This window comes from Leptospira sanjuanensis (assembly GCF_022267325.1).
GTDB lineage: Bacteria > Spirochaetota > Leptospiria > Leptospirales > Leptospiraceae > Leptospira > Leptospira sanjuanensis.
This window is the reverse complement of the sequence record NZ_JAIZBG010000001.1, coordinates 575,383-633,053: the sequence shown is the minus strand read 5'-3', so window position 1 is coordinate 633,053 and position 57,671 is coordinate 575,383. Positions and strand designations below refer to the sequence as shown.

51 protein-coding genes and 1 pseudogene (2 of these 52 only partly in view) are annotated in these 57,671 nt (G+C 45.6%); 31 read left to right on the top strand and 21 right to left on the bottom strand.

Annotation, left to right across the window (positions count from 1 at the left end; genetic code table 11):
- Window positions 1-27: the final stretch of an XRE family transcriptional regulator gene (locus LFX25_RS02980; protein WP_238728823.1), read on the top strand. The gene continues 426 nt to the left of window position 1, outside the view; 27 of the gene's 453 nt are visible here — the last part of the coding sequence; its start codon lies beyond the left edge, outside the window; its stop codon occupies window positions 25-27.
- Here the strand turns inward: LFX25_RS02980 and LFX25_RS02975 are convergent.
- Window positions 20-925 (bottom strand): LIC10906 family membrane protein, encoded by a 906-nt coding sequence (locus tag LFX25_RS02975; RefSeq protein ID WP_238728822.1) that lies wholly within the window; start codon window positions 923-925, stop codon window positions 20-22. The genes LFX25_RS02980 and LFX25_RS02975 overlap by 8 nt on opposite strands.
- 468 nt (window positions 926-1,393) lie before the next feature.
- Between LFX25_RS02975 and LFX25_RS02970 the strand changes: the two genes are divergently transcribed.
- Window positions 1,394-1,801: a transcriptional regulator gene (locus LFX25_RS02970; RefSeq protein WP_238728820.1), complete on the top strand. Its 408-nt coding sequence runs from the start codon at window positions 1,394-1,396 to the stop codon at window positions 1,799-1,801.
- Here the strand turns inward: LFX25_RS02970 and LFX25_RS02965 are convergent.
- The 4 genes from LFX25_RS02965 to LFX25_RS02950 form a co-directional block, all read right to left on the bottom strand.
- Window positions 1,793-2,707, bottom strand: coding sequence for an LIC10906 family membrane protein (locus LFX25_RS02965; RefSeq protein ID WP_238728818.1), 915 nt, complete (start codon window positions 2,705-2,707; stop codon window positions 1,793-1,795). The two genes, LFX25_RS02970 and LFX25_RS02965, sit on opposite strands and share 9 nt — an antisense overlap.
- A gap of 370 nt (window positions 2,708-3,077) precedes the next feature.
- Window positions 3,078-4,037, bottom strand: a complete 960-nt coding sequence (locus tag LFX25_RS02960; protein ID WP_238728816.1) for an esterase/lipase family protein — start codon at window positions 4,035-4,037, stop codon at window positions 3,078-3,080.
- A 174-nt stretch (window positions 4,038-4,211) separates the two neighbouring features.
- The gene (gene msrB, locus LFX25_RS02955) at window positions 4,212-4,607 is read right to left on the bottom strand and encodes a peptide-methionine (R)-S-oxide reductase MsrB (protein WP_238731486.1); all 396 of its coding nucleotides are present in this window, start codon (window positions 4,605-4,607) and stop codon (window positions 4,212-4,214) included.
- A 262-nt stretch (window positions 4,608-4,869) separates the two neighbouring features.
- A complete protein-coding gene (locus LFX25_RS02950) occupies window positions 4,870-5,484 on the bottom strand; it encodes a TetR/AcrR family transcriptional regulator (RefSeq protein ID WP_118957555.1) in 615 nt (204 codons plus the stop codon).
- Window positions 5,485-5,706: 222 nt separating this feature from the next.
- Between LFX25_RS02950 and LFX25_RS02945 the strand changes: the two genes are divergently transcribed.
- Together LFX25_RS02945 and LFX25_RS02940 are read left to right on the top strand one after the other, a co-directional pair.
- Window positions 5,707-6,567, top strand: a complete 861-nt coding sequence (locus LFX25_RS02945) for an acyl-CoA thioesterase (RefSeq protein WP_238728815.1) — start codon at window positions 5,707-5,709, stop codon at window positions 6,565-6,567.
- Between the two features lie 40 nt (window positions 6,568-6,607).
- Window positions 6,608-7,933, top strand: a complete 1,326-nt coding sequence (locus tag LFX25_RS02940; protein ID WP_238728809.1) for a thiolase family protein — start codon at window positions 6,608-6,610, stop codon at window positions 7,931-7,933.
- Between the two features lie 411 nt (window positions 7,934-8,344).
- On the opposite strand, the gene LFX25_RS02935 is transcribed toward LFX25_RS02940, so the two are convergent.
- Window positions 8,345-8,989, bottom strand: coding sequence for a DUF1554 domain-containing protein (locus LFX25_RS02935; protein WP_238728807.1), 645 nt, complete (start codon window positions 8,987-8,989; stop codon window positions 8,345-8,347).
- A 404-nt stretch (window positions 8,990-9,393) separates the two neighbouring features.
- Between LFX25_RS02935 and LFX25_RS02930 the strand changes: the two genes are divergently transcribed.
- From LFX25_RS02930 to LFX25_RS02920, 3 genes are all read left to right on the top strand, one after another.
- Entirely contained in the window at window positions 9,394-10,152 is a 759-nt protein-coding gene (locus tag LFX25_RS02930) for a biotin--[acetyl-CoA-carboxylase] ligase (RefSeq protein WP_238728805.1), read from the top strand.
- Between the two features lies 1 nt (window position 10,153).
- On the top strand, window positions 10,154-10,927 hold the full coding sequence (locus LFX25_RS02925; protein WP_238728800.1) for a type III pantothenate kinase: 774 nt from the start codon (window positions 10,154-10,156) through the stop codon (window positions 10,925-10,927).
- A 169-nt stretch (window positions 10,928-11,096) separates the two neighbouring features.
- Window positions 11,097-11,543 (top strand): hypothetical protein, encoded by a 447-nt coding sequence (locus tag LFX25_RS02920; RefSeq protein ID WP_238728798.1) that lies wholly within the window; start codon window positions 11,097-11,099, stop codon window positions 11,541-11,543.
- A gap of 67 nt (window positions 11,544-11,610) precedes the next feature.
- On the opposite strand, the gene LFX25_RS02915 is transcribed toward LFX25_RS02920, so the two are convergent.
- Window positions 11,611-12,477 carry an alpha/beta fold hydrolase gene (locus LFX25_RS02915; RefSeq protein ID WP_238728797.1) on the bottom strand — a complete coding sequence of 289 codons (867 nt, stop codon included), beginning with the start codon at window positions 12,475-12,477 and terminating at the stop codon, window positions 11,611-11,613.
- Window positions 12,478-12,607: 130 nt separating this feature from the next.
- Between LFX25_RS02915 and LFX25_RS02910 the strand changes: the two genes are divergently transcribed.
- Window positions 12,608-13,138 (top strand): rhodanese-like domain-containing protein, encoded by a 531-nt coding sequence (locus LFX25_RS02910; RefSeq protein ID WP_238728796.1) that lies wholly within the window; start codon window positions 12,608-12,610, stop codon window positions 13,136-13,138.
- A gap of 211 nt (window positions 13,139-13,349) precedes the next feature.
- On the opposite strand, the gene LFX25_RS02905 is transcribed toward LFX25_RS02910, so the two are convergent.
- From LFX25_RS02905 to LFX25_RS02895, 3 genes are all read right to left on the bottom strand, one after another.
- The gene (locus LFX25_RS02905; RefSeq protein ID WP_240009086.1) at window positions 13,350-13,850 is read right to left on the bottom strand and encodes a crossover junction endodeoxyribonuclease RuvC; all 501 of its coding nucleotides are present in this window, start codon (window positions 13,848-13,850) and stop codon (window positions 13,350-13,352) included.
- A 98-nt stretch (window positions 13,851-13,948) separates the two neighbouring features.
- Window positions 13,949-14,698 carry a YebC/PmpR family DNA-binding transcriptional regulator gene (locus tag LFX25_RS02900; RefSeq protein WP_238728794.1) on the bottom strand — a complete coding sequence of 250 codons (750 nt, stop codon included), beginning with the start codon at window positions 14,696-14,698 and terminating at the stop codon, window positions 13,949-13,951.
- 116 nt (window positions 14,699-14,814) lie between these two features.
- Window positions 14,815-17,436 carry a TonB-dependent receptor plug domain-containing protein gene (locus LFX25_RS02895; protein WP_238731484.1) on the bottom strand — a complete coding sequence of 874 codons (2,622 nt, stop codon included), beginning with the start codon at window positions 17,434-17,436 and terminating at the stop codon, window positions 14,815-14,817.
- Between the two features lie 388 nt (window positions 17,437-17,824).
- Here LFX25_RS02895 and LFX25_RS02890 point away from each other — a divergent pair, with 388 nt between their 5' ends.
- Window positions 17,825-18,346 (top strand): DUF4442 domain-containing protein, encoded by a 522-nt coding sequence (locus LFX25_RS02890; RefSeq protein ID WP_238728792.1) that lies wholly within the window; start codon window positions 17,825-17,827, stop codon window positions 18,344-18,346.
- Window positions 18,347-18,413: 67 nt separating this feature from the next.
- Here LFX25_RS02890 and LFX25_RS02885 read toward each other — a convergent pair whose 3' ends face one another.
- A complete protein-coding gene (locus tag LFX25_RS02885) occupies window positions 18,414-20,228 on the bottom strand; it encodes a sodium:solute symporter family protein (protein WP_238728790.1) in 1,815 nt (604 codons plus the stop codon).
- Between the two features lie 123 nt (window positions 20,229-20,351).
- Here LFX25_RS02885 and LFX25_RS02880 point away from each other — a divergent pair, with 123 nt between their 5' ends.
- Window positions 20,352-21,569 carry an aspartate kinase gene (locus LFX25_RS02880; RefSeq protein ID WP_238731483.1) on the top strand — a complete coding sequence of 406 codons (1,218 nt, stop codon included), beginning with the start codon at window positions 20,352-20,354 and terminating at the stop codon, window positions 21,567-21,569.
- Window positions 21,570-21,855: 286 nt separating this feature from the next.
- Here the strand turns inward: LFX25_RS02880 and LFX25_RS02875 are convergent, their stop codons facing one another.
- Entirely contained in the window at window positions 21,856-22,263 is a 408-nt protein-coding gene (locus LFX25_RS02875; RefSeq protein ID WP_238728789.1) for a hypothetical protein, read from the bottom strand.
- Between the two features lie 442 nt (window positions 22,264-22,705).
- Between LFX25_RS02875 and LFX25_RS02870 the strand changes: the two genes are divergently transcribed.
- The 14 genes from LFX25_RS02870 (at window position 22,706) to crcB (ending at window position 41,790) form a co-directional block, all read left to right on the top strand.
- Complete coding sequence (locus LFX25_RS02870; protein WP_238728787.1) at window positions 22,706-24,793, top strand: methyl-accepting chemotaxis protein; 2,088 nt, start codon at window positions 22,706-22,708, stop codon at window positions 24,791-24,793.
- A gap of 11 nt (window positions 24,794-24,804) precedes the next feature.
- The gene (locus LFX25_RS02865) at window positions 24,805-26,883 is read left to right on the top strand and encodes a methyl-accepting chemotaxis protein (RefSeq protein ID WP_238728785.1); all 2,079 of its coding nucleotides are present in this window, start codon (window positions 24,805-24,807) and stop codon (window positions 26,881-26,883) included.
- 183 nt (window positions 26,884-27,066) lie between these two features.
- On the top strand, window positions 27,067-29,145 hold the full coding sequence (locus tag LFX25_RS02860) for a methyl-accepting chemotaxis protein (protein WP_238728784.1): 2,079 nt from the start codon (window positions 27,067-27,069) through the stop codon (window positions 29,143-29,145).
- An 80-nt stretch (window positions 29,146-29,225) separates the two neighbouring features.
- Complete coding sequence (locus LFX25_RS02855; RefSeq protein ID WP_406600472.1) at window positions 29,226-30,257, top strand: putative peptidyl-prolyl cis-trans isomerase; 1,032 nt, start codon at window positions 29,226-29,228, stop codon at window positions 30,255-30,257.
- Window positions 30,258-30,306: 49 nt separating this feature from the next.
- Window positions 30,307-31,851, top strand: coding sequence for a spiro-SPASM protein (locus LFX25_RS02850; protein WP_238728783.1), 1,545 nt, complete (start codon window positions 30,307-30,309; stop codon window positions 31,849-31,851).
- Window positions 31,826-33,508, top strand: a complete 1,683-nt coding sequence (locus LFX25_RS02845) for a glycosyltransferase family protein (protein WP_238728782.1) — start codon at window positions 31,826-31,828, stop codon at window positions 33,506-33,508. The genes LFX25_RS02850 and LFX25_RS02845 overlap by 26 nt, the downstream gene beginning before the upstream one ends.
- A gap of 146 nt (window positions 33,509-33,654) precedes the next feature.
- Window positions 33,655-34,446, top strand: a complete 792-nt coding sequence (locus LFX25_RS02840; protein ID WP_238728781.1) for a TetR/AcrR family transcriptional regulator — start codon at window positions 33,655-33,657, stop codon at window positions 34,444-34,446.
- 34 nt (window positions 34,447-34,480) lie between these two features.
- Window positions 34,481-34,954, top strand: a complete 474-nt coding sequence (locus LFX25_RS02835) for a DUF1801 domain-containing protein (RefSeq protein WP_238728780.1) — start codon at window positions 34,481-34,483, stop codon at window positions 34,952-34,954.
- 90 nt (window positions 34,955-35,044) lie between these two features.
- On the top strand, window positions 35,045-37,693 hold the full coding sequence (locus LFX25_RS02830) for a valine--tRNA ligase (protein WP_238728779.1): 2,649 nt from the start codon (window positions 35,045-35,047) through the stop codon (window positions 37,691-37,693).
- Complete coding sequence (gene purD, locus LFX25_RS02825; RefSeq protein ID WP_238728778.1) at window positions 37,683-38,963, top strand: phosphoribosylamine--glycine ligase; 1,281 nt, start codon at window positions 37,683-37,685, stop codon at window positions 38,961-38,963. The genes LFX25_RS02830 and purD overlap by 11 nt, the downstream gene beginning before the upstream one ends.
- A gap of 4 nt (window positions 38,964-38,967) precedes the next feature.
- Window positions 38,968-39,813 (top strand): hypothetical protein, encoded by an 846-nt coding sequence (locus tag LFX25_RS02820; RefSeq protein WP_238728777.1) that lies wholly within the window; start codon window positions 38,968-38,970, stop codon window positions 39,811-39,813.
- Window positions 39,814-39,867: 54 nt separating this feature from the next.
- Complete coding sequence (gene prfB / locus LFX25_RS02815; RefSeq protein ID WP_118957858.1) at window positions 39,868-40,971, top strand: peptide chain release factor 2; 1,104 nt, start codon at window positions 39,868-39,870, stop codon at window positions 40,969-40,971.
- A 34-nt stretch (window positions 40,972-41,005) separates the two neighbouring features.
- A complete protein-coding gene (locus LFX25_RS02810) occupies window positions 41,006-41,410 on the top strand; it encodes a hypothetical protein (protein ID WP_238728776.1) in 405 nt (134 codons plus the stop codon).
- Window positions 41,407-41,790, top strand: a complete 384-nt coding sequence (gene crcB, locus LFX25_RS02805) for a fluoride efflux transporter CrcB (protein WP_238728775.1) — start codon at window positions 41,407-41,409, stop codon at window positions 41,788-41,790. Before LFX25_RS02810 ends, crcB begins: the two co-directional genes overlap by 4 nt.
- Window positions 41,791-42,015: 225 nt before the next feature.
- On the opposite strand, the gene LFX25_RS02800 is transcribed toward crcB, so the two are convergent.
- Window positions 42,016-44,094 (bottom strand): cellulase family glycosylhydrolase, encoded by a 2,079-nt coding sequence (locus LFX25_RS02800; RefSeq protein ID WP_238728774.1) that lies wholly within the window; start codon window positions 44,092-44,094, stop codon window positions 42,016-42,018.
- Window positions 44,095-44,444: 350 nt separating this feature from the next.
- On the opposite strand from LFX25_RS02800, the gene LFX25_RS02795 reads away from it, so the two are divergent.
- A complete protein-coding gene (locus LFX25_RS02795) occupies window positions 44,445-45,044 on the top strand; it encodes a DUF2179 domain-containing protein (protein ID WP_238728773.1) in 600 nt (199 codons plus the stop codon).
- A gap of 19 nt (window positions 45,045-45,063) precedes the next feature.
- Here the strand turns inward: LFX25_RS02795 and LFX25_RS02790 are convergent, their stop codons facing one another.
- On the bottom strand, window positions 45,064-45,594 hold the full coding sequence (locus tag LFX25_RS02790; protein ID WP_238728772.1) for an SET domain-containing protein: 531 nt from the start codon (window positions 45,592-45,594) through the stop codon (window positions 45,064-45,066).
- Window positions 45,595-45,758: 164 nt separating this feature from the next.
- Window positions 45,759-46,334, bottom strand: coding sequence for a hypothetical protein (locus tag LFX25_RS02785; protein ID WP_238728771.1), 576 nt, complete (start codon window positions 46,332-46,334; stop codon window positions 45,759-45,761).
- 197 nt (window positions 46,335-46,531) lie between these two features.
- Here LFX25_RS02785 and LFX25_RS02780 point away from each other — a divergent pair.
- Window positions 46,532-47,380 (top strand): annotated as a pseudogene (locus LFX25_RS02780) (class I SAM-dependent methyltransferase); the annotation flags it as partial.
- Between the two features lie 62 nt (window positions 47,381-47,442).
- On the opposite strand, the gene LFX25_RS02775 reads toward LFX25_RS02780, so the two are convergent.
- Window positions 47,443-48,699 (bottom strand): NAD(P)-binding protein, encoded by a 1,257-nt coding sequence (locus LFX25_RS02775; protein WP_238728770.1) that lies wholly within the window; start codon window positions 48,697-48,699, stop codon window positions 47,443-47,445.
- 170 nt (window positions 48,700-48,869) lie between these two features.
- Between LFX25_RS02775 and msrA the strand changes: the two genes are divergently transcribed.
- Complete coding sequence (gene msrA / locus LFX25_RS02770; RefSeq protein ID WP_238728769.1) at window positions 48,870-49,463, top strand: peptide-methionine (S)-S-oxide reductase MsrA; 594 nt, start codon at window positions 48,870-48,872, stop codon at window positions 49,461-49,463.
- Between the two features lie 84 nt (window positions 49,464-49,547).
- Here the strand turns inward: msrA and LFX25_RS02765 are convergent, their stop codons facing one another.
- Window positions 49,548-50,291, bottom strand: coding sequence for a PAS domain-containing protein (locus tag LFX25_RS02765; RefSeq protein ID WP_238728768.1), 744 nt, complete (start codon window positions 50,289-50,291; stop codon window positions 49,548-49,550).
- A gap of 297 nt (window positions 50,292-50,588) precedes the next feature.
- Here LFX25_RS02765 and LFX25_RS02760 point away from each other — a divergent pair, with 297 nt between their 5' ends.
- Together LFX25_RS02760 and LFX25_RS02755 are read left to right on the top strand one after the other, a co-directional pair.
- Window positions 50,589-51,056: a GyrI-like domain-containing protein gene (locus LFX25_RS02760; RefSeq protein ID WP_238728767.1), complete on the top strand. Its 468-nt coding sequence runs from the start codon at window positions 50,589-50,591 to the stop codon at window positions 51,054-51,056.
- A gap of 105 nt (window positions 51,057-51,161) precedes the next feature.
- A complete protein-coding gene (locus LFX25_RS02755; RefSeq protein ID WP_238728766.1) occupies window positions 51,162-51,788 on the top strand; it encodes a glutathione S-transferase family protein in 627 nt (208 codons plus the stop codon).
- Between the two features lie 91 nt (window positions 51,789-51,879).
- Here the strand turns inward: LFX25_RS02755 and LFX25_RS02750 are convergent, their stop codons facing one another.
- Genes LFX25_RS02750 through LFX25_RS02740 form a run of 3 tightly spaced genes read right to left on the bottom strand, consistent with a single transcriptional unit; the run spans window position 51,880 to window position 54,621 of the window.
- A complete protein-coding gene (locus LFX25_RS02750) occupies window positions 51,880-54,108 on the bottom strand; it encodes a heavy metal translocating P-type ATPase (protein ID WP_238728765.1) in 2,229 nt (742 codons plus the stop codon).
- Window positions 54,105-54,314, bottom strand: a complete 210-nt coding sequence (locus tag LFX25_RS02745; protein ID WP_238728764.1) for a heavy-metal-associated domain-containing protein — start codon at window positions 54,312-54,314, stop codon at window positions 54,105-54,107. The genes LFX25_RS02750 and LFX25_RS02745 overlap by 4 nt, the downstream gene beginning before the upstream one ends.
- A 19-nt stretch (window positions 54,315-54,333) precedes the next feature.
- Window positions 54,334-54,621, bottom strand: coding sequence for a metal-sensitive transcriptional regulator (locus tag LFX25_RS02740; protein WP_118957873.1), 288 nt, complete (start codon window positions 54,619-54,621; stop codon window positions 54,334-54,336).
- 138 nt (window positions 54,622-54,759) lie between these two features.
- On the opposite strand from LFX25_RS02740, the gene LFX25_RS02735 reads away from it, so the two are divergent.
- Window positions 54,760-55,830 (top strand): PA0069 family radical SAM protein, encoded by a 1,071-nt coding sequence (locus tag LFX25_RS02735; protein WP_238728763.1) that lies wholly within the window; start codon window positions 54,760-54,762, stop codon window positions 55,828-55,830.
- Between the two features lie 305 nt (window positions 55,831-56,135).
- The gene (locus tag LFX25_RS02730) at window positions 56,136-56,960 is read left to right on the top strand and encodes a hypothetical protein (RefSeq protein WP_135780425.1); all 825 of its coding nucleotides are present in this window, start codon (window positions 56,136-56,138) and stop codon (window positions 56,958-56,960) included.
- A gap of 101 nt (window positions 56,961-57,061) precedes the next feature.
- On the opposite strand, the gene LFX25_RS02725 is transcribed toward LFX25_RS02730, so the two are convergent.
- Window positions 57,062-57,671 carry the 3' end of a hypothetical protein gene (locus LFX25_RS02725; protein ID WP_238728762.1) on the bottom strand. It continues 611 nt past the right edge of the window, so the window shows 610 of its 1,221 coding nt (coding positions 612-1,221); its start codon lies off the right edge, out of view — the gene reads right to left on this strand; the stop codon is at window positions 57,062-57,064.

Below are 57,671 nucleotides of genomic sequence, written 5' to 3'. Positions count from 1 at the left end.
AAAAGTAAGGCAAGCGGTTCTACCTAAAATACTTTCCGAATTTTTTTGAAAGTATTTTAGCCCTCTTTTCGACGGACAGCTCACCCGTATTGACAGCAAGGTTGTAGTCTTGGATCAGGATTTGTTTCGTGATTTCTTCCTTTTCCTTTGAACTCTTCTGTATGAATCTCATCGGATCCAATTTCTCCATTAGCTTTAGAAAACCGCTCGAAGCGACTCGGTTGATCAAAGGTAGATCAACACCCGTATAAACCCCCGCCTTAATTTCAAAAGCATCATAGTGTAAAATTGCGACCGCCCATAAAACGGAAGCAACAACCAATCCGATCGAAGAAAGATAGGGTTTAAATATCCCCATCAAAGGTAGAAAATAAACGAACACCATTGTAATCGGCATAGCGAGGATAGCCCCAAGCAAAACCAAAAACAATCTCACCTTAAAGTCGCCGCGCTGAACGATCATTTTACGAAGAACGGCGTAAATCGATAAAAGCATCCAAAACGAGCAAAAAACCACAAGAGCGTGATAATTTAAATTAAAATCGAAAACGAAATACTGAGGATTCTTCAGTTCAGCCATCTCATGAAAGAGACAAGCGTACGTAAAATAGCTCAATCCCAAAAACCCTAAGATCAAGATCCAAGCGGGAATCTTCTTATCCGGCTGCCCGATCTTTGCACAAAGAATGTATAAAGTAAACGGTGAAAAAGCCATGGGCAGAAAGGTAATATTCAGTGCATAACTCCTATATTCAAGAGGAAGAAGAATTCTTAAACCTTGAATGAGTAGCCAAACGAACATGAACGAATTAAAAACGAGAAATATAGATTGAGTTCTTTGTCTTGGCTTTAATCGAAAGACGTAAACGCCTAAAAGCAAATGCAATAGGCCGGTGAAAATGGGGATCAGAATATTTGGATTCACTAATTTAACTCTTGAAACTGTTTTACTTTTGATTGTTGATTTTCGCTTTTATCGGAAGATCCGAATATTTTTTCGCAATTTGGTTTTGCATAGATTGCATTATCTTAAATTTGCGATTCCATCTCTTTAACTTTCAAATCGCATTTTGCAAGGGCTTGCGGGTGGAATGAACGAGGAAGTATCAATAACTAAAAAAAAGTGAATCATCGAGAGAAAATAATGAACCGTCGATCGCATAAAACTTGTAGTGGAATCAACTTCTCCGTTTCCTCTGCCGACTAAACCCTTTCTCCTTGCTGGTAATGACAACAAGTATGGATGCAAAAAAGCCGAAATAAAAAAGTATATCTTTTAGGTTGCTTTTTGGCCGGTTTTTTGATTATATAGAAATATTGAAACCCTTCTGGCATGATATAAGTATTATTTTAATACTATTGTCAATAAAAAAGTATTACTTTCGGACTTATTTTGAACCAACAAAAAGAACGACTAAAAATCATCATTTCCAAGTTCAAAGGGAATCAACGGGAATTTGGTTTTACCATCGGTAAGTCTAAACAAACGATTAGCGGCTGGCTTAGCGGGAGATTTCCAGTTCCGGAGGATGCTGCAATCACTATAGAAATGGTTCATGGTTATAGGCGTGAATGGATTCTAAGAGGAGAGATGCCATCCAAAGTTTCGCACAAAGGACTTCAGGCAAAAATTGCCAGCATCGACACTGAAGTCGCACTTCTCAGAAAAATCGCGTCCAATAGAAAACTTCAGGATATCATCGAAATTCTAACAACCCTTTCCAAAAGAGAATTAGAAATCGCTTACAGATTGATCGAAAGCCTAACCGATAAAGACACTAAGACCAATTCATTATCGTAAATGATTGGCATACACCCTGGCTAAAATCAGAGCGCGATCCTTCGCCGTCAATTGATGATCTTTGGAAAGTTCGTTGTTGTGGATGAGAATCTGCAATGCGATCTTTCTCTTTCGCTTTAATTCCTGTTCGGAATAATATTCGGGATCAAAAATTTTCATCATAGTTATAAATACGGGTTTAGTGAATCTATGAAACCAAGGAAGCTTAGGTTCAATTAAGCTAAAGGCGGGGATCCTAAATCCGTTGCAATTTAGAATCGCGATGGACCAAATTAATATTCCGATAATACAGCCGATCGCGGCTTGACCACGTGAAAAAACGGCTTTCATCGTTGGGTTATACCATATCAACGCTATGGAAATTAAGGGAGGAATTAACCCCAAGAGCATCAAAATAGAAGCCGTTCTTGTTTTACCTCGAGTCGTCCTGGCCCGAATTCCGAACCGCCCGATCGCAATCGTAGAAGCGACTAACGCGTGCACTATTACGGCAACGTAAACCCAAGAAAAATGAAAACGCAAAGGCTCGCCTTCTTTCGAGACCATTGTCAGAACTTGAAAGGTCGCGCCTTTATAAAAAAAATAAGTCACTAAAGCAATATGAGGATAAAGTATATAACGGTTCGGCTTCCTATGATACGATTCGGAAATGAGGAAAATCAAAAAAGGAGCCGGCACACTGATCGCAAAACCCAAATTAATCAAAGGTACAAAATAGGCATGAGGCGTAAAAGGCCTTATAATAAAAGATAAAAACCATAAACCCAAACAGGAAGTCAAAAGGCTAAAGTGAATCTGAACGGCTTTACGTGGTTTTGGATAAGCCACATAAAGCCCGAGAGAAATAAAAAAAAGCACTGCAGTCAAATTTAGAAATACGATAGGATCCAAGAAACCGGATGGCATGATCTTATTCGAGATGTAAAGCGTAATAGTAAGACCTTGATCTTACATTCAGGTTCTTACATGTTTGCATATTTGATACGCAACTCTCAATCCATTCGTCCCGCCTAAAAAGTATAATATTTTTAGAGCAAAGACTAAATCCATTGTTTCGGAAGAAGATAAATAAGTCAAAAATTTTACAGGTCGAAATAAAGGTTTCTCGAATGAGGAAAAACTTTTACAATGCACAAACTTCGTAGAACGAACCAAATAGAATGTCTCCGCAAATTTTTAATGAGCAGGTTGAGACAGATCGATCGTAAAATCAAAGGCGGCTTTTTTGTTTTTTGGGGAAATGTCAGGTTTATAAAACCTGACATTTCGTTTCGTATTAACGTTTCTTCTTTTTAACCGGAACTTTTTTCTTTGCAACGGGTTTAGAGACTTTCGAAGCCAAAGAAACCGACTTCTTCGCATGCGCTTTTTTCTTAGGAGCTTGTTTTGCAGATTTGGAAGATCCGGGCTTTGGAGAAGAGGATTGGGAAACGTTCGACGAACCTCGGTCGCCTAAACCTTGTTTTACGGAACCGCTTTCCTGTTTGACCGACTCCACTTTTCTAACGACCGGCTTCGGATCCTTATTCTCCTCGGCGGTGATGAGATCGAACAAACACTCGATTCCCAACGGTCCCATAAACAAATTGAGATGACCCGCTTCGGGAAGTTCCACGTCGTCGAAATGACCCAAGCGAGAATTTTCGGAAGGAAGAATAATCTGATCCTTCTTCGTAAAAACGGATTGCACGTTAGGCAGCTTCTCGAAAACGTCGCCGACTTCCCGAATGAATTTCGAATTCGGCATCATCTGCCAGCAGCAAATGAACATAGGAGCCGCGTACGCGAGATACGTTCCGCGAACGGGAGTTCCGGCGATAAAGATCTTCTTAACGCGGTCTCTTCCTTTATACGTAAGACCTGCGGAAATCAGCCCGCCCATCGAATGAGCTACGATGTAGCAGTCCTTAATGTCCTTTTCGATCAGATAGTTTTCGAGAATCCTGCTTTTGGTTCGAATGTTCCCGACTTGAAACCCGAGAGGAACAACGTAAACAGGATGACCGTTTGCGGAAAGATGTTTGAGCATCGGTTCCCAAGAGAGGGTTCTACCTAAAAACCCCGAAACGAGAACGACCGGACGCTTATCTCCTTCGGGAGAATCTTCCAATTTCGTAAAGATTCCGATGATCGCGTGCCAGAGATAAAGAATCGTATACCATTTTTCCGCTAAGAATTGGAGGAACGGGTTTCGTACGGAGCGATTGTCGGAGACGTATGCGAGATGGTCATTCATGAGGTTACTCCCGGTGGATTCCGGTTTTAGGTATTATTTTCTTCGAGTAACCGCTTGAAAATCAAAAAACGAACGGAAGAATTTTTCCGGGAAGTCGAATGACGGAACGTTCTTCCCGCAAATTCCGTGATTGCGCACAACCGTACATCGTAGATGTACGGTTTTAGTTCGAGCTTATTCTTTCTTGAATTTTAAAGAAGCTGAATTGATGCAATAACGCAGCCCGGTCGGTCTCGGCCCGTCCGGAAATACGTGGCCCAAATGTCCTCCGCATTTCGAACAAAGAACTTCGACTCGCGTCATTCCGTGACTCGTATCCCTTTCCTCTTCGATCGCTCCTTCCTTTGCGGGTTGATAGAAAGAAGGCCAACCGGAACCCGATTCGTATTTCGTTTCTGAGGAAAATAAGACCGCGCCGCAAGCCGCGCAAACATACGTTCCTTTATCGTGATTTTTGTAAAGGGCGCCGGTAAACGCCATCTCGGTTCCCTTCTCTCTGAGAATTCTGTATTCTTCGGGTGTGAGTTCTTTCTTCCATTCCTCTTCGGACTTGTTGACTTCGTATTTCATCTTTCCTCCTTTCTTGTTTTTTGAATCGGAATCGCCGTTCGTATCATGACATCCAGCAAATAGAAACGTAACCGCGATGATGGAGTGTAAAATCTTGTTTCTCATACCGGAAGATTCGTTTCGATTCTTGGACTGGTTACTAAAATGGAAAGGATTCGGAATTCTTGATTCTTCGTAAAGCAGCTTTGAAAAACGATTTTGCGGGACAAGACGTCGATTTGGAAATCGTCTTTGAAGGAATTTTCCGCGAGGCGCGGAGAATTTAAAGAATTCTATATTCTTCCGTGATTTCGCGGAGGGAATCTTCCATTTCCCGAATAAACCGAAGTTCGTGGGTCATTCTCCACATCGTTACGGAACCGTGATACGCCATGAGAATTCTTCTAGCGACGTATTGAATGTCCATGTTTCTTTTGAGTTGACCGGAGCCGATCGCCTTTTGCAGATAATCACCGATCATGCGGGTCCATTTGTTTACGATGTCTTTTAAGAATTCGGTGTATTCCGGATCGGAATCCATAACCTGACTCGCAAATCCGGCAAACGGACAACCAACGAATTCACCGTGACGGATTTGTTTTTCCTTAAGAATCACCCAAGCCCGCAGAAATTCTCCGAGGTCGGGATAACGATCCATCAAACCTTGAAGATCGCTGAGAGTTTTCTCTTCCTGACGCGCGAGATAGGCAAGACCCAATTCTTTTTTGGAAGGATAATGATCGTAAAGACTGGCCGCGACGGAATTCGATTCCTGAATAATCTGTCTCATTCCGGTATTGGAAAATCCCTGTTTGTAAAAAAGAGAAGTTGCCGTGTCTAAAATCCTTTCGCGAACTCCGATTCCGGATTCTTTCTTTTTACGAGGTTGAGTTTTCATGATCGAACGCCGTTTATTCCGATTCCTACAAGTTCATTATCCCACTTGAAAAATCTTCTGTCAATGACTTTGAAAGAATAGGATAAAAAAACAGAACGAACGTTCTGTATTTTTTTGTTTGATCTTATTTTAGCTCGGTCTAAACTAGGGTCAGAATCTTCCCAAAGACAAATGTGAGGGAATACAATTTTCGCTCCATTTCGCAATTTACGGAGGGCCGATATGATCGCGGATGAACTTCAACTCGTGACTCGGGTATCCGATCTGGACACACAAAGACATGTGACCAGCAGGACTTATGAGAATTTCTGCCTCGAAGGCAGATTTCGGACTTTGGAAAAGAACGGTTTTTCCCTCAGGGAGATTCTGTCTCAAGGGATCGCAATCCATCCTTTGGAGTCTCAGATTCGATTCCTTGCGCAGCAGATGGAAGGAGCAAATCTGAGAACGGAAACGAAGGCGTTCCCTTTGAAAGACGGTAGAATTTTTTGGGATCAAAAAGTTTTATCGGACGCGGGTATCACCGCGGCCGAGATCAAAACGCTTACGTTTTCGGAAAAAGGAGGAAGCCCGATCGACCTTCTTCCTTTGGAAAATACGGATATGACCGGCTTCGACCAGTTTCAGGAAATTCCCGATTTTCGGGGAACCTGCAAAACCGTGGACACCGAATTGATCACTCTCTACAGCGAGAGAAACATTTTCGGCGAATACAACCCGGCGTATCTCTGGAGAATCGTCGAGGATTCACGTTGGTTTTTTTCGACCGAAACCGGTTTAACCCTCGATCGTTTCGTGGAAATGGATACCACGATGTTCTTTATGGGCGGCGTTTTTAAATTCTTTCATCCCGTACCCGCGGGAAGAAGAATCAAGGTCAGCACATGGATTCATTCTTTTGAAAAAATCCGGAGCTATATGAGGCATGAAGTTACGGATGCGGAAACCGGTCTGAGATACTTTGCGGTTCAGGACGAACAATTGGTGGTTTCGGTCGCCAAGTCCCGTCCGAAAAAAGCTCCCGAAGAGTTTCAAAGACTCGTAGGCGACTACGTTGAGAATTTTGAATATTCTCAAAAGTGAATATAGGATTTATTAAGAATTTGAAGTCTGGAGAAAGAAAATGAAATTAACGAAACCATTGGCACTTTGTACGCCAAGAAGAACTCCTTTTGCTCAGATCGCGAAAGCTCTGGGACCATACCCTGGACATCACCTGGGGAAAATAGTCGCAGAAGATATTCTCGCTAAAAGCAAATTGAAACCGTCCCAAATCGACGGAGTGGTTGTTGGAGAAGGATTCAGCAACGCGCCTAACTCCGCAAGAGTGATCGCGAACCTCGTCGGAATGAGAGACGAAATCGCTTGTATCACCGTTGCGAACAACTGCGTTTCCGGTATGGAAGCGGTTGCGGAAGCGGCTCGTAGAATCGTTCTCGGTGAAGGAGAATTGTTTCTCGCAATCGGAGAAGAATCTCAAACGTCCATGCCATTTATCGTTAAAAACGCCCGTTTGAACAAAAAAGCGGGATCTCTCGATAAACTCAAAAAACTTCTTCCTGACAACCTTCCCGAAGGCGTCGAGCTCAGAGACACTCTGGAAGACGGACTCGGAGACGGAGAAACTTCGTACGGTATGCAGGTAACTGCCGAGATCGTTGCACAGAACTACGGTCTTTCCCGCGAGATCCAGGATAAACTCGCTTTCGAATCCTTCAAAAGAGCATTAGAAGCTTCTAAAGCCGGAAAATACGCTCCTTACATCATTCCGATGAAAGACGAAGACGGTAACGAACTTGCTATCGACGAAGCGGTCGGTCTTCGCGAAGGTTTGGTCGAAAACCCTACCCGTATGGGACGCGCGATGCTTATGTTCGACAACCCAGGAATGAAGTTCGAAGAATTCAAAACCAAATACGCGAAGGATCTTAAAAAATCCCACGGACCTACGGTTTCCATCTTCAACGCAAGCCCTCGTTCCGATGGAGCTGCGGGTGTGATCGTTACCACCGTTGAAAAAGCGAAAGAACTCGGTCTTACAATCGAAGCGGTCGTAACCGGATGGCACATGAAAGGTGTTCACCCGAACAATATGGGAATCGGGCAAGCTGCGGCTACCGAAGCTTTGTTAAGCGACGTAGGAATCAAGATCCAGGACGTAGACTACGTTGAAATCCACGAGGCGTTCGCCGCGACCGCGGTCGGAGCTCTCGAGCAAATCAAAATGGATACCGGTTGGGATTGGGAAAAATCTTTCGACGCAAAGAAAATCAACCCGAACGGCGGTTCCATCGCGATCGGTCACCCTTTCGGCGCGACCGGAATCCGTCTGATCGCAAACGCGATCATGGACTTGAAAGAGGATTCTTCCGCTAACAAGGTCGTGATCACAGCGTGCGCGCACGGCGGGATCGCGGGGTCCATGTTGATCGAAAGATACAAAGGCTGATCGGAACTTTAGATTTTTCTAAAATACGATCGGCTGAGGACGCGGCTGTAATAAGCGTTCTCACGATTTCTAGAAAATCTCCATTCTTTCAAAGGAAGAATAGAGAATCAAAAAAGCCCCGAACGATTCGGGGCTTTTTTATTTAGTAGCGATGAGATTCAATTTCCAGAATGACATTGTTTCATCCGATCGGAGAATCTTTATCGCGATATTATCGCAGAACGAAGAAGAAAACGGTTTCGTTTTTCTTTGCTTTAAAAATAAAAATTCTAAGGGAAACCCGCTTAGGAAGTCTGCGGCCTTAAAATCTTAAAGACGCAGACTTTTATAAAAGAATTTACGAACGATATTCATTCGAAATGTGTTTGTTCCAACAAGACAACCCGGTTAAAAAGCTTGTCGATCGCGGACTTATTGTTCTACGCAGAGTAGTTTTTTGGTTCCGCTGCAGTTCGGAATACTATCCGCCTTCAATTGTGCAAAAGCGGCGGAACTCGCGAGACCGGTATTTCCATTATTAACACCCGATGTATCAGTCCATGCCATTCCACCTGTAATACACGCATTTGCGATAGACCAATCGGTTGCAGAATTTGCTACAAAGCCCGACCAAAAAGCATCCGCAGCAGCCTGCACGGGATTTGTAATCGAAGTTATCAAACCATTTGCGTCTGTAGTAAACACCTTGGTTGTTTGATCGATGCGATAATAATCCTTATTCGCTTGTAAGATCCAATTTTTAGCGCCGGTTGTAGGATTACTTGGACAAACGGCGCCGTCGTTGATGCAAGCGTATCTGCGTCCGCTGGCACCGGAATCCCCCGTAATAAAAGCCTTATAGGTTCCGGTGGAAGGTTTATTCGCATCGCTCGCGCACTTTGCGTCGGCTCCGTTGATTCCGCCGAGATTTCCATTGTAAGAACTCGATGTAACAAAGACTCTTAAATTACCGCTTCCGCTACTCGACGAATTAGGATTTGCAGCCGCCGCGGCTGCGATTAAAGCAATCGCCGGATCTTCGTTTGTATTCTCCGGAGGCTTGCATTGAACTGTCAAAGACAGTATAACAAGGGTTATAGATAAATACGTTAGATGCGACTTCACAATTGATTTCATACGCAAACAAATGCAAAAAACGAAAAAGGAGTCAAACCAAAATATAATCAAACAATAAATATTTATAAACCGCCTTAAAATTTAATCCGAAGGGAAGCCTTGTATTGTTTTTTCATGCATTGTAACAGTTCCAACAAAATGCTCGTATCCGATGGGTTTTACTGAAACTGCGGGAACTCATACCCATAGCGATCCTTCTCTTCCACCAAACTGTCAGTAGGTCATAGATTCCGAGAATAAAACGATTCCATCTCGACATCGCGATTCTCTCTTTCGGAATGAACGTTTGCAGGTCAGCCCTTTTTCTACTTGCCTAATCCAAAGACACAAGAATCGTATTGGCCATGCAAAACATATTGCTCCAACCGGAAAAAGGGATCTTCTTAGATTCCGTAACCTCGACCAACTCGGTGATCAAAAGCAAGGAGTTCCCGCACGGAACCTGGATTGTCGCCGAAGAACAAACCGCAGGACGAGGAAGAAAAGACCGCAAGTGGGAAGTCTTCGGCGAAGAATCCCTGATTTTTTCCGGAAAAATCGGTCTGGAGAATTTCGACGGGGGTCCGGGACTTTCTCTTTTTATTGGCACCGCGCTCTGCAAAGCGATTCTTTCCGTTTACCCCGAACTCGCTCGGGACATCAAAATCAAATGGCCGAACGATTTATATCGAGGCAGTAAAAAGGTTGCAGGAATTCTAATAGAGTCCGAGGTCGAAGGTTCGTCCGTAACGTTGATCGTAGGAATCGGAGTGAATCTGTTCGGCAAAAACGAAACAATTCCTTCGCATCTGAGCGATGCCGGCTTCTTAAACACGAACCCGGATCGCGCCGGCAAAAAAAGCGAGATCTTGGAAAAGCTGATTCCGTTTTTAAACGAAGCGATCCTTCTTTGGAAGGATTCCGAAGGAAGAAAAAAAGAACTCATTTTGTTAAACGAACTCCTTTTATGGAAGGGACAATCCGTTAGTTATACCGAAAACGGAAGTTTACAAACGGGAATCCTCGAAGGATTGAACGAAAACGGTTCGTTAATCCTGAAAACTCCTTCCGGAACCAGGCTGGATTTCATTGACAGTCCGGAGGACTTCCATTCTCTAAACTAAAATGCTCTTAGTAGTCGACGTAGGCAATACGAACACGGTCTTCGGAATTTTTGAAAACGGAAAGACCGCTCCCCTCTTTCACAAACGAACCGTAACCCGCAAAGACCGAACATCCGACGAACTCGGATTGTTCTTTCGCGGGTTTTTGCGCGAATTTAAAATCGAAAACGAAGCGATCACGGGCGGAATCTACTCCAGCGTGGTACCTACGCTCAACCCGATCTTGGAAAGAATGTTCCATGATTGGTTTAAAATCGAAGCGGTCCGAGTTCATTATCAGATGAAACTCCCGTTTTCGATTTCTTATCCGAGACCTTATGAAATCGGCGCCGATCGTCTTGTAAACGCAGCCGCCTGCGTCGTCGATTCGCCGGGTAAATCCATCATCATCGATTTGGGAACCGCGACCACATTCTGCGTCGTCGACGACAAACCCGAATATCTCGGCGGAGTGATCGCTCCCGGACTGAAAGTTTCGATGGACGCTCTGACAAGAAACACATCGCAGCTTCCTCCGATCGTATTTCAGTCACCCGATAAGATCTTAGGGGATTCTACGATCGAGTCGATTCAATCCGGATTCTTTTTCGGTTGGATCGGTTTGTTGGAAGGAATCATACGCGAGATCAAAAAGGAAAAAGGTCAGGATTATCGCGTGATCGGAACCGGCGGTCTTGTCACAGTAATCGACGCAGCCCATCCGGGCATCTTCGATCAGATCGATCCTCTTTTGACCTTGCGCGGACTTCAGATTTTACATCATATGAATTCTTAGTCGGAAGCGATTTTAGTCGCGGTTCAACTTCGGCTTTATCCGGTTTCCGTTTTTAAGGGGAGAATGGAAAACAATGTTCGATTTTTTGAAACGCCGACCCCCTTCCGTACCGATTAAGGATTCGGTTTTTTTATCACAAGAATCTAAATTAGAAAAATGTAAAATAACTTTGAAGAAGCGGCCGGAGACCGTTTTTGTCGTTTGGTTCGAAGAAACCTTCCGCCGATTTCAAGAGGCTCTCGAATTGGGAAACGGTTCCTCTCGGCTTTTATACGCATGGGAACTGGAAACTACGGATCTTTTGGAAAAACATCCGATCTTTGTAGAACACCATCCGCTTCGAAAAACCGAACAACAGGTTTTTCTAAAACTGCAACTGAAGGAAGCGACCGTTTTCTCCTCCTTGGACGAACCGATTTTTTTAAAATTCGGCGGAGAGAATATCGCAAAGCTGATGCAAAATTTAGGCGTAAACAAACAAGCGATCGAACATTCGATGATCGCTGCTTCGATCCGAAGAATGCAGGAAAAGATCGAAAAGAAAATCACAATGGAACACAGAATGCGCTCCTCGCAAGAGGATTGGTTTTTGGCGAACCTCGGATCGAATCATTAAGAAAAACGAATATTTCTTTCGGATAATCCGATCCGGAAAGGATCAGAAAATCGATCCAAAGCGAAACTCAGATCGCCTTCTTTTCCTTGAGCCAAGAAAGAATTTCGCGATCGAAATTTTCCGGTTCTTCCAACGGAGGCGTATGTCCGCTCCTCTCGAAATATTGAACCTTTAAATCCTGAAACAGCGGAAGAACCGGATCCCAAGTGGAGGCGGGAGGCATGAGGTAATCGTATCTTCCGAGGCCGAGATAAACGGGAATTTTCAGCGATCGCACCGCAGGCTTGACATCTATGTCGCGGAATACTTCTCCCCATAAGTGATCGAAGATCGGAGTGTTTACCGGTATGTCCGCCCAAAGCCAGGAAGAATCGTATTTAAAATCGTACCAGCTCCTCGCACCCGCGTACACATTAAACAATTTGAATGCATTTTGCGGATCTTTGGAGATCGCTTCCCCTAATTCGGACATTCGTTCGGCAAAATATTCCTTTCGTTCGGTTGTCGCATTCTCCTGAAAATACGATTCGATGAGCTCGTGACTTTTTTGGGAAAGATCCGGGGTCATACAGAGCAAAATCAGGTGAGAAACGTTCTCCGGATATTTTTTCGCGTATTCAAGAGCCATATATCCGTGACCGGAATGCCCGACCAAAACGATTTGCTCCAACCCGAGCCGATTTCGGACGAGTTCGATATCTTCGAGTATAACATCTAAGGAGAAATCGCTTTTGTTCGTAGACGCAGGTCCCTCCGCATATCCTCGATGGTCCGCAAAAATCATTCGGCAATGGTTACGAATGTTTTGGGAAAAACTTCGATCGTAATAGGTAGCGCTTCCGATCACGAAAACATCCGGTCCTTCTCCATCCGAAACGTATTTCAATTTCCATTCTTTTGATTGAATCATGCCTTCGATTCTGTTTTTTCCCATAACTCTTCCTTTAAACCGATTCGGATGTACCAATGTTTTGAATCAACCGCGTCTGAAAACCGGAAAAGCGAATTGACATTCGAAGTTTTGGGCCGAGAATTTCAGTCAGTTCGATCTAGGAGCAACGTTTATGAGAATTCTTTTTATCCTTCTACTCAGCTTCTCAGTGAGCGGAACTTTAATCGCAAAGGAGAAAACGATTATTAAAACGAAAAACAAAATTCCGAACCGCCTTATCGACTACAAAACGTTTCAAAAAACCGTAAATTCCTCTTCGGAAGAAAGAGAGGCCAAACGTCTTACGGAGGAAGAATTCCTTCGTATGATCGAAAAAGAAGACGTGATACTTTTGGATGCACGCAGCGAATCCCGTTACAAACTCAGACATATCCGCGGCGCGATCAGTCTGCCGTTCACCGAGTTCACCAAAGAATCCTTGGCTCAAGTAATCCCGAAATTAGATTCAAAAATTCTAATTTACTGTAACAATAACTTCATGGGAAGCCCGCAGGCGTTTGCCGCAAAAGCTCCGGCGGCTTCTTTGAATCTTTCGACATTCGTTTCTCTGAAAGCGTACGGTTATACGAATATCTACGAACTCGGTCCTCTTTTGGACATTCAAACGACAAAACTTCCGTTCGAAGGAAGCGAGGTGGAATGAGGCAAGGAGAAAATGCGATCCTGATTGTCGGAGGTACAACAACGTAGGTTCGATTTTTTTGATTTACGGAAATTCGTTTTTCTGCTAATGGAAATTTCCCGAGCTTTCCCACCGCCGCTCCCCACCTCCCTAAACAAGGGTGGGGCTTGCATGTTTCACAGAATGATTGTCGGAACTACGACAATTCTTCCGGTTGGAACCGTCCCCCTCCCTAAACCTTAAAACGCGCGTCCAACAACGGACTCGAACTCATCGAAAGGCCGACGTAAGCCGCGGCCACCGCATCCCAGGAATCATCGTGTCCTTTCAGCAATTCGACGTTGAGCAGCAGCTTTAAAGCCTGGCGAATCTGTTTTTTATCGGCGGTTCCGCTTCCCGTAGTCCCTTTTTTGATCTGAGAAACGGTAGGTTCTAAAATTGGAATATTCTTTTCCGCTAATGTAACCAAAAGAACGCCCCTCGATTCGAACACACGCGAAGCGGTCTTCTTATTCTTCGCAAAAAACATCTCTTCGACGGATGCAAGCGAAGGCTGGAATTCCTCCAACACTTCTGACAAACCGCTTCTCAAAAGAAGAAGATTATCGGGACTAGGTGTTCCGGAGGGAACTTCAACGGTCCCGTACGTAAGGATTCGGATCTTGGAACCGTTCTTTTCCAGAACCGCATAACCGGCTCTATGCGAACCCGGGTCGATTCCGATAATTCTCAAGTTAAACGTTCCCGATTGAATGAAAAAAAGATAGGAAGGGAGAATCCGAATCTCCCTTCGTTGCAAAAGAGAGATCGGATACGAGGAATTTCAAGAAGTCACTCAAATTCTTTTTCGAGCGAAGCGGCCAACTCGAAGTTGGATGTCACCGAGGTCACGTCGTCGTGGCCGTCCAGCTGATCGATCAACTTCATCACTTTCTCGGCGACCTCTTTGTCCGCGATTTCGGAACTGACCAAAGCGATATAACGGATTTCCGATTCCTCCGCTTTCAATCCCTTCTCGTTTAACGCGTGTAATACGGCCTCGTAATCGTCCGGATTCGTAATCACTCGGAACACTTCCCCTTCGTTGATTACGTCTTCCGCTCCGGCTCCGACCGCGAGATCGACGAGTTCGTCTTCTCCGATTTGAGCGGATTCAAGTACGATCACTCCTTTTCTTTCAAAAAGCCGGCTTACGGAGCCGGAGGTTGCAAGGGAACCTCCGAGTTTCGTAAGAATACTTTTTATTTCCGGAGTCGTTCTGGATTTTTTATCGGTGACCGCGGAAACCATGATCGCAATTCCACCCGGTCCGAAACATTCATAGAGACACTCTTCGTAAGTGACTCCTTCCAAATCTCCCGTTCCTTTTTTAACCGCCCTTTCTATGTTGTCTTTGGGCATGTTGACTGACTTGGCTTTCAGTATCGCAAGTCTGAGTCTCGGATTTCCTTCCGGATCTCCTCCCCCCATCTTTGCGGCTACCGTGATTTCTTTTCCCACTCTTGTAAAAATGGCTCCGCGTTTGGAATCGATCGCGTCTTTCTTACGTTTGATCGTAGCCCATTTCGAATGTCCGGACATGATTGCTATCCCCTATGATCGCTTTTATGACGTTTTAAATGATACATTCCAGAAATCAAAAAAAAGGCATTCTGTCCATCCTTTTCAGCGGGAGAATTCTCCCTGATCGGAAAATCCTAGAACTTGATCTGCATTCCGATACTGATCAAAGGATAATACTTCACCTTTCCGCCGATCACTGTCGATTCGATGTAATTGGCGTTATACACCGGATTCGGATTACTCGGCGTGGTAATTCCCGTCAACGGATTGGTCACCGCATCCCTTGAATAAGGACCGAAATTATTAAACGACTGACTGATCTGATTTCTATTACCGAAGAAGTTGATAAACTCGATATACGTGTTCACGTAACCCCATTGATAATTCATAAAACGATCGATGCGGATATCGAGTTGATGAAAGTCGGGCCATCTTCCGGAATTATAATATTCGGAATACGTTGGATTGTAGAGATTGATTCCCGTAGAAGCGATCGCGGAAGCTTTGGACGAACCCACGATCGGAGTGATCGGAACGTTCGTAAGATACGTGTATTTACCGCCCACTTGCCAGCTCTGACCGAACTTCCAAGCCAATACGATGTTGAGAATGTGGGTTCGATCATAATCGTATAACTGCAGTTTGTCGTTGTCCACGAGGAGTTCGAACTTTCCGTCGTCGTAGTAGTTGAGATAATTTCCGCCCTCGTGCAGCTGGTATTGAAGTCTTCGATTTCGGTTGTCGCGGGTTCTTTGCTTTTCCTCGTCGTCCGTAAGTTGAGGTTGATGATTGTTCCGCTTGGATACGGAATTCGTATAAGAAATCCATCCGAAAAATCTACGCGCGGAATTGTGATTCGCTTTGAAAAAAATCTCCACCCCTCTCGAGTAACCGTCTCTTGAATTCGAATAATTCATGTTTCGCACGAGAAACGGATTTTTTTGAACGTCGTCCGGATGATTTACGATATCCCGTTTTTCGTTGTTCGGATGATAAGGATCTTGAACATACGTATCGGGCGTGACCAGATTCGAATACTGGTTGTGAAACCCTTCGACCTTGATGATATAATCGCCGGTCACCCTTTGTTCGATTCCAACGGAAGAATGAATCGAATGTTCCATCTTTAGATTCGGATTTCCCGATCTCGAAGAGAACTGTTCGATCTGCAAAGGCGCATTAAAATGTTCGCCGGTTCCCGCTAAGAATTTCGTTCCCGTCTTGAGAATTTCGTATTCCGCTCTTCCTCGAAACGCGTCCCGTTTTTCGTGAACCTTATCGTAGTAGTCGTGTCGATAACCGGGAAGAATGCTGAATCCTCCGAGTTTGAATTCGAGTTCGGCAAAACCCGAGATTTCTCTCGTGTGAATGTGATCTCCTTCGATCAAAGCGCGGAACTGACGATTGGAATCCAAAAGACTGTTGAAGAAATCGAGAAAGGTGGAATTGGAAGACTTAATATCCTCGCCTTGGAGTTGAATCGTTTTCTCGCGGAGTTGACCGCCGAATCGGAACGTTAGATACCTTTCGATCAGATTGATTCTCGTATTATTTTCCAAAAAGTTAATATTCTGAGTGGTGACATTTTGAAGACCGAAGATCAGCTCCGCCGTCAACGGGTTGTTGAAGTTTACTTCGAAATTCTCGCGGAAATAATTGTTCGAAATGGAGAAGGAACTTTCAAACCAGGATTTATTGTTGTACGTATAACGAAACCCGCTCGTTCGAAACAATCGTTCCAAACCGACGGGAGGCCTGCCCGAAGCGGCTTCCTGCAATGCGGAGATTCCTAAGAATTCTTTTTTGCTGTTTTCGAAATCGTCCTGAGCCTTCGTGTATTTCTGTTTATCCTTTGCGCCGAACAACAACACGTTGAACGTATGATTCGCGCCCGACTTCCAATTGAACTTAGCTTGATAGTCTTCGTAGTCCGCGTATTTCGCGTCGGGAGGAATTCCGTCCGGATATAATTTCAGCAAAGTGAAGTTCGGATACGACTTTCTCGCGGAAACGATCGCGTAGATGTTTTCGGAAATTTTATTCTGATGATAAACGTCCGAAAGAAACGTGTTCAAGTTTACGATCGAAAACGTTTTCGCGACGGCGTCCGGCGTTCGAATATCGATGATTCCTCCCGTCGCAAAACCAAATTGAACCGGAAACGCGCCCGAATAAATGTTAAACGACTTGATGAGATTATTGTTCAGAACCGAGGATTGATCTCCGAGGTGATACGGATACGACATCGGAAAGCCGTCGAGATAATAACCGTTCGCGAGAGTTCCTCCCCCGCGCATCACCAAAAACCCCCGCTCGCTGTTCGAATACGGATTCGAATTTCCCACGCTGTTCACCAAATTGTTAAACGAAGAAGACGAAAGTCCGATCGGAGGAACCGCCGCGATTCCGGGTAACGTCTGTATCGCCTTGAGCGCGTCGTTCTGCGCGCCCGGCAATCTTCGGATCTCTTCCTGTTGCAGAGTATAACGCGAGAGGGATTCGAGATCGCGGTCTCCGTAGACGTTGATTTCTCCCGCAACGGGCTTGCGGATAAAAAGAAATTTCTTTTGACCGTCGTGTTCGATCGTAACGGACTTTTTAAACACCTTTTCGGAGGTCATGATTCTCAGGCCGTATGTTCCCGGCGCGGGAAACGTAACCTTGACCGAACCTTCTCCGTTTGTGATGAGATACTTTCCGATTTCCTGAAATACGATCGGAGTGTTTGAGACCGCGTTATTCCCCGTTTCGTCCATGACGACGATTTCCGCTTGAACGGGTTTCTGCGCGAACAAAGGACCGGATAAGAACACGATCGATATGTAAAGGAAAACACGAAAGGGGTTACGCAGGAAACAAGGAAGAATGAAAAGGCCGGAACGTACGAATTCGGACGAAACGCCGTCTTTGAAAAGACATTTCCTTTTTTGTAATAATCGTGCGAATTCTATCATTACTATCCCGGATTTTTCAAAAAATAGAATTCGATTTGTTTTTCAATCCATAATTCTTTCCCAAAACGTGTTCTTCGGCACGATCTCGCCCGTCTCCGGAAAAGGAAAAAGTCCCGTTTTTCCTTTCTCAAAAAAGAATTCCGATTTTAGTTTGACGTCTAATTATAAATAGTTTTATATAAAACTTTATATGAACCACCAAATCAAATTCTTTCGTTTTTGGAAAGCGTTCCTCTACCAACTCAAGATCTTTTTGCGTTGGCCGGTTTATTGGAGATGCGGAGGAAGAATTCTTCTTATGACGGACGACATGAGAGAGATGAAAGTAAAACTGCCGCTCAATCGGAAAACGAAAGGATTGATGGGCACTCACTTCGGGGGTTCTTTGTATGCGTTCGTGGATCCGATTCCTCTTTTGATGCTGAAGGAAAATTTAGGAGACAATTATCTTTTGTGGGACGTTCAAGGTTCGATCCAATATCTCAAAGCGACTTCCAACGACGTCTTCGCTGAATTCAAAATTCTCCCGGAGGATTTAATCCGAATTCGGGAAGAATGCGATCGCAAAAAGAAAACGTTCTTTAAAGTGGAAATCCCGATATTAGAACAATCCGGAGAATTGATCGCCAAAACGGACAAAACGATTTACATCCGAAGAAAGCCCGGCCTTTCCCTAAAAAGAAACGCCGACCTTAGCACCATCGAAACTTAATAAATTTTGAATATTCAAAATGAACAAAATACAATCGCGTCTTGTCCTCCGAAACAAACCGCGAAGGTCAATCCGTCCGATTCCTATCGAATTCCGTTTTCCAATAGACCGCGCCGAAAACCGCAAAACCGATCAGACAACAAGAGCCCTGCCAAAACCGCAATAGAAAGAAATATCCCAAGGAAAACATTCCGAAAAACAAGGCGACGGTTCCCAAAAACCAAAGCGCGATTCTTCTTCGAAAATCCTGGAGTCTTTCTTTGCTTTCGCCGCCTTTCCAAAATCCGAACGGGTTGACCCTTTGTACAAACGCGTCTAACGTTGCCTGCGGAACCGGCGGAGTCAAAAGAGTCACCGTAATGGAAACGATCACCGAACCGGTCGCAACCCAGAACAGAAGATATTCCGATCGAACCTCGGGAAACGCAGGATACAAAATCATGGACAAAACAAGAGCGGTGATCATTCCGGAAAGTTCCGTCCAAGCGTTCGTTCTCCACCAAACCCATCTTAAAATCTGGGGCAAACCCATACCCGATGCGAACGCCAGCAAAAACTTCCACGCGCTCGCGATCGATTGGATTTGAGTCGCGACCAAAATCGCGATGATCGACATCAACACGACCGCGATTCGACTGACTCTCACCAAAGTCTTATCGCTTGCGGTCGGGTGAACGAATCTCATATAAAAATCGTTTACCAGATAACTCGCGCCCCAGTTGATATGCGTGTCCGCCGTGGACATGAATGCAGCCATCAAACTCGCGAACACGATCCCCAAAACCCCGCTGGGCAAAAGGAGCTTCATCAGAACAGGATAACCCATCTCGCGGTCCCCGCCCACGATCTGTCCTTCGGGAAAATATCGAGTCGGATCGTGCAAAGGAAAGACGACTAACGTGACAAGCGCGGTCAAAACCCAGGGCCAGGTTCTCACCATAAAATTGGCGACATTGAACCAAAGAGAACCTTTCTCCGCTTCCTTCGGATTTTTTGCGGTGTGGATTCTCTGCGCTAAATAACCGGAGCCGTCCGAATAGTACTGCGCCCACCACTGAACCGAAACGAAGATTAGAAAAACCGTAAACGGAAGAGAAGCGTCCTGAAAGTCCGGCCAAAAACTCAGGATGGATTTGTGTTTATCGGGATAGACCTCCTCCATCTTTGTAAGAAGACCGGAAATCCCTCCCTGACTCGAAACCGCATACACCGCGAACAAAATCGCGCCGCCCATTCCCAAAGCGAACTGAACGAGATCGGTCAGGATCACGCCTTGGATTCCTCCCATACTGCTGTAAACGATCACGACCAAAAATAAAATGAGAACTGTGATCGTATTATTCAAAGAATCGAATATTAGAAAAGAAGGCCATAAACTTTGAACGAGCGCGAATCCGTCCGCGCCGATCAGATCCTTCCAATCCAAAAAGGGACCGGTGATCTTCGACATCGCCTTAAACACCCATCCGAGTACAATCGAATTTACTAATATACTCAGGTAGAACGCTTTGACCATCCGAAGGATCATGGCGGGTTTTCCGCCGTAACGGAGTTCGACGAACTCTACGTCGGTGAGAACTTCCATCCTTCTCCATTTGCCCGCGAAAAAAACGGTCATCGCCATATAACCGATCGCCCAGCTCCACCAAAACCAGTTGGCCGATATTCCGTCGGCGGCCACAAAACCTGTGATCACGAGCGGAGTATCCGCCGCAAACGTTGTCGCGACCATCGACGTTCCGAGCCACCACCACGGAAGTTTCCGATCGGCTACGAAATACGAAACGAGACTTTTCCCCGCTTTGGGAGAAAGCAGAACGCCCGCGCCGAACGCAAAGATAAGATAGATGGATAGGATGGACCAATCGAGGATGCTGAACATAGTTTCTTCTTTCGTCAGTTTTAAAGCCTTTCCTAAGAACGAAACCCTCTTTCCAAAATCGGAGAATCAAAATCGAATTCTCTTGATCCCCCGCCCTGAAAGAAAATCATGACTGTTAAGGTTATGGCAAATATCATCGTTCAAAAATACGGCGGAACTTCCGTGGGAACCCCGGAAAGAATCCAGAACGTTGCAAAAAGAATCAAGTCTTACCACGACAAAGGACAACAGGTCGCAGTCGTGGTTTCCGCGATGGGACATACCACGGACGAACTCGTGGACCTCGCCGCAAAAATTTCAACGAATCCTCCGAAACGGGAAATGGATATGCTCCTCTCAACGGGCGAGCAAATTTCCACGGCGCTTCTCGCCATGGCTCTTTGGGAAATCGGAGTTCCCGCGACTTCGTTTACGGGCTCTCAAATCAAACTTCTTACCGATGGAAATTTCTCGAACGCAAAGATCAAAGAAATCGATCGATCCAAAATCGATAACGCATTCAAAGAAGGCAAGGTCGTCATCATCGCGGGATTTCAAGGAATCGACGCGGACGAAAACATCACCACTCTGGGAAGAGGCGGTTCCGACACTTCCGCGGTTGCGGTCGCAGCGGTTCTCGGCGCGAAAGAATGCGAAATTTATACGGACGTCGACGGAGTTTATACCGCCGATCCGAGAGTCGTACCGAACGCAAAAAAACATACGCAGATCACTTACGAAGAGATGCTCGAACTTGCAAGTTTAGGCGCGGGTGTTCTTCATTCCAGAAGCGTGGAGCTGGGAATGAACTACGACGTGGTAATTCACGTCCGCTCCAGCTTCAACGAAAACCAAGGAACTCTCGTAGTAAGCGAGGATAAGATTATGGAAAAATTAAAAGTCAGCGGAGTCACCGCTAAAAGCGATCAAGCAAGAATCACAATCGCGGGGGTTCCCGACAAACCGGGATTAGCCGCGGGACTTTTCGGGGAACTCAGTTCCAAACACATTCTCGTGGACATGATCGTCCAATCTTCTCCGCATAACGGAATCAATACGATCTCCTTTACGATTCCGAAAAAGGACGTTCTCGAAGCGAAGCCGATCCTTCAGGGGTTTTCAAAGTCGCATAACGCGAAAGAACCGGAAATCAACGAAAGTATTGCGATCGTTTCCGCGGTCGGAGTCGGAATGAAATCCCACGTGGGAGTCGCGGCGGGGATGTTTAAAGCGCTCGCGGACAACGGAATCAACATCGAAATGATTTCCACGTCCGAGATCAAAATTTCCTGTGTGATCCCGGAAGATCAGGCGAAAGTAGCGATCAACAAAATTCACGACGTATTCGGTCTTTCGGCATAACCTCGCAATCGATAGAAAGCGAGGCTTGAGTTTTTCTCACTGATTTTTCGAGTGTTCCGACAAGAATGAGATTTTTACTTGCAAAAAGTATGATTTTCTGATAGAGAAAAGTTTACCGAGTCTTCCCACAAACCCACCTCCTCCACCCGAAACGCGGGCGGGGTTCGAAAAATTTCACGGCAGAACCGTCGTACCTCCTACAAATTATCTTTCAATTCAGGGTTTGTGGATAAGGTTACGGTAGAAAGCGAGGTTTGAATTTCGCGATTCTCTTCGTCCGCCGCAATCAGTCTTCTTTTTTCGACTGAAACACGGCGAGCAGTTGTAGAAAAACGAAAATCCAGTGCATAGCCGTCGTCGCGTAGCCCATAGGAAGACTATTGACCGCGATAAAAATTCCCCACATGAGAATATTAGCGGTTCCTAATAAAGCATGAATCGCGACGGCGGTGACATGCCAATATCGTTTCGGTTCCTTTCCGGCGCGGAAAAGAAGAACCCCGAGTATAAAAGCGAGTCCGTGCGCTTCGAACGCTCCGATTCCGATAAATTCCTGACCTTCTAAAAGAAAACGGGCGGGACCCTTTCCGAAAAAAATTCCGAGAACGTCCAAGATGATAAAACCGCCTAGAGACGCGATCATGAGCATCACGCCGTTGATCCGCAATAGGAATACACGCGCAGAAAGCGACATGGTTAAAACCTCCAAAATTTTTTGGAAGGGAACTGGAAAAATCTATCTTTGTGAAAAAAAGAAAACAGTGATAAACCTTTCACTCTAAAATCGAACAAACTCTATCACCGCTTCCCTTTGCTTCTAACGTATCAAAGAATTCGGATCGGACAAGTGAATATCACGAAACGATCGGTGAGTGCCGCTTTTTATTCTCCCGAATTTCTAACTTTCGTGTGAGTTTTGAAAATATGATTTTCAACTTTCCGCCGCCGCAAGATACGTCCTAACTTTCACTCCGGGGAGAAACGAGGTCTATGCGACATAGAAGCCTAAACCGTTCTCTTTACATAAAAACGAATGAATTTTTTATAAGTTAGGAATATTTTGCTCGAACGATTCGTCCCATCCTCTTTTAATCATCTTTTTCTATTTCTCGAGTAACGCTCTCGGAGTTTATACAATGAGCATTCGGTTTCGTATTTCTCTCTATCTTTCCATCGTTTTATTTATCGGCTTCAGCATTCTCGCCGGGATCAACTCATACAGCGCTTATCAGAATCTCAAAAAAGAAGTCATCAACAGCTCGGAGGTCGCGGCGGAGCGCTGGACATTCGAAGTAAAAGACCACTTGGATACGACGATGGCTTTGATCCGAGGCTTCCGCTTCCCACTTATGTTTGCCTCGCCCGATAGAACCGAAGTGATCACTTCCCTTCGGGAAATATTAAAGCGAAATGATAATTTATACGGTGCGAGCGTCGCCTACGAACCCAACGCATACGACGGAAAGGACGCTCAGTTCGTCAATGCGGTCGGACACGATTCCACGGGAAGATTCGTCCCGTATCTTCACAGAGGAAAAACGAACGACGACATCGTTCTCGAACCCTGCAAGTTCTACGATAGCGCCGGTCCGGAAGGCGATTGGTATCAGATTCCAAAAAAGCTAAACGCCCCTTTCGTGACCGATCCGTATTATTACGAAGTCGAAGGCAAGATCAGCATTCTCATGATCTCCCTCACGGTTCCGATCAGCGTGGAGAACCGTTATTACGGGATGGCCGGAATCGATTACCAATTGGAGGAATTACAGAGGCTCATCGGAAATACGAAGCCGTTCCGCGATCAAGGATATGTCGCTCTTATTTCGCCTAAGGGGATTTATGCGGTCAACGGAATCGATCCGAGTCTTGTGGGAAAGACGATTCCCGATAAAGAAGACTTGGAAACGTATCTGAAATCAAACAAAGAAGGAAAGAACTTCAGCGCGTCTTCGAAGGGATACACCCATTACTACTTTCCGTTTCACGTCGGTAAGGATGAAAACTATTGGGTGATGCAGGTCAGCGTTCCCGATTCGATCTATACGAAAGAAGTCTTGAGCATTCTATTCAAAAGTTTCTTAACCGCGATTTTGATTTTGATTTCGGTTTTGATTTGCCTCAGTTTCATATTCCAAAAATTGATTACGTCCGGTCTGTTGAAAGCCATCGGCTTTTCGGAAGAAATCGCAAAAGGAAATCTCGTCGCGGAAAAAACCTATCAACGTCAGGACGAAATCGGCATTCTTCTAGATTCCATGAACGTGATGCGGGAAAATCTTCTCAAGGTCGTGCGTGAGATCGGAGGATCGGCTAACGTGCTCAAAGGAACTTCCGAAAAGATGGCGGATTCTTCCAGAAATTTTTCTGATGTCGCACAAACACAAGCCTCCGCAGCGGAAGAATCTTCGGCGGCAGTAGAAGAACTCGCAGCCTCCGCTCAAAACGTAGGTAAGTCCATGGAAAAAGCGGTTTCCAGTATGAAAGAGATCGACGGGAACGTGGATCGTCTCAAAGAACAAATCGTTAACATCAATCGGGAAATGCAGGACTTGGTACGCTTAGCCGCCGAGTCCAAAGAACAAGGAGTCACGGGGGAGAATGCAATGGTCGCCTCTACCAGCGCAATGGCCGCGATCGGTGACAGCGCTTCCCGAATCACAGAAATTCTTTCCATCATCACTGAAATCTCGGAAAAAACAAATCTTCTCGCATTGAACGCCGCCATCGAAGCCGCAAGAGCAGGAGAAGCGGGAAAAGGATTTGCGGTCGTCGCCGAAGAGATCGGAAAACTCGCTTCCCAAACTTCCACAAGTGTTCAAGAAATCGGGGCGCTTGTAAACTCAACGAACAATGCCGTATTAAACGGAAATACGAAAGTTTCCGAAGCTTCCAACGTCTTGAAAAAACTCAGAGAACAGGTAGAAGAATTCGATCGTTACGCGAAGAACGTTCTCACTTCCGTGAAAACCCAGGAAGAGAATACGAAGGAAATCTCGCAGAGTGCGAACGAACTCATGACGTTCAGCTTGCAGATCGAAGAAGCCGTCCTCGAACAAAAACGTGCAACGGACGAAATCACGAAAACGATCGTGAGCATATCCGATGGAACACAGGAAATCGCGGCCGGAGCGGACGATCTTACCTCATTCTCCGCCGAAATGCACGGACAAGCGGAACAATTAGGACAACTCATCGGCAAGTTTCAAACAACGGATTCGGAATAGGAGCAAACAACATGAGCATTCGCACTCGAATTTCTTTATATCTCGCAATCGTTCTGTTTATCGGTTTTTCCGTTCTTGCGGTCATCAACTCGATCAGCTCGTACCAAAATCTGAAAGAAGAAGTAGAAGGAAGCTCCAAGCTGACAGCCGAACGCTGGTCCCTCGAAGTGAAGGACATTCTCGATTCGACGATGTTCTATGTAAGAGGATTTCGTTCTCCTTTGATGTTCACTTCTCCTCCGAGAGGAGCGATCATAGACTCGATGAAGGAAGTATTAAACCGAAATGCGAACTTCTATGGAATTTGGCTCGTGTATGAACCGAACGCATACGAAGGTCAAGACGCCAAGTTCGCGAATACTCCCGGTCACGACTCGACGGGAAGATTTGTTCCTTACGTTCATCAAACGAAAGAAAAGAATAAACTCGCTTTGGAAGCGGGTGTCGGTTACGAAAATACGGACGGCACAGGAGACTTCTATCAAATTCCGAAAAAGAAAAACGCATATCTCGTGACCGATCCGTACTCGTATACGGTCGTAGGCGGAGAACAGATTTTGATGATTTCCGTCGTAGCGCCGATCAGCGTGGAAGGAACATTCCGAGGAGCGTGCGGGATCGATCTTACGATCGCGGATCTCCAAAAGAAATTCGGAGACGTAAAACCCTTTCGCCAACAAGGATACGTAACGTTGCTTTCGCCTAAGGGGATTTATGCGGTCAACGGAATCGATCCGAGTCTTGTGGGAAAGACGATTCCCGATAAAGAAGACTTGGAAACGTATCTGAAATCAAACAAAGAAGGAAAGAACTTCAGCGCGTCTTCGAAGGGATACACCCATTACTACTTTCCGTTTCACGTCGGTAAGGATGAAAACTATTGGGTGATGCAGGTCAGCGTTCCCGATTCGATCTATACGAAAGAAGTCTTGAGCATTCTATTCAAAAGTTTCTTAACCGCGATTTTGATTTTGATTTCGGTTTTGATTTGCCTCAGTTTCATATTCCAAAAATTGATTACGTCCGGTCTGTTGAAAGCCATCGGCTTTTCGGAAGAAATCGCAAAAGGAAATCTCGTCGCGGAAAAAACCTATCAACGTCAGGACGAAATCGGCATTCTTCTAGATTCCATGAACGTGATGCGGGAAAATCTTCTCAAGGTCGTGCGTGAGATCGGAGGATCGGCTAACGTGCTCAAAGGAACTTCCGAAAAGATGGCGGATTCTTCCAGAAATTTTTCTGATGTCGCACAAACACAAGCCTCCGCAGCGGAAGAATCTTCGGCGGCAGTAGAAGAACTCGCAGCCTCCGCTCAAAACGTAGGTAAGTCCATGGAAAAAGCGGTTTCCAGTATGAAAGAGATCGACGGGAACGTGGATCGTCTCAAAGAACAAATCGTTAACATCAATCGGGAAATGCAGGACTTGGTACGCTTAGCCGCCGAGTCCAAAGAACAAGGAGTCACGGGGGAGAATGCAATGGTCGCCTCTACCAGCGCAATGGCCGCGATCGGTGACAGCGCTTCCCGAATCACAGAGATTCTTTCCATCATCACTGAAATCTCGGAAAAAACAAATCTTCTCGCATTGAACGCCGCCATCGAAGCCGCAAGAGCAGGAGAAGCGGGAAAAGGATTTGCGGTCGTCGCCGAAGAGATCGGAAAACTCGCTTCCCAAACTTCCACAAGTGTTCAAGAAATCGGGGCGCTTGTAAACTCAACGAACAATGCCGTATTAAACGGAAATACGAAAGTTTCCGAAGCTTCCAACGTCTTGAAAAAACTCAGAGAACAGGTAGAAGAATTCGATCGTTACGCGAAGAACGTTCTCACTTCCGTAAAAACCCAGGAAGAGAATACGAAGGAAATCTCGCAGAGTGCGAACGAACTCATGACGTTCAGTTTGCAGATCGAAGAAGCCGTCCTCGAACAAAAACGTGCAACGGACGAAATCACGAAAACGATCGTGAGCATATCCGATGGAACACAGGAAATCGCGGCCGGAGCGGACGATCTCACCTCATTCTCCGGAAACATGCACGGACAAGCGGAAAACTTAGGGCAACTCATCGGTAAATTCAAAACGAATTGAAAAAAGATGCGGATACGTTAGGTCGAGAACGTACCGAAAGAGCTCGTTCTTAGTTTTTATAAGATTATCGTAAATTATAATTCTAAGTCCACGAATCCTTAAGGGATGAATATTTGAATTGATAGAATTCTATTTTTCGATACAATAACTTTTCCCAATTCGGCGGTTAAAAGGTAGAACGATATGAGTATTCGAGTTCGCATTTCATTGTATTTATCGATTGTGTTGTTTATCGGTTTTTCCATTCTTGCGGCGATCAATTCCGTTACTTCGTATCAAAATCTTAAAGCGGAAGTTGAAAATAATTCCGCGATCACATCCGAACGTTGGTCTTTGGAAGTGAAAGACATTCTTGATTCAGCGATGTTCTATGCGAGGGGATTTCGCTCTCCTCTGATTTACACGTCTCCTCCTAGAAACGAAATCATCGGTTCCATCCGCGAAGTTATCGAACGAAATCCTTCCTTCTTTGCGCTTTGGCTCGTGTACGAACCGAATCTTTACGACGGAAAAGACGCGCAATTCCGCAATGCGGTCGGACACGACTCAAGCGGAAGATTCGTTCCCTACGTCTATCAATCCGGTGAAAAAGGAAAAGCCAAGATCGAGGCGAGCGTCGGCTATGAAAACACGGACGGGACCGGGGACTTCTATCAAATTCCGAAAAAGAACAACACCTACTTCGTTTCAGAACCCTATCGTTATAAATCCAGAAACGTCGATACGATGATGCTTTCCATCGTCGCTCCGATCAGTAAGGACGGTTTTTTCAGAGGCGCTTGCGGGATCGATCTCAAAGTCGAAGAGCTTCAAAAGAAATTCGGAGAAGTAAAACCGTTTCGGCAACAAGGTTATATGGCTTTGATTTCTCCGAGCGGCTTGTATACGGTAAACGGAAAGGACGTAAAGCTGATCGGAAATAAAATTCCGGACAAGGAAGAACTCGAGCACTTCCTGAAGAAAAGTCAGGAAGGAAAAAACTTCACGTTCAACTCGGAAGGACATACCCATTACTACTTTCCGTTTCACGTCGGTAAGGACAAACGATATTGGGTGATGCAGGTCAGCGTTCCCGATTCGATCTATCAAAGCGAAGTCTTGACGATTCTTTTTAAAAGTTATATATCCGCGATTTTGATCTTGATTTCGGTTTTGATTTGCCTCAGTTTCATATTCCAAAAATTGATTACGTCCGGTCTGTTGAAAGCCATCGGCTTTTCGGAAGAAATCGCAAAAGGAAATCTCGTCGCGGAAAAAGCGGATCATCATCGTTCGGACGAGATCGGAACTCTTCTTCATTCGATGAATTTAATGCGGGAAAATCTTCTCAAGGTCGTGCGTGAGATCGGAGGATCGGCTAACGTGCTCAAAGGAACTTCCGAAAAGATGGCGGATTCATCCAGAAGCTTTTCCGATGTCGCACAAACACAAGCCTCCGCAGCGGAAGAATCTTCGGCGGCAGTAGAAGAACTCGCAGCCTCCGCTCAAAACGTAGGTAAGTCCATGGAAAAAGCGATTTTCAGTATGAAAGAAATCGACGGGAACGTGGATCGTCTTAAAGAACAAATCGTTAACATCAATCGGGAAATGCAGGACTTGGTACGCTTAGCCGCCGAGTCCAAAGAACAAGGAGTCACGGGGGAGAATGCAATGGTCGCCTCTACCAGCGCAATGGCCGCGATCGGTGACAGCGCTTCCCGAATCACAGAGATTCTTTCCATCATCACTGAAATCTCGGAAAAAACAAATCTTCTCGCATTGAACGCCGCCATCGAAGCCGCAAGAGCGGGAGAAGCGGGGAAAGGATTCGCGGTCGTCGCCGAAGAGATCGGAAAACTCGCTTCCCAAACTTCCACAAGTGTTCAAGAAATCGGGGCGCTTGTGAACTCAACGAACAATGCCGTATTAAACGGAAATACGAAAGTTTCCGAAGCTTCCAACGTCTTGAAAAAACTCAGAGAACAGGTAGAAGAATTCGATCGTTACGCGAAGAACGTTCTCACTTCCGTAAAAACCCAGGAAGAGAATACGAAGGAAATCTCGCAGAGTGCGAACGAACTCATGACGTTCAGTTTGCAGATCGAAGAAGCCGTCCTCGAACAAAAACGTGCAACGGACGAAATCACGAAAACGATCGTGAGCATATCCGATGGAACACAGGAAATCGCGGCCGGAGCGGACGATCTTACGTCATTCTCCGGAAACATGCACGGACAAGCGGAAAACTTAGGGCAGTTAGTAGGAAAGTTCCGAACCAACTAAAATCGAAGAAAAACGGTTGAACCAAGGGATCTTGCCGGGGATCTTACAGATCAAAGGCATTCTTCCCTTTGGAGCCGTTTATGAAACGACAAACATACGCAAAAACGTTCTTCTTTGCAGGGATGTTTGGATTCCTGTTTCTGCACAAACCGGTTCAATCCGCCGAATCTCTCAACCGAGTCATCGCCACCGTGGGAACCGTTTCGATCTCCGAACTGGACCTCGACGACGCGACCGAAAAATACAACCGTCTTCAAAAACACTTAAAACACGAAGACTACCGCAAATCACTTAGAACCAGAGTCATCGACTTTCTCATCGACCGCGCCATCGTGGACGTGATCGCGGAAGAAGAATCCGTTCAGGTCAACGAACAAAGAGTCGAGGCCGAAATCGAAAAACGAATGGAAGTGATGGGAGTCACGAACCGCAAACAATTCGAAAAGGCGATGGAAGGTTCTTCCGGAATGCCTTTCGAACTCTGGGTTACGGAACTTCCGTATCAAATCAAGAAAGGACAGCTTCTCCAGTTAAAAGTGGCCGTGCCTCCTCCGAGCGAAAGCGAAATCAGAAACTGGTATAACCAAAACAAGGACAAAGTCGGTTTTGAAATTCGCTACAGAATCATTGCGGTCGCACCCGACAACGATTCTGTCCAGGAAGAAAATAGACTTTATAAAGAAGTTTCCGAAATCAGAAAGTCCGTCATCTCCGATCCTTCTTCTTTCGCGTTGATCGCGGGATCTCCGAGAAACGATCCGACTCTTCGCGCAAGGAGAGGTTTGGTCGAATGGATTTCTTCCTTTGATCTTTACAAATACAGCAAGGTCACCGCTTCGATCGCAGCCCCTCTTCCCAACGGAGGAGTTTCCGACGTGTTCCGCGACGAAAGAAAACGATACTGCATTTTGAAAATCGAAGGAAAAAGACCGACTCCGATGGAAAACCTGCGCGGTGGAATTCAAAACATTTTGTATCGAGATAAGGAAGAAGACACGTTTCACAAATGGCTGAAAGAAACGAGGGCCGAACTTCCTATCCAAATCTTCGACGACGCATATAGAAAGGAAAATAAGATCCCTCTTCGCGAGGAGACATTCCACCTGGATTGATTTTGCGTATTACGATCTTTCGATATTCGACCGATACTAAATCCGAGCCATGAAATTTCCGATTTCCCATTCTGCCGTATATTTAAACGCGGAAACGTTCGATCTGCTCCGATCCGTTTCCGCGGACGAAAGGGAGAATCTGCTCCGTCTTTCTCTCGATAAATTGGCCTCGGTTCTTCCCGACTCCGCCGTTTTTTTCAATTCATGGCCTTTCTCCGAAACGAAATCTAAATTCAATTCTTTGAATATTCAAATCTTGGAAGAATCTTCCGAGATCGTATTCCTAAAAAAAGTAGCGGCCGCCCTTCCCGATTCCAGAACCGGAGATCCTGATTGGGACGACGCTTCGTTTTTTTATTTTACGGGATTATTTCCCTGTTTGGATACCGACCTGAGCCAAGAAATTTACGAAAGACACGATCGTTATCTTTCTCAGTATTCTTATAGCGAAAATCTTCCCGCCGGAATCGTTCCCACGATCGTATCCAGAGAATTCACGAACGGAATACCCGATGCGACCAAAACGACGGCCCAGGAATATCTCGGCAAAAACATCAACCACTACGACGTCGAAATTTTTTATCACGCACCGGACCTCAGACAATACCGCCTCGACTTCTCCTTGAAAAACAGACGCTCTCTCAACTTAGTGCGCGGCTTTTTAAAAACGAAGGAAGAATGGAGTTATTCCGAAATTCAACCTTGGATTCAGGAACATCCCGAAGTTTTCAGAACCGGCCCTTCGTATCTGGAACTCGAAGTCTATCGAGGCTGCGAATTGAGCTGCAGCTTTTGTCCGAGACAATTCGGATCGAACTATCAGGACGGAACGTCTCTTTCTCCTTCCTTTCTGGAGAATCTCGTGAAACAACAGGAGGAATCTTTTTCCAACGAATACACCGTTTGTTTCGGCGGACTCGGAGAACCCCTTTTGCATCCCGAGTTTCCGAAATTGATCTCGGCGGTTATCGGCGCCTCGTCGCATCTCTTGCAGGAACTGATCATCGAAACCGCGCTTTATACGGATTCGGAAAATACATTCACTTTTTTGAATACTCTTACTCCGGAACAAAAGGAAAAAATCACCTGGATCGTCAATCTCACGACCAACGACGCGGATAAATACGAAAAACTTTACGGCAAAAAGTCCTTAAACAAAGTTCTTTCCAATCTAGACAAACTCGAATCCGTATTTCCGAAAAACCGAATCTATCTTCAGTTCTTAAAAATTCAGGAAGCAGAAGAAGAAGTCGAAACCTGGGTGGACGAAACCGAAAAACGGGGTTACGGAGTCGTACTTCAGAAATACAACCGTTATGCGGGATTGATGCCCGAAAAACGGGTCACCGATCTGACTCCGATCCAGCGGGAATTCTGCTGGCATCTCAACCGGGATCTTTACGTGAACTCTCAGGGGACCGTTTCCGTATGCAAACAGATCCCCACAAAGGAACTCGGAAATCTACATAAAGAAAACCTAATGCAGATTTGGCAAAAGGGCCTGCCTTCGTTCGCAAATTCGCTGAACGGAAAACACGAAACCACGGGCGCGCCCTGTTTGAGTTGCGATGAGTGGTATACGTTCAACGCGTAAGATCTACGCGTTTATCCAAGCTCGAACCGATTCGACAAGACTTCCCGGAAAGGTTCTCAAAGAATTCCCTCCCGGAACGGGAAAAACCCTCATCGATCGGATTCAGGAAAGAATTTCGGCGGTTCTACCCGAAGAACAAATCGTATATTTGATCCCCGACGGGGACGAAGAATTGCGATCGTTCCTGCAATCGAGAAATTACCGTTTTTTTACCGGAGATTTATACGACGTTCGTCAACGTTATATCTCCGCGGCCGAACGTTTTCAGGCGGATCATATCCTTCGTTTAACCGGAGACAATCCGTTTTACGATACGCTTCACTTGGATCAGCTCCTGCAAACATTCCAATTTTCGAATGCGGACCTAGCGTATATAAACGGGCTTCCCTTGGGAATGGGCGGAGAGATTTTTTCCCGAAAGGCTCTCGAGTGGACGCCCGACGTTTTGGAAGAAAGACACAAAGAACACGTAAGTCTTCACATTAAGGAGAATCCGGATCGATTTAGAATTTCAAAACTTTCCTCCCTTTTGACGGAATCGGAAAAAGAACTTCTTCCGATGTTTCGTCTTACGATCGACGAACCGAAGGATTTTGAAACAACGGCTCTCATTTTCGATTCTTTGAACGACGTGAATCCTCTGTTCGGCGCAAGAGAATGTCTGGAACTTTACCAAAAAAACCCGGATATCTTTTCGGGAAACAAGGACGTGGAACAGATTCGTTTTCGAACCCCCTTGTCTTCCGCTGTAGAAACGAAAAAAATCCGAATCGGAGTATTAGCGGGAGATCCGAAAGAATTCGGAAGCGGTCATTTTGAACGTTCGAGAATTCTTTTTTCTCTTTTGTCCGCGGCCTCGTACGAGACGGTCTGGCTTCGGGAATTTCCGAAAGACGATGCGGTGGATCTGCTCGTAGTCGACTCCAGAGACATTCCAATTCCCGCATATTCAAAAACTAGAATTTTTCTTTTGGATCATTTCGGATCGGATCGGGGACGATATCGCCACTACGAGGTTCTTCCTCATCCTTCGATCCGGGAAAGTTTCTCCTTGGATAAAATTCTGATCCCGCCTTCTCTTATAAACGTCGAACGTAAGGCGGAATCGTATATCCTTTGTTATGCGGGAAACATAAACTCTCCTTTTACTCGAGAACTGGATTCGTTTCTTTTGTCTTTGATTTCTCCGAACGATACTTCCGCAAAAAACCGATCTGCATCGATCTCGGCCGGACAAACGTCGTCAATGGCTGCGACGGCGGCAAACCCGAATCGTTTGATTCGAATCGGCGGAACTCCGCCTTTGTCGTCGGAGGAAATCGAATTTTTTCCCAGAGTCTCGAGGTTTCGGTTTCAAAATCTTTTGGCCGAGTCGTCCGGTTTTGTCGGTTATTTCGGTCAGTCGCTTTTTGAGGCGGTCTTTTTGGAAAAGAAGGTTTGTTGTTATTCGATCAGTTCGATTCATTCTTCCCTGGCCCGACTCTGCGAAGAAAAATACGGAATTCCATTTGCGGGAGAATTGGGACAAGCCGACTTCGGGCGCGAAAAGATGCGGAGCGAGGACCAAGTCGCAATGCTTCGTTCGGCTTGGTACGGAGTTTCCGGGGAAGGATATGCGTTATTACTCCGTGAAATCGAGGAGTTTCTCCGTTCTTAAACGAAGGAGTTCCCACATTTCTTGCTCCAACGGAGAAATCCCGGTCCCCATTCAGAAGGAGTTCCCACATTCTTCCGTAAAATTTTTGGTTGACCACGGCGTCCCCACTCTCGGAAAATAGACCGACCGTCGGTCGGTTTTTAGCCATGAAAAAGTTCGCGCAAAACAAACAAAAGGGAAAGGAACGCAGGGACGACATCCTACAATGCGCGCGCGGCTTCTTCTTTACGAAAGGTTACGACAGCACCTCCGTTCACGACATCATCGACGAACTCGGAATCGCCAAAGGAACCTTTTATCATCATTTCAATTCCAAGGAAGAACTTCTCATGGAATTGATCAAATTCATGAGCGACGAACTTACTCAGCAGCTGCTCTCGGATGTGAACGGCCGAAAACCGAAAAACACATTAGATAAACTTAAAATTATTCACGAACTTCATTTCGATTGGGTAAACAAGAATCCGGAGATGGTATTCTTTTTTCTCAAAGCGATTTATTTGCCCGAAAACCAGACCCTCAAAGCGAAACTCGAAAAGGAAATCTTCAAACGGGACGTCGCATTCCTCAAGGACTTGATCGCGGAAGGGCAAAAGGACGGTTCGTTTTCTACGACGATGCCCGCGGAATTCTTGGCGGAGACAATCGTTGCGATGGGAAACGTGCAGAACGAAAAATTCGCGTTCTACATGCTCGGGTTCAACGATATCGATCCCGATTCGATCTATGAGGACTCGAAAAATTCCCACTATCTTTTCTCATCCATTTTAGGAATCAAGAACCCATTCGAGTTTCCGTTTCCAAAAGAAGAATTGAGTTCCGCCGCTGAGAATCTCCGAAAGTTTTCCTTAGAATTTGAAAAACAAAATCAGAACAAAAATAACGCGAAATCGAATCCTCTCAAGTCCGCAAACCGTAAAGGAGGAAAGGCGAAATAGAATTTTTTGGAATTTTATTTTTGACCGAATCGATATGTATCTCTTTTCGTTTATACCCGTTCCCACGTTTATTATGTCCTCGGCGATTCTTCGTTATATCGACAATCTGCCTGAAATTCGCAGGGAAAGAATTCTCGCGATCCGTTCTTGGATCGTGGAAACGTTTCCCGAAATCTTCGAATCGATGCAAAATCATACGCCGACATACAGAGTCGACGACAATTGGATCTCGCTCGTTTCCGAAAAGAATTCCCTGTCGATCTATCTCTGCAAGTCGCAGGCTTTGACCGAACTCAGAAAGAAATTTCCATCCTTGATCGGCGGAAAAGCCCGTTTGAAGATACGCGATACGGATCCGTTTCCTTGGAAGGAAATACGCAGTTCGATCCGGTCCGTGTTAAAATATAAGCCGAAGTCGACGGATCGAAAGGGTGGAATTCTTAACAAAGGAAATTCTTCCTCTAAAAAAACCGCTTTGAGACAAAATACAAGATCGCCTAAAAAGTAAGCTCAAGGTCAATTTTTCCCTTCTCCAAGACGGATCAGTTTGAATCCTCTTGACCCCGGGAAAAAGCAGGAAAACCTGTTTTTAACGGCCATGAAAAAGCAAATAGGCGATCGCTACGAACCGAAAGAAGTAGAGAATAAATGGATTTCACTCTGGGAAGAGAAGAAATCTTTTGTACCGAATCCGAACTCGAAAGAATCTTTCTCGATAGTCATCCCTCCTCCCAACGTTACGGGATCTTTGCACATCGGACACGCACTCAATCATACCATTCAAGATATTCTCGTCCGTATCGAACGTAAAAAAGGAAAGTCCACTCTTTGGCTTCCCGGTATGGATCACGCGGGAATCGCGACGCAGATGGTCGTCGAACGGGAACTCGCAAAAGAAGGAAAGAAAAGAACCGATTTTACCAGAGAGGAATTCGTAAACAAGGTTTGGGAATGGAAGGCTCATTCCGGAGGAATGATTACCAACCAGCAAAAACTTTTGGGAGAATCCGTCGACTGGTCGAGAGAAAGATTTACGTTCGACGAAGGTCTTTCGAAAGCAGTATTCAAAGTTTTTAAATCCCTTTACGACGAAGGTTTGATCTATCGAGGAGAAAGAATCATCAACTGGTGCCCCGCTTCTCAAACCGCGATCTCGGATCTCGAAGTCGAGTTCAGGGAAACAAAAGGAAAACTCTATCATATCAAATATCCGATCCACGGAAAAAAGGATCAGTTCTTAGTCGTAGCCACGACAAGACCCGAAACGATGTTCGGCGACGTCGCCGTCTGCGCGAATCCCGAAGATACACGTTATGCGTCATTGAAAAACGTGGTTTTGGATCTGCCCCTGACCGACAGACAAATTCCGTTGCTCTTCGATTCTTTCGTGGATAAGGAATTCGGTTCCGGTCTCGTTAAGATCACTCCGGCTCACGACGCGAACGACTTCGAAGCGGGGCAAAGGCTCGGACTCAAACCTCTTCTCGTGATGAACCCGGACGGAACGATGAACTCGAACGCGGGAGTTTACGAAGGTTTGGATCGTTTCGATGCGCGAAAGAAGGTTCTCGCGGATCTCGAAGCGAAAGGCCTTATCGAAAAAATAGAAGATCACGTTCACGCGGTAGGACACAATTCAAGAGGCGGCGCCGTGATCGAGCCGTATCTTTCCACGCAGTGGTTCGTAAAGATCAAACCTCTCGCGGATTTGGCGGTGCAGGCGGTTCAAACCGGACAAGTCGAGTTCGTTCCGAAAATGTGGGAAAAAACTTTTTTCGAATGGATGAACAACATTCGCGATTGGTGTATTTCTAGACAACTTTGGTGGGGACATAGAATCCCGGCGTATCATTGTAAAACTTGTAAACACGTGGAAGTCGCGGAAACTCCGGTGACCGTTTGTCCTTCCTGCGGTTCGAAGGAAGTGGAACCCGATCCGGACGTACTCGACACTTGGTTTTCTTCCCAGCTTTGGCCGTTCTCCACGATGGGTTGGCCCGAACAAACCGCAGACTTAAAAAAATACTACCCTACTTCCGTTCTTGTTACGGGCTTTGACATCATCTTCTTCTGGGTTTCCAGAATGATCATGATGGGAATGAAGTTCATGCAAGCTCCACCATTTCATAAAGTACTCATACACGGTCTGGTGCGGGATAAGGACGGAAAGAAATTCTCCAAATCGGTCGGGAACGTGATCGATCCTCTCGTGATGATGGAAAAATACGGAACGGATTCGTTTCGATTCTTTCTCGCGGCCACACTTCCGGAGGGAAAAGATATTCTTTTCGACGAATCACGGTTAGACGGGTATCGCTCTTTCTGCAATAAGATCTGGAATTCTTCCCGTTTCATCCTGATGAACCTGGAAGAATCCTTCGTGCCGACGGGAATCACGGCCGAAATCGAAAAGGATCTCGAACCGATGGATCAGTGGATTCTTTCCCGATTCAATCGTTGTCTCGAAGAATACAACAAAGCACATTCTAAATTTCATTTTTACGAAATGGCGGCGGCGATTTACGAATTCGTTTGGGGAGATTTCTGCGATTGGTATATCGAGCTCGTAAAACCGAGAGCGTATGGAAAAGTTTCCCCACGCTCCGCGGAAGTTGCGAAACAGGTTCTCGCGGACGTATTGACTCGTGCATTAGGACTTTTGCATCCTTTTATGCCTTTCTTAACGGAAGAAGTTCATTCAGTGTTCTCCGATCAATACATTACAACGACTCCTTTTCCGGAAGCGTATCCGATTTCTTCGGACGCACTCGGAGTTCAAAAACTCAATCTTCTTCAGGAGATGGTCACGAAAATCCGCGTTATGCGCTCCGAAAACGGCGTTGCACCGGATAAGAAGTGTAAGGCGATCGTAAAGTCCTCGGACGATCTCGCCCGTTCGGCGATCACCGAAAACGAAGTTTCACTTTTACAACTCGCGCGCCTTGAATCGATTCGAGTCGATGCGGGATATGAAATCCAGAAAACGGATTCTGTTTCGCATTTCACCAAGGGAGAAATCGTTCTTCCTTTGGAAGGTTTGATCGACGTCGCCAAAGAAAAAGCGCGTTTGGAAAAGGAACTTCAGAAATCCGAACTCGAAAAGGAAAAACTCGAAGCAAAACTTGCCAATCCGGGATTCCTTTCCAAGGCGGCTCCGGACGTGGTCGAAAAAGAAAGGGAAAAACTAAAGAACCTGATCGACAAAGTGGAAGTTCTGAAAAAGGGGATTCAAAATCTTGCAGGCTAAATTGAAAGTTCTCCTCATCGGTTCCGGAGGAAGAGAAAGCGCGATCGCGTTTCATCTCCGTAAATCTCCGTTGTTAAGCGAATTGAAGGTTTTTCCCGGAAACGGCGGTTTTCCCGATCAAGAAATTCTTCCTTCCGATTCGTTGAATGTGTTGAACAAGGAATCGGTTCAGTCTTTTTTAAAGCGAAACCACTTCGACTTCATCGTCGTCGGCCCCGAAGATCCTCTCGTAGCCGGATTTGCGGATTGGGCCGCGGAGCTTAAAATCCCCGTATTCGGACCCGATTCCTACTGCGCACAGGTGGAAGGCTCCAAGGACTTCGCAAAATCCCTGATGGTCGAAGCGAACGTTCCCACTGCGGAATACAAAACGTTTACCGAATATTCATCTTCTCTAAAATACCTGGAATCCAAATCGATTCCTATCGTTATCAAAGCCGACGGTCTCGCTGCCGGGAAAGGCGTTACGGTCGCAACCACCGAAAAAATGGCGAAAGAAGCTCTCAAAGAAATTTTCGAGGATAAAAAATTCGGAACGAGCGGCAATCAAGTCGTCATCGAAGAATTCATGGACGGACAAGAAGCTTCCATCTTTGCCGTTTCCGACGGAGATTCGTATTTTCTTTTACCCGCGGCACAGGATCACAAACGCGCTTTCGACGGAGATCAGGGGCCTAATACCGGAGGAATGGGCGCGTATTGTCCCGCTCCCGTCGTAACGGAAAGTATATTACAAAAAGTGAAAGAACGAGTATTCGATCGCATGTTTGAAACGTTCCGTAAGAAGGGCCATCCGTATCGAGGACTTCTTTATGCGGGTTTGATGATCTCTTCGGACGGAGAACCGAGAGTCGTCGAGTTTAACTGCAGATTCGGAGATCCCGAAACCCAATGCGTACTCGCGATGCTCGACGGAGATCTATTAGAACTTCTTTATACAGCCTCCACTGGAAAAATCAAAGGCGTTCAAGCGGCGGTTAAAAAAGGCGCCGCGGCTGTCGTAGTCCTTGCAGCGCAAGGATATCCCGATTCTTATGAAAAAAATATTCCGCTGAACCTTCCGGAAACATCCGGTCAAAACGTTTATCTTTTTCACGCGGGAACTCTAAAAAAAGATGGAAAAGTTTTTTCATCCGGGGGGAGAATTCTCGGAGTCGTAGCTCAAGGCGCCGATCTAAAGAGTTCGGTGGCCGAAGCTTATTCCTTCCTGGAAAAAATCCAGGCTCCCAAAACGTTTTATAGAAAAGACATCGGACACAGAGCCCTTTAAACCTATGCCATTTTTGATTTCAGGAAACTTAGATCTCGTGGAGAGATATAGCCTCAAGAAAATGGAAAAATTTCTTGGGATCATTCTTTCTCCCGTTCAATTTCCGGTTGAACAATACAATCTGTTAAGACACGCGCTGCATAGAAATCTCGATCCGGATACGTTGATCCGAAAGATGAATCGTCAGGAACTTCTTTCCTTTATCTACATTCTCACTCAATTCGGAGACGTCGTACAGAACGAAACTCCGGTCGAGTATCTAAACGTGGAAAAAATCCCTCTCGTATTGGAATGGCAAAAGGGACAATATATGATCCCGTACGAGGTTCTGGACCATCTTTCAACTTCTCGAATATTCAAAAATCAGAATTATCTCTTCGCACTCATCCCCTCGCTTCCCGCAAAGGAAAAAAAAGCCTGGATCGAATGGATCGGTTCCGGTTACGGAAAAACGTTTCCGAGAGAGATCAATCACGAACTGTATTTTCAATGCCGACATCTTCAGAAACCGTTTCAGGGAAAATCGCTTCTTAGGGAAGAAATGATTCAATTGAATCAACTCTGGCCCGTCGGAAAAAATGAGATCGTGGATTGGTTTCACAAAGGCATCACGCCGTTTTATTCCGCGATGAAAGAACTTTCCAGATCGGAAAAAGATCCGTTCCTTCTTCATATTTTGGACCTGATCCGCTCGGGCAAATTGATCCTAAAAAAGAATCCGGAAGAATTCAGAAAGAAGGAAGAATACGTCTTAGTAGCAACCGTGGAAGGAAACACACCCCAACTCAGGGACACCGTTTTTTCCTGGGAACAAGAAAGGGAAAAAAAGGAAGACTTTCTTTTTCAATAACTCCGTTCATCCCAAGGATAACCGGAAATCATCAAATCGATCGAAGCAAAGCATATGGAAGTAAAATCGGCAAAAGAACTCAAACGAGTTTCCAAAGAATTACAAGAGAACTTTATCAACCGCTGGAAACTCTTGAATCTGGAACAGGACAAAGATCGCCTAAAGGCTCTCAGCGAAAAGGCGGAAGACCCGGATCTTTGGAACAATCCGGAAGAAGCGAGAATCGTAAGTCAGAAAAAGAACGAACTCGAAAAAAAACTCACTCCTTGGTTCACCATTCAGCAAGATATATTAGATTTTCCTGATTTAGTGGATTTAACGTTAGACGAAAAAGGGGAAAACGGAGTGGGAGAACTCTCCACGGAATACAATCGCCTTCAGGAAAAATTCGCCGAACTCGAATTACTGGGAGCTCTGAAAAATCCCGAAGATATAAAACCGGCCTTCTTGAACATTCATCCCGGTGCGGGCGGGACGGAAAGCCAAGACTGGGCGGAAATGCTTCTTCGGATGTATATGCGTTATTTCGAAAAAAAAGGATATCAATATTCTCTTATAGACATTCAAGCGGGCGACGGCGCGGGAATCAAGAATGCCACCTTACACGTGATAGGCGATTTTGCGTTCGGCTTTCTCAAGGGAGAAAACGGGGTTCATCGTCTCGTGCGGATCTCTCCGTTTGACGCCAACAAAAGAAGACATACTTCCTTCGTTTCCGTTCACGTAAGTCCGGAAATCGACGACGACATCGACATCAAGATCGAGGAGAAGGACATCCGCGTCGACGTATATCGTTCTTCCGGAGCCGGTGGTCAGCACGTCAACACGACCGACTCCGCGGTTCGGATCACTCACATTCCGAGCGGAATCGTAGTCGCGTGTCAGAACGAAAGATCTCAGATCAAAAACAGAGACACGGCGTTTAAGATGTTAAAGGCGAGACTCTACGAGATGGAACAGGAAAAAGCGAAGGAAGAATTGGAAAAGAAGTCGGGCGAAAAAAAAGACATCGCCTGGGGTTCTCAGATTCGAAGCTACGTTTTCCATCCGTACAATCTCGTAAAGGATCATAGAACCGATCACGAAACAGGAAACGTGGCCGCGGTGATGGACGGGGATATAGAGCCTTTCATTCTCGCTTACTTGAAAACGCTTTAAGTTTTCTGAATATATTTTCCGAGAGAATCAAAAGATGTCCGACGTTTCCGGTAAAATCAAATACGGTTGTTTATGGGGAATGTTGATTCCCTTTTTCACTTTTTTTGCCGCACTCAGCGGAACGATTCTCTTTCTGAAGGACGATTACGGAAACGCGCATACGTTTGCCGATTGGACTCTTCTTGCGGGAAAACACGTTCTCCTTTTTGCGGGAATTCTCATCAGCGTCGTATTAGCCTTGTTAGTCGGGATTTGGTTCGGTATTAAGGATTCGAAACCCGTCGAAACGTTGCGAATTTTCTGGCCCGTTCTCGTCATTCTTCTCTATTGGATCGCTCCGAATTTGGCACCGGGACCCGTGGATGATTCGATCGTGACGCTCGGAGTCGGGCTGTATCAGATCTACCGTTATTTTAAGGAACGGAACAAGAATTTATGAGTCTTGAAAGAACCTTACTCTGGATCGGAATCGGCGGCGCACTCGGAAGCGTTTTTCGTTATTGCCTTCAATATTGGTTCGGAACGGTTCTCGGTTTTATGCTTCCTTGGGGAACTTTAACCGCAAACCTTTTCGGATCGTTTATCATCGGAGTCGTTTATGCGGTTTTTGATCGTTTTCCCGCATTCGATCCCCAGTGGAAATTCTTTCTTGCTTCCGGTCTATGCGGAGGGTTTACCACGTTTTCGACTTTCTCCTATGAAACGTTGCAGATGTTTCGAACGGAGAACTATATGCTACTTATTGCATATAGTTTGGTGAGCGTTTTCGGCGGAATCGGGCTGGCTCTGTTCGGGGCTTGGGTCGGAAAAAGTTTTTGAGTCGTTCGTCGTCGGAGTTCCTACAAAGCGTGAGATAAAATTTTTCGTTGCGGAAAAGTTTTTCCGTGATAGGGAGATTTTCGTAAGATTTCCCGCCGCCTAAAAACTCAGCGACTCGCTCTCTACGGGTCGCTCATCACCCCACCACCCAAAAACAGGGCGGGGCTCGATGTTTTACGGAAAAAGCGTAGGAACTACGATAAAATCACCCTACAACATTCTCCCCTACTGCGCAGGATAACCCCCGTACGTCATCTTTCCGATTAAATAAACCGGACTCTTTTTCTCGTTCAAAATTCTTCGGTTCAAATCCGCTTGCAGTAACGCCAACCACTCATCCGTATAAGAAACTCCGTTTCCATCCACAATCAAAACGTAATGGATCGTTTCCTCATTTTCACCCGCTTCCAAATCGTCCCAGGAAACCAAAAGGGAACCGGAACCGGTCATTCTATCCGGATCGGGAATAAGAATCGATTCGTTAAATCCGTTCGCAATCGATGCGGACAAAGTTTTGTTGTAAATTCCGGAATCGGAAATCAAAACCAGATTCTGCGCCGAAAAATGCGGAGGAATAAAGATCTCCGTGGGCGCTTCTGAACTTCTTCCTTTCCAAATCAGAATCGAAAATCTTCGATCGGAAAAATACGTGGTTCCGTTTATCTTCGGTCGAATTCCTCCCCAGGCGTACGGATTGTTCCAAGAATCCGCACCGAGTGTATTATAATAAAAACTTAAAATTCTTCCCTGTGACCTTCTCGGATAACTCCTTTGAATCGCACGATAATCCACATTCCAGGTCGTTCCGTAATTTCCAATCACCGAAAAATTCTCGTCGTTCCAAGCGTCCTTTTTCGTGATCAGCTTGGAGGTGTTCCCGTTCATATATTCGAAATGATTGTCGTAATAATAATCCCAGTGCCATTGTGTTCCCGAAACCAAAAGGGAATAAAAGTCCGCATAACGAGTCTTAGTCGACTGTCCCACATCCGAAATTTCCATCGCCTGATACACGGCGGAAATCATTCTAGGAGTGTCTTTCGCGCCGACTCCGTTCAACCACATCCCGAACTCGCTCAAGAACACGGGAATTTTCAAAAATCTCGTTTCGGTTCGGATCTCGTCCAAATATTTAAAATACGTCGCGTTGTCGATTCCGGTCAGATCCGTTCCCATTCTTCCCGCGTCGTAAAAATGGGAATTAAACACAAAACCCGGCCCGGGCAAAGTAGTCAGATGGCCTCCGCCCGTGGGAGGAACGATCGCGCTTCCTACATTCGTATTCCAGAATACAAGAGGTTCCGCATATACGAATTTGGATTCCCATCCGTTCGCGTTCAATTCCTGACGAATTCTTCCGTAAAAAGACCATAACTTCCGATTGTCCCATTGTGCCGGTGAAAGTCCTTCCATTCCTCCGTCCACGGGTTCGTTGAACGGATCGATTCCCAGAATGAAATCGAATTCTTCGGTAGTTAAGCGTTCTTGAATGTATTTTGCGGCCTTTCCCAATTGCCAAACAAATTCGGTCTGCATTCTTCTGGTTCCCGCGGAAGTGTTAAACGAAGCGTCGTTCCAAAAATTCCGAAATCCTTTTCGGACCGCCTCGTTGGTAAGGTTGTTCTGACTCCAATTCGCGCAAACGATTCCGCAATATTCGTTCGGATATGTCCCCGCAGGGGTTACCCACTTCGGCGCTCCGTTTCCCGTATACCACGAGTTTTTGTTGAATAGATTTCGGGAGAATAGATCCTGATGATAATCGACAAGAACATACATCTTCAACGCGATCGCCTTCTTCATTTGATCGATTACGGCGTCGAGATACGCATAATCGATCGTATCGACGGCCGTATGAACTCCTTCCCAAGCGATCGTAAAACGAATCATATTCGATCCCGTAGTTTTTCCCAATCGTGCAAACGCAATCTCCGCGTCCGATTCGTTTTGGAAGGGTTTAAATCCGTGCTGAACGAGTTTCGTATTTCCGGAAATATTAAATCCCCGAAAGTTCGCCTCTCTTCCTAAAGAATCGACAAAGATCGGATCGGTTTTCGCCGAATACGTCTTTTCTCCGATGGAAATCCTTCTCGATTCGGGAAGATTTCGATATTCCAAAGAATGAAAAACGTTCGACGTTCCTTCTCCGGATAAAAACGTTTTTGTTCCGTTTTCCAAATCGGACCTAACGTCGATCTTCGTGTTTAACAAAGAAAGAATCGAATTTTCCTTCGAATCGGAAGGAGAACAATTTTGATAAGCGAAGAAACAAATCGTTACAAGGATCGACGCGGTTCTTTTCATAGGGAGGGATTCTCAACGTTTCTTTTGAAAAAGAAACCGGAAATCCGTTTTTACGATTAAAAAGCGAAACGTTAAACGAAATCAAGATTCCATTTTTTTAATTCCGTTTCCTCTTTTTAAGAAATTTATAAGTCGTTTATCAGATGAGTAGGTTACGGATTTTTTCGGCGCAACGCGCGTAGATCGGTCTTTCTTAAAAATCCCCGAACGAGATTTGATTTCGTTTCTGCCGTATTTGATTCCTTTCCGTCTATAAAAAGGATTCGTTGGACTCCTGCAAAACGGATCGTTCATTCCAAACGAATCAATTCTCCTCGACGAGTTTGCTTCTTTCGGCAATGTTAGTTCGTATGGAACTGAGTTTTCCTTCTCCCGGAAATCCTATCTTCGATTACGTTCTTCTTCCCTGTTTTATTTTTTGCGCCCGAGTGACGGACGTTTCGATCGGAACGATCCGGGTCATTCTTCTTACACGCGAAAAGAAAGCGATCGCTGCTTCTCTAGGATTTTTGGAAGTTCTACTTTGGGTGATCGTGATCACGCAGGTCATCAAGAATTTAAACAACGTCCTTTGTTATCTTGCGTACGCCGGCGGCTTCGCGACCGGAACGTTTATCGGAATGATTCTCGAAGAAAAGTTGGCGATCGGTTATTCTCTCTTAAGAATCATTTCCCCCGAACACGGTGAGGAAATCGCGGACAAACTTTCCAAAGCGGGTTACGGAGTGACGACCATGAACGGCCAAGGAAGCAGAGGCCCGGTTAAGATCGTTTTTACGGTTTTAAAAAGAAAGAAGATTCGTCAGGCGATGAGAATCGTACAGACCGTCGAGCCGGACGTGTTCTATTCCATAGAAAACGCCCGGAGCACCAGTTCCGCATTCGCCGAAGATTCTCCAGGACTTCTGCGGAGAGGAATCCTGGAAAGAATCTTAAAGGTTAGAAAGTGATTTTCGTTTTTAGGTCGTTCTATACTGGGATTTTTACGTAGAGTTTTTTGATTTCTTTTTGGATGAATTTCGGGAAGTTCATCTGATATTCGTTGATCAGAAGTTTCCAATCGTCTTTCCGGATGGATTTTCTGCAGTTCGTCGATCCGCAGCCGCATTCGAAGGTTTGATCGAAGTTTACGATAAAGTTCGCATAATCGATCGTAAGCTCTTCCCCGGCCTGAATCTCTCTCTTGGCGACGATGTTGTCGTCCTGATCGTACCACATGTTCGGATCGCAGGAATGATTCATGAAGTTGGAATGGTTGATCACGTACTGATCGCTGGTAGGGCCGGTGACCAGACCGAAGTCCACGTCGTAACCGTATTTCATGAAGATTTCCTTTTCCGAATCGGGAAGAGACTCGGCTTCTTCAACCGTCAGAACTTTCCATCCGAACTCTTCGTCTTCGATCCACTCGCTGTAGCTGAACAGCAAGGTTCCTTTGGGGATGTTCTTCGTTGCGAAGGTTCCGTTCTCCCCGAATTTGTTGATTCGTTTCTCGATCATGCAGAAGATCCCTGCGTTTATTGCCAATGGCAAAATTTTTATCTATCAAGAATGGTATAAAAAAAACTTCAATTAAAATACTGAATTCGAGTAATATTTAATGCGAGTCCCCTCGAACGTAAGACGAGGGAAGAAGAACCATTCTAAAAACGTAAATTATTTTCTTAACGTCCGCCTTCGAGAAGTCCACCGGGAATCCAAGACTCCGCTGACAACTCCCCTTCTTCAGCCTGAGGCAAGTCCTTCCGTAAAATTTTAAAGCCTCTTCCTTCCATCCCGACGACCAAGGACGACTTGTGAAAGAGCCAGTTCCGATTTCCCGAACGTTCTATGCTTGCCTGCGCCTTCCCTGTCTCTAAAAAACAAACGGCCGAGAAATTTCTTTCAATCTTTCTCTGAAGAATTTCCACTTGTTCTTCGAAGTCGTTTCCGTTCTTGTCCTTGCCGATCGATCCGAAGTCGACAAAGACCGGAAGAATTTTTTCTCCCTTGGGAATTCTATCCGAAAGCAGAAAGTCCGCGGCCTTCAGAAGGGACTCTGCGTGAAAAAAAACGGGAACGGAGGATCGGGATTTTTGTCTGGACGAAATTTTTGCGAGAACGTGCAGCTTTTCCAAATTGATCGAAGCTTCCGGAAATACTAGAACCGGAGTAACTTGCTTGCGATCGAGTTTGATTTTCCAGCGAAGCAATAAATTGCTTTTGGTTTGATTCGGATCTAAGAGCGTGATGACGAACATGTTTCCCGATAATTCTACAGGATATATCGGACAAACTTAATGTATGTTTAGATATTATTTAATGCGACTTGAAAAATCGAAACCTTCTTCGAGCGCCGGAACGGTTGTTAACATACAATCGAATCTTCGTAGAACGCCTCAAATCGCCGATTCTTGTAAGAATTTTAATAGTCCCGTTTTAAGGAGAATTTTCTAAGGTGAGTTTTTTTTCCCGAAAAAAAATCGAAGAAGCGCCCGACACTCTTACGCATCTGTATCTGAATCCGGAAAATTCTTCCTGGGCCAACTTCGGTTATTGGAGGGACACGGACGATTATCCCGCCGCTTGCAAAACGTTAGCCGTTCTGCTCGGACAAAAGGCCGAACTCGGAACGGGACTTAAGGTTTTGGATCTCGGCTTCGGTTGCGGGGACCAGTTCTTCGTTTGGAAGGAAGAATTCTCCGTTGCGTTCGAAGATCTGACCGGGGTCAACGCTTCTTCGGTTCAAACCGAATTTGCAAAAAATCTGTTGGACCTACGCGGGTTTTCTCCGTCCGATCCTCGACCGACTCTCATCCTGTCCCCGATCGAAACGGCTCTTCCTTCTTTTGCGGATCGGAGCTTCGATCGGATTCTTTGTTTGGACAGCGCGGTTTTTTTTTCCGATCGAATCGCGTTTTGTAAGGAAGCGTTTCGAATTCTCAAGCCGGGAGGACGATTGGTCTCGGCCGAATTGATCCTGAACGAATCGCCTTTGAACCTTTTGGATTCTTGGTTTCGAAGCGCGGTCTGTACGTTAAGTTCCATCCCGAAACGGAATCGGGTCACAACTGATTCCCTTTCTCAAATCTTGCGCGACGCCGGGTTCGAGTTTGAGGACGGCTTTGCGTTTTTAGAGAAGGATGTCTTTGAAGGATTCTCCCGTTTTTTAAAACGTGCGACCGCCAAACCGCAGACATCCATTCCGGAAAGAATCGCGCACAACTATGCGAGATTCGCGGACTTTCTAGGAAGTGAAAGAATGAGAAGATATTTCCGCTTCGTTCTTTATGCCGCGGTCAAACCCGACTCAAACGATCCGCATCGTATGGATTCAAAGTCCGATCGAAAGAGCATCCCGAAACGAAGTTAAGACCGCATCGAATTCTCAACCCAGCGTCTTACGTCCAAAGAAGTCGAAACCCCCGCTTCCAAAAGGGGAATTCCGTATCTCGCGTAAGAACCGCAGAACCAAATCTTGCGACCGGGTTGCTCCTGAAGGAACTTGAGTTCGTCGATGGTCTTTTGGTTTTTGAGATCGATCACCGGTCTTTCAAAACGGGAACGGGAAATGAGCGTTCCTTGTTTCGGCTCTTCCAAAGGATTCCAAGTCTGAAAAATTTCCTCGTTTCCGATTTCGGGAAGAACCTTATTGAGACGAATCGTCGCCGAAGGTTTGTCGGTTTCGGGAGAAAGAGTAAAACAAAGCGGAGCCCAGTGTCTTTTTTTGTTGGGCATAAACGAAGGATCGGTGTGCATCAAAATTTCCGATTCTTCGTATCGAAAGGAGGAAAGAAGTTCTTTCTCCTTCGTCATTTCGTCCGGTAAAAGAGGAATCGCCTGATTGGCCGGGGTCGCGATCACGACCCGATCGAATTCTTCCTTTCCGCCGTCAAAGGAAACAAAAACTTTTTTACCGTTGAGTTCGAGTCTTTTCGGATTGGATTTGAGACGGATCTCTTTTGCGCCCACCGAAAGCCGTTCGGTGATGTCCCTGGTTCCGTGGCTCGCGGTTAAAAATCGGAGAAACTTCAATCCTTTTGCGTGATAACGGATCACCGCTTCGGCCGGGTAATTTTTCGCGCTTTTGAGAGTGCAAGTGTTGATCGTCGCAAACATAGGAATCAGATATTTGTCCTCGAATTCTTTCGAATATCCGAAACGTTGCAGAAAACCGGAGATCGTAAGTTGTTCGCCTTTTAGAGATTCCCATTGAGTCGCGGATTCTCCGTAAAATCGGATCGTATCCGAAAAGATTCTTCTGGATTCCCCGCTTTTAAAACAAACGGGAGAAACGAACGGATAAAAATTTCCGCCGAGTCCGAACGTGGCGAATTGAAAGTACGTAGTTCCGTCCCGTTCGCTCAGAGAAAAGGAATAATCCACGGGTCTGAATTCGATTCCCGCTTCGTTGTACATCTCGATGAGACAAGGATAATAGTTTTGTTTGAATGCGCGGAAAGGAACGTCGAAACGGAAGATTCTATCTTTTAACGCAACGTCCGTTCCGTGCGCATCCATTCCGGGAAGAGCGTGACGCTCGATCAAAACGACTTCGTGTTCCTTACTCAAATACCAGCAAGCGCTGAGCCCCGCGATTCCGCTTCCTAAGATTGCGATTTTCATATTCTATTCTTAGAATTAGATCTTCGAAAAGAAAACATAGGAATTTTTTTCTTTCGCAATGAAAAACAGAAAAATCGGTTTTTCGATCGAGTCGTTCACTGAAAAAGGGTTCCTTATTCTTCGTGTAACCGTTTCGTAAAAGTTTCGAACTTTCTTTTAAAGAGGTTTATGTGTTTTACTCTAAAGTATTGATTTCCCTCGGAATTCTTTTCTTTTTTTATCCGCTCTGGTCCGCGCCCAAAACGGAGAAGGCTACGTTCGCAGGAGGTTGTTTTTGGTGTATGGAAGGTCCGTTCGAATCTTTGAACGGAGTGATTTCCGTTACGTCCGGTTATTCGGGCGGTAAAGAGGTCAATCCGACCTACGAGGACGTCGGCTACGGAAGAACGGGTCATCGAGAAAGCGTTCAGATAGAATTCGATCCTTCTAAGATTCGTTACGCGGAATTGCTGAAGGTCTTCTGGAAACAGATCAATCCTACGGATAACGGAGGACAATTTGCGGATCGAGGCAATCAATATCGAACCGGAATTTTTTATCACAGCGAGGCTCAAAGGAAAGCAGCGGAAGAATCCAAACAAGAGATCGCAAAGTCCGGAAAATTCAAAGGACCGATCGTGGTCGAAATTCTTCCCTTCACCGCGTTCTATGCAGCCGAAGGATATCATCAGAATTACTACAAAACCAATCCCGATCACTACAAAGCGTATCGAAAAGGTTCCGGAAGAGAGGCGTATCTGGAAAACGTCTGGGGAAAAAATTAAACCGAAGTCATACGGAGGAATCGGAATCGTTTTTGCGACGACTCCGATTCTTTTATTTCGCGAATAGAAACCAATCGATGTCGCTTAACAAAGTCGGATTAGAAACATCGTCAGTCTTTGCAGCTTGTCCCTGCCCTGACCGGGTTCCGCCAAATCCTTTTCGATCGTTTTACGATAAATCGCCTTTAAATGGTTCTTTAGAGTTCCTGAATGTACTCCCAATTCCCGGACCAGACTTTCACGAGTTTGACCTGCGACCAAAAGATCGCAGATCTTCGCTTCCTGATACGTAAGTCCGTATTCCTTTTGAAGTTTCGGAAACAAGGATTCCCGGACCTTTCCGATTTCCGTAGAAGCGGAGAATCCGGCTGTTTCGTGTTTCTGAACGGAAGTCCCGAACGCCTGCTCCGTATTCGCGGAATCGGACGCCTTTTCGGACGGAACGTCGACTCTGCATAAGAAATTCGAAATATTCCCTTCTTCGTCGCGGAGAGGAGTGATTCTTTCCTTCCAGGAAATCGTTTCACCGAATCCATTTCGGTTTAAAAAATATCCTTCGTATTCTTTTCCCGCAAGAATGGTCTTCCACAGTTGTTCGTAAAATTCCCGTCCGTGCGCGCCCGACTGAAAGAAGCCCGGATTCTTTCCGATCAAGTCGGTTTGTTTATATCCGGAAATATTCTCAAACACCGGATTTATGTATTCGATCCTACCGTCGCGGTCCGTGATAAAGATCGCGTGAGGATCTTGGTAAAAGTAAGAAGTCAAAATGGACGAAAGATTCGTATTCCCCGATCCGTACCCACTTTGATTATCTGAAACGCACATAGACTTCCTCCTATCCCGTTGGAGATATAAGATTCTTTTGAACAAGACTCTCCATAAACTTACCTAAGTACTCCATAGAAGGATCGATTCGTCAAATCGAAGCGGCGTCGAAAAGCCTTTGGAAAGATTGATAAAAATCAGGAAATCGGATTAGTTAGGTAATGGACGCTGCTCGCGAACGATCGATATTCGCCCAAATCCGATTCAAAAAGTCGAGAGAATTGGATTGCCTCTTGTTGAACGTGTTTCGTATCGTATTTTTCGATCCGTTAGACTTCGTTTAATAAAGAGGAAATCATGAAACAAATCCCGATGCCGAAAAAGAATCTCGTCGGAGTCCGCACGAGAACAAAAAACGCGGACGAATTCGGACCGAACGGAAAAATCGGACCGCTCTGGGGAAAATTCTTTCAGGAAGTTTTTCCGAAACTCGGGGATCCGGGAGATTCCATCTACGCTGTGTATTGGGATTATGAAAGTGACGAGAACGGAGAATACTCCTACTTTATCGGAGTTCCGGCCGCTTCCAACGATACGAACGGTTTTGAAACCGTTTCCCTTCCCGAAGGAACGTATCTCGAATTGACCACCGAAAAAGGAAAAAGCCCGGATATCGTCGTTCAACTCTGGCAACAAGTTTGGTCCGATTCCGAAATCAAAAACAGAAGAGCCTTTGCAACGGATTACGAAATTTATCCGATCAACTTTGCGGAAACTCCCGAAACACAGGTTCGTCTTTACCTTTCGGACAAACAAAAAAACTGAGCGAAAACCGCGACGCGCGGGCAAACATCAAAGGAAGAACGAATTTGATCCGATCCGCCGAGAATTTCAATTTTCAAGATCGGATCGCAGATCGAATCTGGTTGTATGGCGGATCTTCAACTAGTTATCGGCGATAAAAAATTCTCATCCTGGTCCCTGCGTCCTTGGATTCTATTAAAAGAAAAGAATATTCCTTTTACTGAAATTTCACTGACCCTGAACACGCCCGAGTTTTACGAAAAGATCAAATTCTATTCGGAAGCCGGAAAGGTTCCCGTTTTAATCCACGGCGACATCAAAGTATGGGACACGTTCAGCATCGTCGAATATCTCGCCGAGACTTTTCCGGAAAAAAATCTTTGGCCCAAAGACAAAGCGGCAAGAGCCGTTGCACGTTCCGTCGTCGCGGAAATGCATTCCGGTTTTACGGATCTTAGAAAGAATCTGTCCATGAACCTCGTTGAAAAACTTCACGGAAGGACCTTCCCCGAAGAAGCGTGGAAAGATATTCGAAGAATCGAATTCATCTGGAAAGAATGTCTGAACAACTCCAAAGGGCCTTTCCTTTTCGGAAAAGAATTCACAATTGCGGACGCTTTTTATGCGCCTGTAGTGGGAAGATTTCTGACCTACGGAATCGAACTCGGACCGGAGGCGACCGCTTACATCTCCAAGATCAGCAATTTATATTCTTATAAGGAATGGTTGGATGGAGCTCTGAAAAAAAGTTAAACACGATCGGGCGGAAAAACATTTAAATTTTAGAATTCTTGAATGTTCTAATTTGCGGAAGAACGAAAACGCCCCTCCGCAAATCGAATTCTCACTTTCGTTGCAAACGTAAAGCGTTCAAAACCACCGAAACCGAACTAAGAGCCATGGCGCCTCCCGCAATCCAAGGAGCGAGAAACCCCGCAGCCGCGATCGGAATTCCGAGCGCGTTGTAAAACAAGGCCCAGAAAAGATTCTGGCGGATGTTATACACCGTTTTTTTACTCATTGCAAACGCGTTTGCGATCGAAATCAGATCCCCGTTCATAATCACGACATCAGACGATTCCATTGCGACGTCCGTTCCGGTTCCCATCGCGATTCCTAGATCTGCAACCGCCAACGCTGGAGCGTCGTTGATCCCGTCTCCGACCATCGCGGTGACCTTTCCGGAGTTCATGAGTTTTTTTACCTCGCTCGATTTTCCTTCCGGAAGAATTTCGGCTAACACGTGTTCAATGCCACAGGCCTTCGCGACCGCATGCGCCGTTCTTTCGTTGTCTCCTGTGATCATATACAAATCCATTCCGAGCGATTTCAGCCTTTCGATCGCGATCGGAGTCGATTCTTTGATCGTATCCGCCAAAGAAAGAACTGCGGAGTGAATCCCATTCACGCTTAAATGAACGACGGTGTTTCCTTCTTCTTCCCGAAGTCGTTTCAAATTCAGAAGAATCTCGCTAAGAGCTATGTTTCTTTCCTTGAAAAGACGATCGGTTCCGATCAGAATCTTTTTCCCGTCGACCACGGCCGAAACTCCGCCGCCCGGAACGGTTTCGAAACTCTCCGGAATCGAAAGGCTCAAACCTTTCGATTTGGCAAAATCCACAATCGCTTTAGAAAGAGGATGTTCCGAATTCTGTTCTGCGGAAGCGGCAAGAATGAGAAGAGAATCCGTATCCTTCGGATTCAAACTTTCCAAACCTTTCAAAACCGGTTTTCCGTTTGTCAAAGTACCGGTTTTATCGAAAACGATCGTATCCACTTTATGAGCGATTTCTAATGCTTCAGCGGTTCTAAAAAGAATTCCGAGAGTGGCCGCCTTTCCCGAACCCGCAAGAATCGAAACCGGAGTCGCCAAACCCAAAGCACAAGGACACGCGATAACGAGAACCGCGATCGCCTTTTCCAAAGCCCCGGAGAAATTTCCGGGTTGCAGCCAGAAATACCAGAGAAGCAAAGTAATCGCCGAAAGAAGGATCACGATCGGAACGAAAATTCCGGAAATCCGATCCGCGATTCTTTGAATCGGCGCACGCGAACCTTGCGCTTCTTGAACTACCCGAATGATTCCCGAAAGCAATGTGTCCTTGCCTACTTTCGAAGCTCTTAATTTTAAAATTCCGTTTTGATTGAGAGAACCTCCGAACAAAGAACTTCCGATGGTTTTTTCGACGGGAATACTTTCACCGGTTAACATCGATTCGTCGACGGAAGAGTTTCCTTCCTCCACGGTTCCGTCCACGGGAATCGTTTCTCCCGCCTTCACCAACAGAAGATCTCCGGGGCGGACGGCGAGAAGAGGAATTTCCTGAATCTCCTCCTCTCGAATGATGTTCGCAGTCTTCGGCTGCAAGCCGACCAAAGATTGAATCGCTCTCGAGGATTTTCCTCTCGCAATATGTTCCAAAAATTTTCCGAAAAGAATCAGTGTGATCAATACGGCGGACGTTTCGTAATACAGAGGAACGTCTCCGTGATGATGCGCACCCAAGGAAACGAAGGTCTGATAAACGCTGTAAAAATACGCCGCCGAAGTTCCCAAAGCGACGAGGACGTCCATGTTCGCTCCGCCGTTTTTCAAAGCGCGAAAACCTCCGCGATAAAAAGCGGCTCCGATCCAAAACTGAACCGGAGTCGCGAGCGCAAACTGAAGCCAAGGATTCATTAGAAAAGATAAATATTCAGAAATTGAATTATTCCCGAAATGGCCGATCATGCTCGCAAGGAGCGGAAGGGAAAAAAGCGTCGAAAGAACGAGACGTAGTTTTAATTTTTTGAATTCCTTTTCGTGCGCCTTTTCCGATTCTCCATGAATTTCCAGATCCTTATGAACGAGCGCTCTGTAACCGAGCGAATCGACCTTATCCAGAAGAACCTCTTCCGTAACCGAAGAATCGAATTCCACTTTGGCGGTTTCCATCGCAAAGTTGACCCGTGCGTCCTTAACCCCCGGAACTTTTTTCAGTCCTTTTTCGATTCGAAGCGCGCAGTTCGCGCAGGTCATACCGATCAGATCTAACGTGATTCCTTCCTCGACCGTTTGTTGCGGAGCGTTCATTTGACTTCACCCGGGGTATACCCTTCTTCCAAAATCGCGGCTTTGACTTTCGCCAATTCCTCTTCCGTTCCTTCTCCCTGATAAACGACTTCCTTGTTTTCCAAGTTTGCCTTTCCCGTTAATCCGACATCCTTAAGGGCCCCCTCGACGGTCTTTAAACAGTGCGAGCATGTCATTCCTTCTACCGTAAGTTTGATTTCTTTCATGATTCTATCTCCTAAAATTTTATTTAAGAATGCGGTCGACGGTGGTCATAAACTCGTCGAGTATCTTGGAATCGTTCTCCTTAAATCTTTCCACGACGCAGGTTTGAATGTGGCTTTTCAGAAGGGTTTTTGCCACTCCGTCCAAAGCGGATTTCGTGGACGATAATTGATTGAGAACGTCGTCGCAATATTCTTCCCTTTCGATCATACCTTGAATTCCTCGGATTTGACCCTCTATCTTCTTTAAACGGAGAAGCAGATTCTCCGTAACTTTCGGATCGGAATGCAGTTTGTGTTTTGGTTTCATACCATACCCCCCTATACTATAGACGTTTTAATAAACGAAATCCTTCAAAAAAATCGGTTTCGAAGAAAATTTTAACTTATTTTTTGTTTACTATTCGTATAAATAGCATACCTTCTGAATCGAGGAATAGTACGAACAATGGAACAATCCAAAATCAATCGAGGAACCGTTTCTAAAATCCCCGGACGTTTCGAATCTACAACACGCGAGGTAGACCTCGAATTTCAAGACGAGGAAATGTCTCCGCGTACGATCCTTTTGGAAGAACGAGCCAAAACGATCGTTTCCGAAAACGACTGCCCGGATTTGGGATTTACACGATCGATCAATCCATACCGCGGATGCGAACACGGCTGCATCTATTGTTACGCAAGACCCAATCACGCATACGTGGATCTTTCACCGGGAATCGATTTCGAAACGAAGATCTTCGTAAAAAAGAACGCTCCCGAACTTTTACGAAAATATCTTTCCAAACAAAAAGACCAGATTCACACGATCCAGCTCGCGGGCGTAACCGACATCTATCAACCTGCGGAACGAAAATTGGAAATCACGCGCGAGCTTCTCAAAGTGTTTCTTGAATTCAAACAACCCGTAGCGATGATCACCAAATCCTTTCTAATAACCCGAGATATCGACCTTTTGGAAAAACTCGCTTCCAACAATTTAGCAAAAGTATATATCAGCGTAACGACGCTCGATCAAGAACTTTGGAAGAGAATGGAGCCGCGTACCGCCAATCCGGAGAGAAGATTGGAAGCGCTTCGAAAACTTTCCGAAGCGGGAATTCCCGCGGGAACGATGGCGGCACCCATGATTCCCGGGCTAAACGATATCGAACTGGAACGGATTTTAGAAGCCGCAAAACAAGCGGGGGCAAGATCGGCGGGAATGGTATTTCTTCGTCTACCTTATGAGGTTGCGCCGTTGTTCATGGATTGGTTAGAAAAAAATTATCCGCTCAAAAAGGACAAGGTGGAACATTTAATTCGACAAGCAAGAGGAGGAAAACTCTACGATTCCGATTATTCCGTCCGCATGACCGGCGAGGGAAATTACGCGGAAATGCTTTGGAAACGATTCTTTGCGGCGCGAAAACGCCTCGATTTACTGAACGATATGCCTTTGAATAAAACCCTTTTTAAAATTCCGGACATCTATCGAATTCGCTTAACAAAAGGAGAAAACTTAATTCCGGGTCTATAAGGTAACTGCAATTCCCGTCCCTACGCCTTCGATCGCGATTTATCCGTAAAATTACCGAGTCGAAAAGAGAACAGAGCGCATCCTAATCCACTTCGCTTAACAATTTTTTTAATACGAATATAACTAACATCGTTTTCTTAAGAACAATGTCGTCTGACGTAAGACAAACACATCGAAGGGAAAGATTTTTTATTCTATCCGTTATTTAAAAAAGATTCCACTTGGGCTTGACTAAACTTACCGAAGTTTTGAACAATGCTGCGGAACTCCTTCCTAATTTATATATCAGGAGAATAGTGAAGAGAATGAAAAAGAAAAGTACGAAGAGCGTTGGGTTGATTTTGTGTGCCCTGTTGTTTTTTGCAGGATCGCTTTCTGCTCAGACTTACACCGTGTTCGTTCACGGGAAGTCCGATAAGAATCACAACGGCACAGGAACGACCGACGTAAATAACTACTGGGGAACAAGTGTGAACTCGGTTTCCGGAGCAAAGGTATTCGTCGGATACGATGGAACTACCGATCCGAGAACTTACGGAACCGCTCGTGCGCAAACCAACTTTACCACTGTGCTGAACACGTATTGCAAAGGATCCAATTCCTGCAAAATCGTTTGTCATAGCGCGGGTTGTTACGTAACCGAATATTGGTTAGCAAATCTGGGAGCCAGCGCCTCCAGCAAAGGCTACAATATCACAAAAGTAACCGCTCTGGCAGCCGCTTCCGGCGGATCCGAGCTCGCATCCGCGTTGAACGGAGCGACTTTCGGATTTGCAGGAAACGCGATGGATAAAGCGCTCATCGTTTCCACGGCGAGAGGAGCTTACAACCACAACAACACCGCAGGTGTTACGATTTATCAAGTTCCCGGTTACAAAGGAATGGCGGGAGCTTCCGCAATTCTTCCGGGTGAAGACGATTACGCAGTGGCATATCACTCTTCCTGCGCTTATAACAAAGCGGGCGGAGTCAGTCAATGCCAGGCTTCTTTGACTCAAAGCGAAGGCATTTGGCCTTTCAACTCGAATGTGACTTACACACAATTCCAAGGTCACACAAGAGCGCCTTCCGTCGGGAGCGCAGGTCTTTACCTGAATCACAGCGAATTGAAAAACGAAGGCTGGAGATAGATTCGTTTTTGACGTAAAAAAAATCCCGCTTTCCAAAAGCGGGATTGACTCAAGCAACTTTCAAAATTTAGAATATTCTTTCCGAAAGCGGACCGCTCCGATCATCGTTCCATACTTTCCAATTCCTTAATCCTTCTCTGTTTCTCGTTACTGTCCCAAAGTTTGGATGTGAATTGTTTTGCGTCATAGAATTTCGTCTTAAAGAATTCTTTATACGGAAGAACGAGTTCTCGATCCGGTTCCACGGTTTTAGCAGCCTGGATTTTTTTAAGACCCGCTTCTCCTTGGCCGAACCATTCCGGATCGACAGCGAGATTGACCCGATGTCCCCGCACGTCCGTCAAAACATACGGACCGTCCAGACCGGAATCCCGTATTAGCTTTCCATAAAATAAGAATTCGGCTTCTCCGTAACCCGAAGGAAGCTTGGAATCGAACGTGGCCCAGGCGATGTATTCTCCCGTTTCCGCGTGTTTGAGATTTCCCTCAAGATGATAGTTCCCGGCCTTGTAAACGTTTACGCCGACTCGAACCACAAGCGAACCGTCGCTCGTCGTATCGGAAGAAGATCCGCTGAGCTCCGCGGGTTTGCCCGGAGAGGAATAAAACGAAGTGTTGAGTTTTCCCGTCTTTTTAAATCCGGGAGAATAACGAAAGTCGACTTCCATGATCATATCTCCCCAATCCTTCTGCGTCGGTTTCCATTGAAAC

Coding starts and splice junctions, on each gene's coding strand:
- LFX25_RS02765 (WP_238728768.1), bottom strand. CDS start 50,291: ATGTGCGTTTCAGATAATCAAAGTGGGTACGGATCGGGGAATACGAAT.
- LFX25_RS02760 (WP_238728767.1), top strand. CDS start 50,589: ATGAAACAAATCCCGATGCCGAAAAAGAATCTCGTCGGAGTCCGCACG.
- LFX25_RS02940 (WP_238728809.1), top strand. CDS start 6,608: ATGAAATTAACGAAACCATTGGCACTTTGTACGCCAAGAAGAACTCCT.
- crcB (WP_238728775.1), top strand. CDS start 41,407: ATGAGTCTTGAAAGAACCTTACTCTGGATCGGAATCGGCGGCGCACTC.
- LFX25_RS02785 (WP_238728771.1), bottom strand. CDS start 46,334: ATGTTCGTCATCACGCTCTTAGATCCGAATCAAACCAAAAGCAATTTA.
- LFX25_RS02855 (WP_406600472.1), top strand. CDS start 29,226: ATGAAACGACAAACATACGCAAAAACGTTCTTCTTTGCAGGGATGTTT.
- LFX25_RS02820 (WP_238728777.1), top strand. CDS start 38,968: ATGCCATTTTTGATTTCAGGAAACTTAGATCTCGTGGAGAGATATAGC.
- LFX25_RS02890 (WP_238728792.1), top strand. CDS start 17,825: ATGAACCACCAAATCAAATTCTTTCGTTTTTGGAAAGCGTTCCTCTAC.
- LFX25_RS02875 (WP_238728789.1), bottom strand. CDS start 22,263: ATGTCGCTTTCTGCGCGTGTATTCCTATTGCGGATCAACGGCGTGATG.
- LFX25_RS02900 (WP_238728794.1), bottom strand. CDS start 14,698: ATGTCCGGACATTCGAAATGGGCTACGATCAAACGTAAGAAAGACGCG.
- msrB (WP_238731486.1), bottom strand. CDS start 4,607: ATGAAATACGAAGTCAACAAGTCCGAAGAGGAATGGAAGAAAGAACTC.
- LFX25_RS02915 (WP_238728797.1), bottom strand. CDS start 12,477: ATGGGAAAAAACAGAATCGAAGGCATGATTCAATCAAAAGAATGGAAA.
- LFX25_RS02965 (WP_238728818.1), bottom strand. CDS start 2,707: ATGCCATCCGGTTTCTTGGATCCTATCGTATTTCTAAATTTGACTGCA.
- LFX25_RS02740 (WP_118957873.1), bottom strand. CDS start 54,621: ATGAAACCAAAACACAAACTGCATTCCGATCCGAAAGTTACGGAGAAT.
- LFX25_RS02880 (WP_238731483.1), top strand. CDS start 20,352: ATGGCAAATATCATCGTTCAAAAATACGGCGGAACTTCCGTGGGAACC.
- LFX25_RS02865 (WP_238728785.1), top strand. CDS start 24,805: ATGAGCATTCGCACTCGAATTTCTTTATATCTCGCAATCGTTCTGTTT.
- LFX25_RS02750 (WP_238728765.1), bottom strand. CDS start 54,108: ATGAACGCTCCGCAACAAACGGTCGAGGAAGGAATCACGTTAGATCTG.
- LFX25_RS02730 (WP_135780425.1), top strand. CDS start 56,136: ATGAAAAAGAAAAGTACGAAGAGCGTTGGGTTGATTTTGTGTGCCCTG.
- LFX25_RS02755 (WP_238728766.1), top strand. CDS start 51,162: ATGGCGGATCTTCAACTAGTTATCGGCGATAAAAAATTCTCATCCTGG.
- LFX25_RS02735 (WP_238728763.1), top strand. CDS start 54,760: ATGGAACAATCCAAAATCAATCGAGGAACCGTTTCTAAAATCCCCGGA.
- LFX25_RS02795 (WP_238728773.1), top strand. CDS start 44,445: ATGGAACTGAGTTTTCCTTCTCCCGGAAATCCTATCTTCGATTACGTT.
- LFX25_RS02775 (WP_238728770.1), bottom strand. CDS start 48,699: ATGAAAATCGCAATCTTAGGAAGCGGAATCGCGGGGCTCAGCGCTTGC.
- LFX25_RS02800 (WP_238728774.1), bottom strand. CDS start 44,094: ATGAAAAGAACCGCGTCGATCCTTGTAACGATTTGTTTCTTCGCTTAT.
- LFX25_RS02885 (WP_238728790.1), bottom strand. CDS start 20,228: ATGTTCAGCATCCTCGATTGGTCCATCCTATCCATCTATCTTATCTTT.
- LFX25_RS02860 (WP_238728784.1), top strand. CDS start 27,067: ATGAGTATTCGAGTTCGCATTTCATTGTATTTATCGATTGTGTTGTTT.
- LFX25_RS02835 (WP_238728780.1), top strand. CDS start 34,481: ATGTATCTCTTTTCGTTTATACCCGTTCCCACGTTTATTATGTCCTCG.
- prfB (WP_118957858.1), top strand. CDS start 39,868: ATGGAAGTAAAATCGGCAAAAGAACTCAAACGAGTTTCCAAAGAATTA.
- LFX25_RS02870 (WP_238728787.1), top strand. CDS start 22,706: ATGAGCATTCGGTTTCGTATTTCTCTCTATCTTTCCATCGTTTTATTT.
- LFX25_RS02930 (WP_238728805.1), top strand. CDS start 9,394: ATGCAAAACATATTGCTCCAACCGGAAAAAGGGATCTTCTTAGATTCC.
- LFX25_RS02850 (WP_238728783.1), top strand. CDS start 30,307: ATGAAATTTCCGATTTCCCATTCTGCCGTATATTTAAACGCGGAAACG.
- LFX25_RS02745 (WP_238728764.1), bottom strand. CDS start 54,314: ATGAAAGAAATCAAACTTACGGTAGAAGGAATGACATGCTCGCACTGT.
- LFX25_RS02960 (WP_238728816.1), bottom strand. CDS start 4,037: ATGAATGACCATCTCGCATACGTCTCCGACAATCGCTCCGTACGAAAC.
- LFX25_RS02790 (WP_238728772.1), bottom strand. CDS start 45,594: ATGATCGAGAAACGAATCAACAAATTCGGGGAGAACGGAACCTTCGCA.
- LFX25_RS02830 (WP_238728779.1), top strand. CDS start 35,045: ATGAAAAAGCAAATAGGCGATCGCTACGAACCGAAAGAAGTAGAGAAT.
- LFX25_RS02895 (WP_238731484.1), bottom strand. CDS start 17,436: ATGGACGAAACGGGGAATAACGCGGTCTCAAACACTCCGATCGTATTT.
- LFX25_RS02845 (WP_238728782.1), top strand. CDS start 31,826: ATGAGTGGTATACGTTCAACGCGTAAGATCTACGCGTTTATCCAAGCT.
- LFX25_RS02925 (WP_238728800.1), top strand. CDS start 10,154: ATGCTCTTAGTAGTCGACGTAGGCAATACGAACACGGTCTTCGGAATT.
- LFX25_RS02840 (WP_238728781.1), top strand. CDS start 33,655: ATGAAAAAGTTCGCGCAAAACAAACAAAAGGGAAAGGAACGCAGGGAC.
- LFX25_RS02945 (WP_238728815.1), top strand. CDS start 5,707: ATGATCGCGGATGAACTTCAACTCGTGACTCGGGTATCCGATCTGGAC.
- LFX25_RS02910 (WP_238728796.1), top strand. CDS start 12,608: ATGAGAATTCTTTTTATCCTTCTACTCAGCTTCTCAGTGAGCGGAACT.
- LFX25_RS02950 (WP_118957555.1), bottom strand. CDS start 5,484: ATGAAAACTCAACCTCGTAAAAAGAAAGAATCCGGAATCGGAGTTCGC.
- LFX25_RS02810 (WP_238728776.1), top strand. CDS start 41,006: ATGTCCGACGTTTCCGGTAAAATCAAATACGGTTGTTTATGGGGAATG.